The organism is Rhizobium sp. BK212 (assembly GCF_014197475.1).
GTDB classification, from domain to species: Bacteria; Pseudomonadota; Alphaproteobacteria; order Rhizobiales; family Rhizobiaceae; genus Rhizobium; species Rhizobium anhuiense.
The window spans coordinates 226,165-271,223 of record NZ_JACIFS010000010.1 but is presented as its reverse complement, the minus strand read 5'-3'; the positions used below and the strand labels follow the sequence as shown (position 1 = coordinate 271,223).

Here is a 45,059-nt window from a genome sequence, read left to right as displayed (position 1 = left end):
CAAGAAGGTCTATATTCCCTTCCAGCTCGTCACGCCTGAGAACGTCAAGGACTTCGTCACCAAGAACTGAGGCGAATGCCAAGCAGGATGCGGGCCTTGCCCGCATCCTTTCCGCCTGTCCGTATCCGGAGGAGATGATATGGCCGTCAGCCCGACAACCATGGCCGCCGTGCGCGCCAGTGGTGCAGTTCCGAATGCGGAATATCTCTTGAGCGCCGAGGGCGTTCGCAAGGAATTTCCGGGTGTCGTCGCGCTCGACGACGTGCAGTTCCGGCTGAAGCGCGCCTCGGTGCACGCGCTGATGGGCGAAAACGGCGCCGGCAAATCGACACTGATGAAGATCCTCGCCGGCATTTATATCCCCGATAAAGGCGATATCCGCCTGAAAGGGGTCGAGATCCGGCTGAAATCTCCGCTCGATGCGCTGGAGAACGGGATTGCCATGATCCATCAGGAACTGAACCTGATGCCGTTCATGACGGTCGCGGAAAATATCTGGATTCGTCGCGAACCGAAAAACCGCTTGGGTTTCATCGATCACGGCCTCATGCATCGCATGACCGAGGAGCTGTTTGCCCGGCTCAATATCGAGATTGATCCCGATATCGAGGTCCGGCACCTGTCGGTCGCCAACCGGCAGATGGTCGAGATCGCCAAGGCGGTTTCCTATAAGTCCGACGTGCTGATCATGGACGAGCCGACCTCGGCGCTGACGGAGCGCGAGGTCGAGCATCTTTTCCGTATTATCCGCGACCTCAGGGCCCAGGGCATCGGCATCGTCTACATCACCCACAAGATGAACGAGCTTTTCGAGATCGCCGATGAGTTCTCCGTCTTCCGCGACGGCCGATATATCGGCACGCATGCCTCGACCGACGTCACCCGCGACGACATCATCCGCATGATGGTCGGGCGCGAGATCACCCAGATGTTTCCCAAGGAAGAGGTGCCGATCGGCGAGGTCGTGCTCTCCGTCAAGGATCTCTGTCTCAAGGGGGTCTTCAGCGACGTTTCCTTCGATGTCAGAGCCGGCGAGATCCTCGGCGTGGCCGGCCTTGTCGGTTCCGGCCGATCGAATGTTGCCGAAACGCTGTTTGGCGTGACGCCGGCAAGCTCCGGCTCGATCGAACTCCACGGCAAGCCGGTGACGATTTCTTCTCCGACCGAGGCCATCCGTCACCAGATGGCGTTCCTGACCGAGGACCGGAAAGATACCGGCTGCCTACTGATCCTCGATATTCTCGAGAATATGCAGATCGCCGTTCTGCAGGACAGATACGTCAAGCGCGGCTTCGTGCAGCAGGGCGCTATCGAGGCAACCTGTGAAGACATGGCAAAAAAACTGCGCGTGAAAACGCCCAATCTTTACGAGCGGGTGGAAAATCTTTCGGGCGGCAATCAGCAGAAGGTGCTGATCGGACGCTGGCTGCTCACCAATCCGCGCATCCTTATCCTCGACGAGCCGACGCGCGGCATCGATGTCGGCGCCAAGGCGGAAATCCACCGGCTGGTCGTGGAGATGGCGCGCAACGGCGTGGCGGTGGTGATGATCTCGTCCGAGATGCCTGAGGTTCTCGGCATGAGCGACCGTATCATGGTCATGCATGAGGGACGCGTGACCGGTTTCCTCAATCGCGACGAAGCAACGCAGATCAAGGTGATGGAACTGGCTGCGCAGTGATGCGTCACCGGCAATCGCCCAAGGGAGGTTTGACATGACTACCAAGGCAGCAGAGGGCGGAGCCCCGCTCGCAACCCGGCAAAGGCGGCGGCGCATACCGACCGAGCTCAGCATTTTCCTCGTGCTCGTCGGCATCGCGCTCATCTACGAGGTGCTCGGCTGGATGTTCATCGGCCAAAGCTTCCTGATGAATTCGCAGCGCCTGACGATCATGATCCTGCAGGTCTCCGTTATCGGCATCATCGCCGTCGGCGTCACGCAGGTCATCATCACCGGCGGCATCGACCTTTCGTCGGGCTCTGTCGTCGGCATGACGGCGATGATTGCAACAAGCTTCGCCCAGTCGTCGACCTGGGGACGGGCCGTCTTTCCGTCGCTGACCGACCTGCCGGCTTTCGTGCCGATCATAATCGGCCTGCTGATCGGAGCGGCAGCCGGTCTGGCGAACGGTGCACTCATCGCCTATACGAAGATCCCGCCGTTCATTGCAACGCTTGGCATGTTTGTTTCGGCCAGAGGTGTCGCCAAGTGGTATACGAAGGGACAGCCGGTTTCCGGGATCACCGAACAGTTTCATTTCATCGGAACGAAAGCCTGGCCGGTTGTCGTCTTCCTGGTCGTTGCGCTGATCTTTCACATTGCGCTGCGCTATACCCGCTACGGAAAATTCACCTATGCGATCGGCGCGAACCCGCAGGCGGCACGCGTGTCCGGCATCAACATCGAGGCGCACCTCGTCAAGGTCTATGTGATTGCCGGATTGCTTGCCGGTCTCGCCGGGATCGTCACGGCGGCACGTGCTGAAACCGCACAGGCCAGCATGGGCGTCGGCTACGAACTCGACGCGATCGCCGCGACCGTCATCGGCGGCACCTCGCTGACCGGCGGCGTCGGGCGCATCACCGGCACCGTCATCGGCACCATCATCCTCGGCGTCATGACCTCCGGCTTCACCTTCCTCAGGATCGACGCCTATTACCAGGAGATCGTCAAGGGCCTCATCATTGTCGCGGCTGTCGTCATCGACGTCTACAGACAGAAGAAGCGACGCAAGCACTGATCTCTGGTTTTCTACGGGGGCTTCGGGCCCCCGTTCTGTTTTCCACACCATGACGGATTTTAAAAAAAGGGGTGGCGAATCCCGTCAGCTTTTCTATTCTGCCGCTTCATTCGCCCTCTACGGCGCCGCGCACTGAAAAGACGCGCAAAGGAGGCTGTAGCACTTTGAATGCTGCATAATTTGTCCTTAAATCGATTCCGATTTAAGGAATCATGCAGTAGGGCAGCGCAGGAAGACAGATGCAATTCGTATTTGACGGTCACAACGACGTTCTCCTTCGACTCTGGACACATTCAAAAGACGGCAGCGATCCGATCGCGGAATTCGCGGACGGCACGACGGTTGGCCATATCGATGCGTGTCGGGCCAGAGAGGGCGGTCTTTCCGGCGGTCTCTGTGCCATCTACATTCCCTCGGGCGATCTCGTCTTCGCCGATCCGGATGCCAACGGTCGCTATATCACGCCGATGGCCGCCCCCCTTGATCCGCTGCCTTCCCTTGCCATTGCCAATGAAATGGCGGCGATCGCGTTGCGGCTCGACCAGGCAGGCGCCTGGCGGCTCTGCCGGACGGTGAAAGATATCCGCGGCGCCATGGCGGACGACATTTTCGCCGCCGTCATGCATATGGAGGGCTGCGAGGCGATCGGCGCCGATCTCTCGGCGCTCGAGGTATTCTACGCAGCGGGGCTGCGGTCGCTCGGGCCGGTCTGGAGCCGGCACAATGTCTTTGGTCACGGCGTGCCCTTCGCCTTCCCGATGTCGCCGGACACAGGCCCCGGCCTGACCGATGCCGGCTTCGCACTGGTCAGGGAATGCAATCGCCTCGGGATCCTGATCGACCTTGCCCATATCACCGAGAAGGGTTTCTGGGACGTGGCGAAGACGACGGACCAGCCGCTGGTCGCCAGCCACTCCAATGCCCATGTGCTGACGCCGGTCGCACGCAACCTGACGGACAAGCAGCTCGATGCAATCCGCGAAAGCCGCGGGCTCGTCGGCATCAACTATGCGACCGCCATGCTGCGTGCCGACGGCCGCTCGGACAGCGATACGCCGCTTGCCGACATGATCCGCCATATCGACTATCTCGTGAACCGCATCGGCATCGATTGCGTGGCGCTCGGATCGGATTTCGACGGGGCCACCATTCCCGAGGAAATCGGTGATGCGGCTGGCAATCAGAAGCTGATTGCCGCTCTCAAAGAGGTTGGCTATGCTGATGCCGACCTCGCAAAACTTGCCCGTGAAAACTGGCTTCGCATTCTGGCCCAAGCTTGGCGGGAGGACCGCGCCTAAGCCTTTCCTAATCCAATCAAAAAACAGGGGAACAGATCATGATGATGACCAAACTCAGCCGCAATTTCCGCATGCTTTCCGCCGGAGCCGCGCTTTCGCTCCTGATGATGGCGGCACCCGCCGCCTTCGCCGAGACGCCGAAGGATACACTGGTCGAAGGTTTTGCCATCGACGATATCATCACGATGGATCCGGGCGAGGCTTTCGAGCTTTCGACCGCCGAGATTACCAGCAACAGCTACAGCCTGCTCGTCCGTCTCGACATGGACGATACGTCGAAGGTGAAGGGCGATCTGGCCGAGAGCTGGAGCGTTTCCGATGACGGCCTCACCTATACGTTCAAGCTGAAGCCCGGCCTGAAATTCGCCTCCGGCAATCCGATCACCGCCGAAGACGTCGCCTATTCGTTCGAGCGCGCCGTCAAGCTCGACAAGAGCCCGGCCTTCATCCTCACCCAGTTCGGCCTGACCGGCGACAACGTCACGGAAAGGGCCAAGGCGGCTGATGCCGGCACCTTCGTCTTCACGGTCGACAAGGCCTATGCGCCGAGCTTCGTGCTGAACTGCCTGACGGCAACCGTCGCTTCCGTCGTCGACAAGAAGCTGGTGCTGGAACACGTGAAGGCGGTGACGCCGGATGCCGAGCACAAATACGACAATGATTTCGGCAATGAATGGCTGAAGACCGGCTATGCCGGCTCCGGTGCCTACAAGCTGCGCGAATGGCGTGCCAACGAAGTCGTCGTGCTGGAGCGCAACGACAATTATTACGGCGACAAGGCGAAGCTCAACCGCGTCATCTACCGCTACATGAAGGAAAGTTCTGCCCAGCGGCTGGCGCTCGAAGCCGGCGATATCGATATCGCCCGCAACCTCGAGCCGGGCGATATCGACGCCGTTTCGAAAAATGCCGATCTCGCGACGACAAGTGCGCCGAAGGGCACGATCTATTATGTCAGCCTGAACAACAAGAACGAGAACCTCAAGAAGCCGGAAGTCCAGGAAGCTTTCAAATATCTGGTCGATTACGATGCGATCGGCGCGACCTTGATCAAGGGTATCGGCGAAATCCACCAGACCTTCCTGCCGAAGGGCCAGCTCGGCGCGCTCGACGAGAATCCCTATAAGCTCGATGTCGCCAAAGCCAAGGAACTGCTCGCCAAGGCGGGCCTGCCCGACGGTTTCTCGGTCACCATGGATGTGCGCAACAACCAGCCGGTGACGGGTATCGCCGAATCCATGCAGCAGACGCTGGCGCAGGCCGGCGTGAAGATGGAAATCATCCCCGGGGATGGCAAGCAGACACTGACCAAATACCGCGCCCGCACCCATGACATGTATATCGGCCAGTGGGGTTCGGACTATTTCGATCCGAACTCCAATGCCGATACCTTCACCGGCAATCCCGACAATTCCGATGCCGGCACGGTGAAGACGCTCGCATGGCGCAACAGCTGGGAAGCGCCGGAACTCGACAAGCAAGCCAAGGCCGCACTTCTGGAACGCGACGCCGCCAAGCGTGCCGCCATATATCAGGATATCCAGAAGAAGTACCTGGCCAGCAGCCCCTTCGTCTTCATCTTCCAGCAGACCGAGGTGGCCGGTTACCGCAAGAGCCTGAAGGACTTCAAACTGGGTCCGAGCTTCGATACCAATTTCGTCGGTCCGATCGCCAAGGAATAATCCGGCAGGATTGAGGGGCTTGAGCACCGTTGAAACACCACAGGAGGCGCGGCCCCGAAAGGGCCGTGCCAGCGCCTTCGCAAAGGCGCTAGGGCGGTTCCTGTTTGCCGCCGTCACTACCTATTTCGGCCTGTTGGCCGTCACCTTCTTCATCGGCCGCGTCGTGCCGATCGATCCCGTGCTCGCCATCCTCGGCGACCGCGCGCCCAATCATGTCGTCGAGCGCGTACGCCGGGAAATGGGCTTCAATCTGCCGCTCTATCAGCAGTTCTTCATCTATATCAAAGGCATCCTATCCGGCGATTTCGGCAATTCGGTCCTGACGACCAATCCTGTCATGGTCGATATTCGCCGTGCATTTCCGGCGACGGTGGAGCTTGCAACGCTCGGAACGCTGATCGGCGCTTTCGTCGGCGTGCCGCTCGGCGTTCTCGCCGCGGTGCGCCGCGGCAGCATCGCCGACCAGGTCGTGCGGGTCATCGGCCTGATCGGTTATTCGGTGCCGATCTTCTGGCTGGCGCTGATTTCGCTCGTCATCTTCTACGCGCAACTGCGCTGGGTGGCCTTTCCCGGCCGCATCGACATCGTCTTCGAATACACGTTCACGCCGATCACCGGCTTCTATCTCCTGGACAGCGCCTGGCAGGGACAATGGGATGTCTTCTACGATGTCTTCCGCCATATCATCCTGCCGGCATCCCTGCTCGGTTATTTCTCGCTCGCCTATATCAGCCGCATGACGCGCAGCTTCATGCTGAACGAGCTTTCCCAGGAATATATCGTTGCCGCGCGCGCCAAGGGGCTTTCGGAAACGCGGGTGATCTGGGGCCATGCGCTGCGCAATGCCGCCGTGCCGCTCGTCACCGTGATTGCGCTTTCCTATGCCGGCCTGCTCGAAGGATCGGTGCTGACCGAGACCGTCTTTTCCTGGCCGGGCATCGGGCTCTACATCACCAATTCGCTGCAGAACGCCGACATGAACGCCGTTCTCGGCGGCACGATCGTCATCGGGACGGTCTTCATCGGCATCAACCTTCTGTCCGATCTTCTCTACCGGACGCTCGACCCGAGGACGCGAAACCGATGACGGCCTCCGCCAGCCCACCTCCTGCGATGAGCCGCCGCGACTGGCTGCTTTCCGACCGGCCGCAATCGCGCCTGCAGGCTCGCCTCGGCCGCGCCTATGTCACCTGGCGGCAGTTTACGGCAAACAGGCTCGCCGTCCTCGGCCTGCTGATCATCGTGGCGCTGCTTTTGACCGCCGCCTTTGCCGATGTCATCGCCACGCATAATCCCGTTGTCGGCGATCTGCGCAATGCTCGCTTGCTGCCGCCCGGAACCGGGGAATTCCTGCTCGGTTCGGACGACCAGGGCCGCGACATCTATTCACGGCTGATCTACGGATCGCGATTGACGCTGCTCGTCGTCGCGCTCGTTGCCATCATCTCGGCGCCGATCGGGCTGATCGTCGGCACGGTCTCCGGTTATGCCGGAGGCTGGGTGGATGCGACGCTGATGCGCATCACCGATATTTTCCTGGCCTTTCCGAAGCTGGTGCTGGCGCTCGCCTTTGTCGCAGCCCTCGGGCCTGGCATCCAGAACGCGATCATCGCCATTGCCATCACCTCCTGGCCGCCCTATGCCCGCATCGCGCGCGCCGAGACGCTGACGGTCCGGCGCTCCGACTATATTTCGGCGGTGAAGCTGATGGGCGCCTCGCCGCTTCGCATCATCGTGCGCCATGTCATGCCGCTCTGCATTTCCTCACTGATCGTGCGCGTAACGCTCGACATGGCGGGTATCATCCTGACGGCGGCCGGTCTCGGTTTCCTCGGCCTGGGCGCACAGCCGCCGCTGCCGGAATGGGGGGCGATGATCGCCTCGGGACGGCGCTTCATCCTCGATCAATGGTGGGTTGCAGCGATGCCCGGCATCGCCATCCTCATCGTCAGCCTTGGCTTCAATCTCCTCGGCGACGGCCTGCGCGATGCGCTCGATCCGAAGGAGAGTGGCCAATGACGACACTTCTGACGGTTGATAAGCTCAAGGTCAGCTACCCCACGCGCACCGGCGTGATCGAGGCCGTGCGCGGCGTCTCCTTCACGCTCGGCAAGGAAAGGCTCGGCATTGTCGGCGAATCCGGTTCCGGCAAGTCGCAGACCGGACGGGCGATCATGGGCCTGACGCCGAAACACGGCGTCGTCACGGCCGAAAGGCTGAATTTCAGCGGCATCGATCTGATCAATGCCCCGGCCGGCGAAAGGCGCAGGCTGCGCGGCAAGCGCATCGCCATGATCCTGCAGGATCCGAAATATTCGCTCGATCCCGTCATGTCGATCGGGCGGCAGATCTGCGAAACGCTGCGCACGCATGAGAAGGTCGGTAAGGCCGAGGCGCGCGAGCGCGCGCTCGCCATGCTGGAAGCGGTGCAGATTCGTGATCCCCAGCGTGTCTTCGACCTGCATCCGCACGAGGTGTCGGGCGGCATGGGACAGCGGGCGATGATCGCCATGATGCTGATTGCCGGGCCAGAATTGCTGATTGCCGACGAGCCGACCTCGGCGCTCGACGTGACGGTCCAGCTCGACGTGCTGAGGATCATGGACAGGCTGGTGTCCGAGCGTGGCATGGGGCTGATCTTCGTCTCCCATGATCTGAGGCTGGTTTCTTCCTTCTGCGACCGCGTCATCGTCATGTATGCCGGAAAGATCGTCGAGGAGCTCGCGGCCGCCGATCTCAAACATGCGCAACATCCCTATACGCAAGGCTTGCTGAATTGCATGCCCGAGATCGGCTCAAACCGTCACCCGCTGCCGGTGCTCGACCGCAGGCCGGAGTGGGCGGCATGAGCGCAGCTCTCCAAGTCGACGATCTCAGCGTCGTCTACGACCATTTTCATGCGCTGAAGGATGTCAGCATCGCCGTCGAAGGCGGCGAATCCTTCGGTCTCGTTGGCGAGTCCGGATCGGGAAAATCGACCTTGTTGCGGGCTGTTGCCGGACTTGCGCCGATCAGCGGCGGCGCGATCAACATCAATGGCGAAGTGCTGAAGGGTTCGAAACGCAGCAAGTCTTTCTATCGCCGCGTGCAAATGGTCTTCCAGGATCCTTATGGTTCTCTGCATCCGCGCCAGACGATCGACCGGCTTCTGCTCGAACCGCTCGCGATCCATGGCATCGACGACAGCGACAAGCGCATCGCTCGCGCACTCGACGAAGTCGGCCTCGGCAATGGTTTCCGGTTCCGCTATCCGCACCAGCTTTCCGGCGGCCAGCGGCAGCGCGTGGCGATCGCCCGGGCGCTGATCGTGGAACCGTCGATCCTGCTGCTCGACGAGCCGACATCGGCGCTCGACGCCTCGGTGCAGGCCGAGGTGCTGAACCTGCTGGAGCAGATCCGACGTGACCGCAAGCTCACCTTCGTGATGGTGAGTCATGATCTCGGCGTCGTCACCCATATGTGTGAAAGGCTCGCGGTAATGCGCAACGGCGCCGTCGTCGAGCGGCTGAGCTCTCAGGAACTGGCGGGCGGCGCGGTTCACGAGGACTACACGCGAAATTTGATGATCGCGAGCAAGGGTTTCGTCAAAGCCTGAACGGCAATCTTTTCAAGCCCTTGAAAAGGAAAGATCGATAGCGGCGTTAAGGATAACGCTTTGCTAAAAGACGACCATTCAACTAGACTATTGACAGCTGCCTTGCTTCTGTCATGATCCTGTTAACGTTTGTTAGCTTTCGTGATCAATGGAGGTTGAGGCATGTTCTTTCTCGGTGGGATGACCATGGGCTACCTCGATCCTCCCGTGAAAACCGATCGCCAAGAACAGGCTTCGGTATCTCTTCCTGCGGAAAAGGACCGCCGGCTGATCGAGACTTCCTCCAACCTGCCCGAGAATGAGAGTGCCGTCGAGCGCTCCTGGATCTGGGCATGGCGCACGCTCTGCTAAAAAGGCTGGTTGAATTTTCTCTTCCTTTCGCTCTGGACGGAAATTTATCTCTACCTACTTGATAGAGAAAATAAGAATATAAGCGCGAGCCGCACAACCGGCCGCACGAGAACAACGGAGGCGACATATGGCAGATCTGGGTATTTCGCATGCTCACGTGAACCAATATGGTTCCGTACCGGCCAAGAAGCCGCTCACCACGCGTCACAGGCTTCAGGCGCTGCTCCATGGAGCGATCTTCACTGCGGCATTTCTGTTCGTCGTCGCCATGGTTTGCGGCGTCGTCGGCTAATCGGCGAATGGTAAGCGTTGGCAAGTGCCGGCGCCGCGGCGGTTTCCGCCCCTATAGAATTCCGAACATTTGATGTGTCTCGGCATTCTCCTGGCACTCGAATGTCAAAGGGAGAGTGGCCATGAGGGCATCTTATTGTGGTTGATCGGCATTCCGATCCCCATCATCATTCTTCTGTACTTTTTTCACGCCATCTGAATACCGGTGACGGAGCGGCAAAGGACAAGGGTCGCAAGCTGTGCTAACCGCCGCCAGGCACATGGTCTATCGATCCTGCCCTTTCCTTTTTCCGAAATCGAAGCTTTCGCATTGCCGCCAGCCGCGCTCGCGGGCGGCGGCTGATGCCTCTTGGCTTGAATTATTCCGATAGTGTCCAAATTTTCGCCATGGCTTTCGTGGAGAGGGTATCGATGGCCGCGATCAGCCGTCGGGCCACGTTCTGAACCGGGGCTTAGCCCGTTTGCCTCGCTTGGCCCAAGTCTCATCCGCCCCGGTTTCTTCGATCTTTGAAGAATAGGGCTCCGTTCATGTAGCAGTCATGATAAGCAGTGCAAAAGGCTGAGCAAAACAGCCATAACTTCGTTTGGATCCAGAACCGAACCCATGTCTATTTCACATCTTTCTCCGAGCCCTTCGCGCGAAACCGAGACGAAGCAGATCGATCACAACGATTCGATCCGTTCGACCTATCTTGCCATCGAGGACATCAAGGCGATGGGCGATGGGGTCGCCCGCAACGGCGTCGACAAGCTGCCGGCCTTTGCTCCCTTCGATTTTTTCGCGCGCCATAAGGAAAACGAGAAGGAAATCCTGCGCGTCTACCGGACCACGGCGACAGATGTCGAGGCCGGCGAGACGATCACGCCGGCGGCAGAATGGCTGCTGGACAATCACTATATCGTCGAAGAGGCGATCCAGGAGGTGCGGCGCGACTTCCCCCGCCGCTTCTATCGCGAATTGCCGACCATGGCCGTCGGCGGCGTCGAGGTACCGCGCACCCTCGTGCTTGCCTGGCTCTATGTCGCCCATACCCACAGCACGATCTCGCAGGAAAGCCTGACGGCGCTGGTCGATGGCTTCCAGGCCAGCGAGACGCTGAAGATCGGCGAACTCTGGGCGTTGCCTTCGCTGGTGCGTTACGTGCTCGTCGAAAACCTTCGCCGCATTTCCAGCCGTGTCGAAGCCAGCCGCCGCATGCGCCGCCGCGCCAATGAGGCGGCCGACGAATTGGTGCGCCTGACCGATCCGGCCGGAGCGGCCGCCTATCTGAAGACGCTGGAACCGCTTGCCGAGGACAATACATTCTCGACGCAGTTCCTCTATCGCCTGCGCGACGGCTCACAGACGTCGAGCCTGGCGATCACCTGGCTCGACGAGCGGCTGGAAGAACTCGGCCGCAACACCGAAGAGGCGACGACGGCCGAACATAGCCGCCTGTCTTCCGGCAACGTGACGATGGGCAACATCATCCGCAGCCTTCGCGAGATCGATGATGCCGAATGGTCGGTCTGGGTCGAGCAGGTCAGCCATGTCGACAGGCTGCTCTGGGAGCATTCGGATTACGGCATCCTCGATTCCGGCTCGCGCAACAAATATCGAAAACAGATCGAGAAGCTGGCCAAGCGCTCGCCGCTGACGGAAATGGAAATCGCCCAGCTGGCGCTCGACATGACCGATGCCGCCAAAGCTTCGGACGAGCCGCAGCCGCATGAACCGAATGTCGGTGGTTTCCTGTCGGGCGCGCAGCGGCCGAAGCTCGAGTCGCGGGCGAGCTATCGCCCGACGATCATCCAGCATTTCGTTCGCGCCGTGCGCCAGTTCAACTGGCTGGCGATTGCCTTGCCGGTCATGCTGCTGACGATCATCGCCATGGCGATCGTCGGCAGGTTCATGGCCAATGCCGGCATGGGGGCGATCGAAATCGCCGTGCTGCTGATCATGTTCTCGGTACCGGCGTCAGAAGGGGCGACGGGTCTCTTCAACACTCTGCTTTCTTTCTTCGTGACGCCGGCGCGCCTTGTCGGTTACGAGTTCAAGGAAGGCATTCCGGAGGACGCACGCACGCTGCTCGTCGTGCCCTGCCTGATCTCGAACCGCGACAGCGTCGACGACCACGTGCGCAATCTCGAGGTTCACTATCTCGCCAACCCGCGCGGCGAGATCTATTTCGCACTGCTCAGCGACTGGCCGGACAGCGAGGTCGAGGAAACGGCTGCCGATCTCGAGGTTCTCGATTATGCGCGGCGTGAGATCGCCAATCTTTCCGCCCGCTATGCCTATGACGGCAAGACGCGCTTCTATCTGCTGCATCGCCGCCGCCTCTATAATCCTTCGGAAGGCGTGTGGATGGGCTGGGAGCGCAAGCGCGGCAAGCTGCACGAACTGAACATGTTGCTGCGCGGCGACCGCGACACGACCTATCTGCCGGGCGCCAATGCGGTGCCGGCCAATGTGCAATATGTCATGACGCTCGATGCCGATACGCGCCTGATGCGCGATGCCGTCACCAAGCTCGTCGGCAAGCTCTATCATCCGATCAACCGCCCGGTCATCAATCCGAAAACCGGCCGTGTCGAAAGCGGCTACGGCGTCTTGCAGCCGCGTGTCACCCCGTCGCTGACGACGGGCAAGGACGCCTCGGTCTTCCAGCGCGTCTTTTCGATCAATCGCGGCCTCGATCCTTATGTCTTCACCGTTTCCGACGTCTATCAGGATCTCGCCGGCGAAGGCACTTTCACCGGCAAGGGGCTTTATCATGTCGACGCTTTCGAAGCCTCGCTGAAGGGCCGGATCGACGAGAATTCCGTGCTCAGCCACGATCTTCTCGAAGGCTCGATGGCGCGCTGCGCGCTCGTCACCGATCTCGAACTGGTTGAGGATTTCCCGATCCGCTACGAGGTGGAAACCTCGCGCCAGCATCGCTGGGCGCGCGGCGACTGGCAGCTTCTGCCCTACATGTTCAATCCGAAATACGGCGTCACGGCACTCGGCCGCTGGAAGATGTTCGACAATCTGCGCCGCTCGCTGACGCCGATCGCCTGGTTCTTCGCCTCCGTGCTCGGCTGGTATTTCATGGGTCCGCTCGGCGCACTCATCTGGCAGATTCTGCTGATCTTCTGCCTTTTCGTCGCGCCGACGCTGTCGCTCATCAACGGCATCATCCCGCGCACCAGCGATATCATCGCCCGCGCCCATCTCTATACGGTCTGGTCCGATATCACGGCGGCCAATGCACAGGTTGCGCTGCGCATCGTCTTCATCGCCGACTCGGCCTGCATGATGGCGGATGCGATCGGCCGTTCGCTCTACCGCCTGTTCGTCAGCCGCAAGCTGATGCTGCAGTGGCGCACCGCCGCCAGCGTCCAGGCCGGCGGCCAGGGGACGCTGATCTCCTATTACAAGGCGATGTGGCATGCGCCGGTGCTGGCGCTGCTGGCGCTCGGTTTCGCAGCCCTTCCCGGCGACAACGCCTTCCTCGTCGGCATTCCCTTCGCCCTGCTGTGGGTCCTGTCGCCTGTTGTTGCCTGGTATGTCAGCCAGTCGGCGGAGACCGAAGACCGGCTCGAAGTCGCCGATTCCGTGTCGAGCGAACTGCGCAAGATCGCCCGGCGCACCTGGCGGTATTTCGAGACCTTCACGACGGCCGAGCAGAACTATCTGCCGCCTGATAATATCCAGGAAACGCCGCATGTGATCGTCGCGGCGCGCACCTCGCCGACCAATATCGGCGTCTATCTGCTCTCCGTCGTTTCCGGCCGGCATTTCGGCTGGTTCTCCTTCGAGGAGACGCTCGAGCGGCTGGAGCAGACGATCGCGACGATCGACAGGATGGAGAAATTCCGCGGCCATCTGTTCAACTGGTATCACACCGATACGCTGCAGACGCTTGGGCCTCGTTACGTCTCGGCCGTCGACAGCGGCAATCTCGCCGGCCATCTGATCGCCATTTCATCGGCCTGCCGCAACTGGGCCGAGGCGCCGTCGGCGCATATGCAGGGCAATCTCGACGGCGTCGGCGACACCGCCGGCATTCTCGGCGAAGTGCTGGCGGACCTGCCCGATGACCGCAAGACCGTGCGCCCGCTGCGCCGGCGCCTGGAGGAGCGCATCGTCGGCTTCCAGAACGCGCTTGCCGCGGTCAAACGCGAGCATGAATTCGCCTCGATCCGCATCATCAACCTCGCCGTTCTCGCGCGCGACATCGAGAAGCTTGCCGCCAATCTCGACCATGAGGTCAAGTCGAAGCAGAGCGAAGAAGTCACCCAATGGGCGGCATCGCTGGTAAAGGTCTGCGAGGCGCATATTTCCGACAGTACCTTCGACCTTTCCAAGGTCGATGCGCTGCGGCCGCGCCTGGTGGCGCTGCGCGACAAGGCCCGCGATCTGGCTTTCTCGATGGATTTCGGCTTCCTGTTCCGGCCGGAACGGCGCCTGCTATCGATCGGCTACCGCGTCGAAAGCGGCGAGCTCGACCAGGCGTGTTACGACCTTCTTGCCTCGGAATGCCGCCTGACCAGCCTCTTCGGCATCGCCAAGGGCGACCTGCCGACGGAACACTGGTATCGCCTCGGCCGCCAGGTCGTGCCTGTGGGGTCACGCGGCGCGCTGGTCTCCTGGTCCGGCTCGATGTTCGAATATCTGATGGCGCCGCTCGTCATGCAGGAGCGTGGCGGAGGCATTCTCAACCAGACCAACAATCTGGTCGTCGTCGAGCAGATGAATTACGCCCGCAAGCTCGGCATTCCGTGGGGCATTTCGGAAGCGGCCTTCAATGCCCGCGACCATAACCTCAATTATCAGTACACGAATTTCGGCGTACCGACGCTCGGCCTGAAGCGCGGTCTTGGCCACAATGCCGTCATCGCGCCTTACGCATCGCTGCTCGCCAGCCAGTACGACCCGCCGGGCGCGCTGGAAAACCTGCAGAGGCTGCGCAAGGTCGGCGCGCTTGGCAAGTTCGGCTTCCACGATGCCGTCGACTTCACGCCGACGCGTGTGCCGGAAGGCAAGAAATGCGCGGTGGTCTACAATTATTATGCCCACCATCACGGCATGTCGATCGCGGCCGTCGCCAACGTCGCCTTCAACGGTCATCTGCGCGAGCTCTTCCACTCCGATCCGGTCATCGAGGCGGCCGAGCTGCTGCTGCAGGAAAAGGCGCCGCGCGACATCCCGGTCATGAGCGGCAAACACGAATCCGACACGCCGGCCAGCATCCAGGACGATCTCCTGCGACCGGAGCTCCGGAAGATCAACGATCCGGCTTCGCGCGACCGCGAACTCGTATTCCTGTCGAACGGTCATTATTCGCTGATGCTGACGGCGACGGGTGCTGGTTATTCCCGCTGGAACGGCCTTTCCGTTTCCCGCTGGAAAGCCGATCCGACCGAAGACCGCTGGGGCAGCTTCATCTTCCTGCGCGATACCGCCACCAGCGAATGGTGGTCGGCGACGGCTGAGCCGAAGGGTGTCGAAGGCGAGAAGATCAAGGTCGAATTCGCCGACGAGAAGGCGCAGTTCACCAAGACGGTCGGCGACCTCACCAGCGAAGTGGAGTGCATCATTGCGACCGAGCATGATGCCGAGGCTCGCCGCGTCACCTTGCTCAACATGGGCACGGAAGACCGCTTCATCGAAGTCACCTCCTATCTCGAACCGGTGATCACCTCCGATGATACCGACAATGCGCATCCGGCATTCGCCCGCATGTTCGTCAAGACCGAGATCGGCAAGCGCGGCGACGTCATCCGTGCCGAACGCAACAAGCGCGACCCGAACGAGCCGAACATCAGCATCGCCCATCTGATCGTCGACAATGCCGGCGACACCCGCCATACCGAATTCGAGACCGACCGCCGCAAGTTCATCGGCCGTGGCCGCAGTCTTGCCGATGCGGCGGCCTTCGATCCGGGCGCGACACTTTCGGGCAGCGACGGCTTCATGCTCGATCCCGTCATGTCGCTGCGTCGCACCGTCCGCGTGCCGGCCGGCAAGAAAGTCAGCGTGATCTTCTGGACGATCGCGGCGCCCAGCCGCGACGAAGTCGACAAGGCGGTCAATCGCTATCGCCATCCAGACGCCTTCAACCACGAGCTCGTCCAGGCCTGGACACGCACGCAGGTGCAGATGCGCCATGTCGGCGTCACCTCGCAGCAGGCGGCGGCCTTCCAGCATCTCGGACGCTACCTCGTCTATCCCGACATGCAGCTGCGCAAGGACGAAGCGACCGTCGAGGCCGGCCTGCAGTCGCAATCGGCGCTCTGGCCGCTGGCGATCTCCGGCGACTTCCCGATTTTCACGCTGCGCATCAACGACGACATGGATCTCGATATCGCCCGGGAAGCGCTGCTGGCGCAGGAATATCTACGCTCGCGCGGCGTCACTGCCGATCTCGTCATCATGAACGAACGCGCCTCTTCCTATGCGCAGGACATGCAACATGCGCTCGACGCCATGTGCGAGAACGTCCGTCGCATGGGCCAGGCCGACGGCTTGCGCCAGCATATCTTTGCGGTGCGCAAGGACCTGATGGAGGAGAGCACCTATCATGCGTTGATCGCGGCCTCCCGCGTCACGCTGCATACCAAGAACGGCAAGGTGGTCGACCAGATCAACCGCGCCGTGGCGCTGTTTGCACCCTCCAAGGAGGAGCTGCAGGAGATGGAACGGGCCGAGCGCAACAAGGCCCCCGTCAAGCGTGTCGTGCCGGTGCCGCCGCCCGTCGTGCCCGCCGTCGTCATCGAGGAGGAAGGCGATCTCGACTTCTGGAACGGCATCGGCGGCTTTGCCCGCGACGGACGCGAATATGTCGTTCGGCTGCCTGGCGGTCATGCAACGCCGCAGCCCTGGATCAACGTCATCTCCAATGACAGGTTCGGCTTCCACGTGTCGGCGGAGGGCTCCGGCTTTACCTGGAGCGCCAATTCGCGCGACTACCAGCTGACCTCCTGGTCGAACGATGCCGTGGTCAACCGTTCGGGTGAGGCCTTCTATCTCACCGATCTCCACAGCGGTGCCGTCATGACGCCTTTCGCTGCGCTTTCCCGCCGGCCGGACATTCGTTTCGAAGCCCGCCACGGGCTCGGCTATTCCGTCTTCTCCAGTGTCCAGCACGATATCGCGCTCGAACTGACGCAGACGGTCGACCGCGAAAGGCCGGTGAAACTGCAGCGCCTGCGCCTGCGCAACACCGGTTCTGCCAGCCGCAAGCTGCGTCTCTACGGTTATGTCGAATGGATCCTCGGCAGCAATTCGGCACGCACGGTGCCTTTCATCCTGTCGAGCCATGACGAGGAGACGGGGGCGCTGTTTGCCACCAATCCCTACAGCATCGATTTTTCCAACCGAACCGCCTTCTTCGCGGCGAGCGAGACGGTTTCGAGTTTCTCGGCAAGCCGGCGCGAATTCATCGGCAAGGCGGGGACGATCCAGGCGCCGCAGGCCGTCATCTCGGCCGCCGCCCTTTCCGGCGGCACCGAACTCGATGGCGATCCGGCCGCGGCTCTTGCGATCGACATCGAACTTGGCGCCGGCGAGGAGCGTGATTTCACCTTCTTCCTCGGCGACACGCCGACGGAAGAAGAGGCGCGCACTGTCATTGCCGATATCCGCAAGGTTTCGTTCGACGACGCCGTCGAGGCTAACCGCGCCTTCTGGCGGGACTTCACCGGCAGGCTGCAGATATCGACGCCGGATCGCGGGATGAACAATCTCGTCAACACCTGGCTGCCTTATCAGAGCCTCGGCTGCCGCATCATGGCCCGCACCGCCTTCTACCAGGCAAGCGGCGCCTTCGGCTTCCGCGACCAGTTGCAGGATACGCTCGCCTTCGTGCTGCACGAACCCTCGCTTGCCCGCCGGCAGATCCTGAATGCCGCTTCGCGCCAGTTCCGCGAAGGCGACGTGCAGCATTGGTGGCTGCCGGGAACGGGTGCGGGCGTGCGCACGCTGATCTCGGACGACGTCGTCTGGCTGAGTTATGCGATCCATCACTATTGCAGCGTCACCGGCGACAAGAACGTGCTCGACGAGGAGATCGCCTTCCTGGAAGGGCCGGCACTGCTCGAAGGCCAGCACGACTCCTTCTACAAGCCGGAGATTTCCGAGGACAAGGCGAGCGTCTACGAACATGCGGCGCTGGCTCTTGATCTCGCCATCGCCCGCAAGGGGACCAATGGCCTGCCGCTGTTCCTCGGCGGCGACTGGAACGACGGCATGAACCGCGTCGGCATCGGCGGGCGCGGCACCAGCGTCTGGCTCGGCTGGTTCCTGGCGGGTGCATTGCGCTCCTTCATTCCCTATGCCGAAGAGCGCGGCGACACCGTCCGCACGGAGCGCTGGTCGGCGCATCTCATCGAACTGAAGAAGGCGCTCGAAACTGCGGCCTGGGATGGCGGCTACTATCGCCGCGGCACCTTCGACGACGGTGCGCTGCTCGGCTCCAAAGAAAGCCCCGAATGCCGGATCGATTCGATCGCGCAGTCCTGGAGCGTACTCTCGGGCGAGGGCGATCCGGCCCGCGCCGTCACGGCGATGGAGGCCGTGCTCGACCAACTGGTCGACGAGGATGCCCGGATCATCCGGCTGTTCACGCCGCCTTTCGTCAATTCCGCCAGGGATCCCGGCTATATCAAGGCCTACCCGCCGGGTGTGCGCGAAAATGGCGGGCAATATACCCATGCCTCGACCTGGGTGGTGATGGCGCTGGCGCAGCTGAAGCGGGGTGACGATGCCTTCCGCTGCTTCCAGATCCTCAACCCGATCACCCATGCGCTCGACAAGGTTTCAGCGGAGCAATACCGCGTCGAGCCCTATGTCGTGGCCGCCGACGTCTATGGCCATGAGCCCTATACATCACGCGGCGGCTGGACCTGGTATACCGGGTCGGCCGGCTGGCTCTACCGCGCCGCCGTCGAGGGCATCCTCGGCATCCGGCTGAAGGACGGCCGGCTCTACGTGCGTCCGGCGCTCCCGTCCGAATGGGACGGTTTTGCGGCAGAGGTGGAGCAAGGCGGCGGCAAATACCGCATTTCGGTCTCAAAAGCGTCCAATGATCGCGGCTACACTCTGTCGATCAACGGCTGCGAAGTCACCGATCCCGAAGAGGGATATCCGCTCGGATAACAGCGTTCTCCACGCTGAAAAACACGGCGATTCGCGACGGCCAAAAGGGAACCCTTTTGGCCGTCGTCGCGTTTGCAAATCGGATAATAAGGAGAGACCCATGGCAAGCACGCCGTCCGAAGCCATCGTCCCTGGGCGCAGTACTCTATCCGCAGCTGCGCCAGCGCGCGACACAAGGCTCGACGTCCTGCGCGGTGTGGCCCTGATCATGATCTTCATCAATCATGTTCCCGGACAGATTTTCGAATATGTGACGACGAAGAATTTCGGCTTCTCCGATGCCGCCGAGGCCTTTGTGCTGATCTCGGGCATTGCCGTCGGCCTTGCCTATGGGGCTCGCTTTCAGCCGGGGAACCGGCTCAAGGTGGCGATCAAGGCAGCGAAGCGCGCCTTCACGCTCTATCTCGCCCATATGATCACCACCTTCATGACGCTGGCGCTGTTCATCTGTGGTGCCTGGCTGTTCCACCGACCGGGATTGCTGGTCGAAATCAATATCCTGGCGGTTCTGATGAACCTGAAGGAAGGCATTCCGGCTCTGCTCCTGCTCGGCCATCAGATCGGTTACAACAATATCCTGCCGATGTACGGCGCGCTGATGCTGATGGTGCCTATTATCCTCTTCTTGAATGCGCGGAGCCCGTTGCTGGCGCTCGGTGTCTCGGGCACCGTCTGGCTGCTTGCAGGGATCTACGAGGTGGCGCCGCACAACATGCTCATCGAGGGCTACTGGTTCCTCAATCCGCTCTCCTGGCAGTTCCTGTTTTCGATCGGCATCGTCTCGATGCTGCATATCAAGCGCGGCGGCACGATCCCGCGGCATCCGCTGCTGCTGGCGGCCGCTGCCGCTTACGTCTTACTGTCCTTCGTCTGGGTGACGGGCCATCTCTGGATTTTCGGCAACTCGCTGGCCGCACTTGGCCTGCCGACCGTTATCACCGGTTTCGACAAGACGTTCCTGTCGCTGCCGCGGCTGCTGCATGTGCTGGCGCTGACCTATCTCGTCATCAGCATCCCGGCGCTCTCGCGGATCCTGCGCCGTTCTGCGGATCATCCGCTGACGATCCTCGGGCGCCATTCGCTGAACATCTTCGTCGCCGGCACGATCCTCGCCATGATCGGCCAGGTGGTGCTCTACCTCACCAACAAGGACCCGCTGGTCGGCCCGCTCTTCGTGATATCAGGGGTCGCGATACAATTCGCCTATGCATATTATCTCGAGCGCAAGCGCCAACAGGGCAAGCTCAAGGGAAAAGTCGTCGCCGATACCGCCAGCATCCCCGTTCCCGTCCGCATCGGCGGAACGGCCAATGCCTATCGCCGGAGCGATCGGAAATAGGGTTCGGATTTATGTCAGATGTAGGAGCCGGTAGCCGAAAGGCCGCCGGCTCATTTTTTATGAACGAGGATGTTCACCAACTTTCCCAGCGGATCGCGCACATAGAAGCGCCTGACGCCCCAAGGCTCATCGGCTGGGCCATACTCGATCGGAAAGCCTGAGGCCGACATCGCCTCGAAAGCGGCATCCAGATCGTCAACCTCGATCGAAAGGTCCGGCACCTCCGTTCCGGAACCACCTTCACTGGCGATGCTGAGCTGAACATTCATCGAACGCGATGCGCCGAACGTCGTGATCCAGCCGTGATCCATGATGACGTCGAGACCGAGGATATCCTGATAGAAACGCCGGGCCAGGGTGATATCCGCTGCCTGGATATTGGCGACGATGCGCAGGACCTTCATGGGCTTTCTCCCTATGCTCGTTGACTGCCGAAGGTTAGGGAAGATCGGCGGGGTGATCAATCGTGTGGGTCAGAGCGGAGATGTTGTGCCGTGCGGTACCCCTCTGCCCTGCCGGGCATCTCCCCGCACGGGGAGATTGGATGGCGCGAGGGCTTCCCGAACAACTGGCCGTCGCATGACTCTAAACTGAAGGCGATATGGCACGGCAACCGGAGTGGTTGATGCTTTACGGGGAGCAAGCTCCTGCCGACCTGCCGAAAAACATTCTGGAAGTGTCAGGCATGTCTCCGAACAGCTGTCACGTATATATCCGGGCTTTACACCTGTGGGGGAGATATCCGGCAGGGCAGAGGACGATCAGATGGTAAGGCGCCGCTCCCGGGGCTCTGGCAAACAAAAAGACCGGAAGGGAGCTACCCTTCCGGCCTTTGTCTTGAGACCCGAACCGATCAGGCGGCTTCGGTGGTATGGGCCTTGCGGACTTCTTCGTCCGTCAGGATGCCGCTGGCGCGCAGCAGGGCGGCGAAGCGGCCGTTGCTGTGGCTGAGTTCGTCGAAGCTGCCCTGTTCGACCACACGGCCGTCGTCCAGGAAGAGCACCATATCGGCTTCGCGGACCGTCGACAGGCGGTGGGCGATGATGAAGGTGGTGCGGTTCTGGCGCAGATTGTCGATCGCGGCCTTGACGCGGGCTTCGGTTTCGACGTCGAGCGCCGAGGTCGCCTCGTCGAGCACCAGGATCGGCGCGTCCTTGAGGATGGCGCGGGCGATCGCGATGCGCTGACGCTCGCCGCCGGAGAGCTTGTTCCCGCGTTCACCGACATGCGTATCGTAGCGATCCTCACGGGTCTCGATGAAGTCGGCGGCGGCGGCGGCTTCAGCCGCACGGCGCATTTCCTCTTCGCTGGCGCCCTCGCGGCCGAGGCGGATATTGTCGCTGATCGAACGGTTCAGCAGGCCCGCATCCTGGAAGACGGTGGCGATGTGGCGACGCAGCGACTTGCGGGTCACCTTGGTGATATCGGTGCCGTCGACGAGGATCTTGCCGCCCTGGGCATCGTAGACACGCTGCAGCAGGTTGACGAGCGTCGTCTTGCCGGCGCCGGTCGGGCCGACGATCGCGACCGTCTGGCCTGCCTTCACCGAGAAGGAGACATTGTGCAGGCCCTGCGAGCTGTTGCCGAAGCCGAAGGAGACGTCGCGGAATTCAATCGCACCCTTGACGTCCTTGATCTCGCCGTTGCCAGCCGGCTCTTCACGTTCACGTACCGAGTCTTCCAGCGTATAGAAGTCCTCGAGCTTGGAGCGAGCCTCGAAAATCTGCGTGGCGAACTGGCGCATCAGGTCGAGGCGGCCGATCAGCAGGTTGGCGAAGCCGATGAAGGCGATGACGTCGCCGACGCGCAGCTGGCCGGCCTGGACGAGCATGGTGCCGATGATCAGGACCACCATCATCGCGATGGTCGAAGCCATGCGGTTCAGCGCGCTGGCGATCGCCCACCAGTCGAGCACCGGATACTGGGCTTCGAGCAGACGGTCGGCGAAAGATTTCAGCGCTCGGGTTTCAGCCTCGATGCGGTTGTAGCTGTGCAGGACCGAAACGTTGCTGATCGAGTCGCTGACATGCGAGAAGACGGTGTGATAATGGTTCTCGACCGAAGCCTGGCCGTCCTTGGTGCGGCTCATGACGACGCGGCCGATCAGCCAGTAGGCGATGGCGAGCACCATGAGCACGGCGGAAAGGCGCAAGTCCATCGACATTGCGGTCGGCACCAGAAGGGTAAGCGCGATAACCGTCGACAGGTGGTTGCGCATGAATTCCAGCCAGAGGCCGAACAGCGTTTCGCAGGCACGCAGCAATGTATGCAGCGCGTTGGAGGTGCCGCGCTGGTGGTGCCAGCCAAGCGGCATGGAGATGATGCGGCCGAAGGCTTCCGTCAGCAGCGTTGCCCGGCGTCCATGCGCCAGCCTGTCGGCCTCGCGGGCCACCAGGACGAAGGCGATGGTGTTGAAGACCGCGAAAGTCGCCCACATGAAGAGGATAGGCTTGACCTCTCCCTTGCCGGAAATCGCATCGATGATGCGACCGAACAGGATCGGCTCCGCAATGGTGATCGTCGCCAGAACAATGTTTGCGATAACGACCAGGGATACGCGCAGCTTGTAGGCGCCAAGATAGCGCAGAGCTCTTGCATAGACCTTGAATAGCGTCACGTCGAACCTCTTGTGCATCTGCGAAAACGGGATGATGCGATGCTACAAAAGGCTACCTGAACCGGCGATTAACGGAGCATTCAGGCATCGATCGTCGCGACGATTAAACCCGATCATACTATCGCAGGATGCGACGAGATGGCTATGGCGCTGAAATTGCTGCATGAACATATCTCGCAACAATTTGCGCTTGCATTTTATTAAATGTTTAGCACAGCATTAAATTAGTGACTGCATTTTTTGAAGAAGACCGTTTCGCGACCAATTTGAAAAGCCGCCGACGGCCTCGATGCGGGCGTCAAGTCCGGGCAAGGGGCATTTTTGTGAATATTAATTCGTTAATTCAATTGCTTATAATTCTGGAAGAATGTTCAAATCCTGAGGTAGTCGTCACCGAGTTGGAGCAGGGCATCCACGGCTGCGGCTTCGAATATTACGGCCTGCTGCGCCATGTGCCGCAGAATCCGGCGCAGCCGAATCCGGAACCCTGGGCCGCGGCGCTTGCCGGCCGCTGGCCGGAACAATGGCCGCAGATATATACCGCGAAAAAATATGTGCTGATCGATCCGATGGTGCGTTATCTCGCCCATGCCCAGCGGCCTTTCCGCTGGCGAGACAGCATGGCGGCGTTCAGCAAGGATGGGCAGCAACGCCGTATGGAGCAGATGATGGTCGATGCCTTCGGCCATGGACTGGAAGATGGCTACATCTTTCCGATCCACGGACGAAACGGCATTCTCGGCAGCCTCAATCTCGCCGGCAAGCCGATCGAGCTGTCACCGGTGGAGATCGCACTGTTCGAGGCGGTGGCGCGCAAGGCCTTCTGGCGGTTGCTCGACCTGAAAGGCGAAGTGCAGGCGCTGGGGACCGTGCTGCCGGCCGAGACGCCGCTGACCCGACGCGAGATGGAAATCCTGCACTATCTCGCCGAAGGCATGACCTCGATGGAGATCAGCAAGATGCTGAAGATCTCAAACCATACCGTCGATTGGTATATGAATGGCCTGCAGGACAAGCTGAAGGCGAAAAACAGGCAGCAAGCGGTGGCGCTTGCCTTCCGCCATGGCCTGATAAGCTGATGCATGTCGTCCAAAACGGGGCAGCGGTTTTGGACAAAGACATGCATGATCATAAGATAAGCGCGTCAAATGACGCGAGTCCGATGCTATGCGCTTCAGAATGGCGAGAAAGTGCATTTCGCAGTCGCAAGAGAAATTGAACTTCCTGTGACAAGAAGTTAAGAATTTTCTTCGCGGGTGCAGCATGCCCGCGTCTGAACGTCTGAGGAGACCGTTTTGCCCATTTCCAAGATTCTCGTTGCCAACCGCTCCGAAATTGCCATTCGCGTGTTCCGCGCGGCCAACGAACTTGGAATAAAAACGGTGGCCATCTGGGCGGAAGAGGACAAGCTGGCACTGCACCGCTTCAAGGCGGACGAGAGCTATCAGGTCGGCCGCGGCCCGCATCTCGCCAAGGATATGGGTCCGATCGAGAGCTATCTCTCGATCGAGGAGGTGATCCGCGTCGCCAAGCTTTCGGGCGCGGACGCGATCCATCCCGGCTACGGCCTGCTGTCGGAAAGCCCAGAATTCGTCGATGCCTGCAACAAGGCCGGCATCATCTTCATCGGCCCGAAGGCCGATACGATGCGCCAGCTCGGCAACAAGGTTGCAGCGCGCAACCTGGCGATCTCGGTCGGCGTGCCTGTGGTGCCGGCTACCGGCCCCTTGCCCGAGGATATGGCCGAAGTGGCCAAGATGGCCGAGGAGATCGGCTATCCCGTCATGCTCAAGGCTTCCTGGGGCGGCGGCGGGCGCGGCATGCGCGCCATCCGCGATCCGAAGGACCTTGCCCGCGAAGTGACGGAGGCCAAACGCGAGGCGATGGCCGCCTTCGGCAAGGACGAGGTCTATCTGGAAAAGCTCGTCGAGCGCGCCCGCCATGTGGAAAGCCAGGTTCTCGGCGATACGCACGGCAATGTCGTGCATCTCTTCGAGCGTGACTGCTCGATCCAGCGCCGTAACCAGAAGGTCGTCGAGCGCGCACCGGCCCCCTACCTCTCGGAAGCGCAGCGCCAGGAGCTTGCCGCCTATTCGTTGAAGATTGCGGCGGCGACCAATTATATCGGCGCCGGCACCGTCGAATACCTGATGGATGCCGATACCGGCAAATTCTACTTCATCGAAGTCAATCCGCGTATCCAGGTCGAGCATACGGTGACCGAAGTCGTCACCGGCATCGACATCGTCAAGGCGCAGATCCACATCCTCGACGGCTTTGCAATCGGCACGCCGGAATCGGGCGTGCCCGGGCAGAAGGATATCCGTCTCAACGGCCATGCGCTGCAGTGCCGCATCACCACGGAAGATCCGGAGCACAATTTCATTCCGGATTACGGTCGGATCACCGCCTATCGCTCGGCCTCCGGTTTCGGCATCCGACTCGACGGCGGCACCTCCTATTCCGGCGCCATCATCACCCGCTTTTACGATCCGCTTCTCGTCAAGGTCACGGCATGGGCGCCAAATCCATCCGAAGCGATTTCCCGCATGGACCGGGCGCTGCGCGAATTCCGCATTCGCGGCGTGGCCACCAACCTGACCTTCCTCGAAGCGATCATCGGCCATCCGAAGTTCCGGGATAACAGCTACACGACCCGCTTCATCGATACGACGCCTGAGCTTTTCCAGCAGGTCAAACGCCAGGATCGCGCCACGAAGCTGCTCACCTATCTCGCCGACGTCACCGTCAATGGCCATCCCGAGGCCAAGGACCGGCCGCGGCCGCTTGATAATGCGGCCGAACCGGTGGTTCCCTATGCCAACGGCAATACGGTCAAGGACGGTACGAAGCAGCTCCTCGACACGCTCGGTCCGAAGAAATTCGGCGAATGGATGCGCAACGAAAAGCGCGTGCTCTTGACCGACACGACGATGCGCGACGGCCACCAGTCGCTGCTCGCCACCCGCATGCGCACCTATGACATCGCCCGCATCGCCGGCACCTATGCGCATGCGCTGCCGAATCTTTTGTCGCTCGAATGCTGGGGCGGCGCGACCTTCGACGTTTCCATGCGCTTTCTGACCGAGGATCCGTGGGAGCGCCTGGCACTGATCCGCGAGGGGGCGCCGAACCTTCTGCTGCAGATGCTGCTGCGCGGCGCCAACGGCGTCGGCTACACCAATTATCCCGACAATGTCGTCAAGTATTTTGTTCGCCAGGCGGCCAAGGGCGGCATCGATCTCTTCCGCGTCTTCGACTGCCTCAACTGGGTCGAGAACATGCGCGTCTCGATGGATGCCATTGCCGAAGAGAACAAGCTCTGCGAGGCGGCGATCTGCTACACCGGCGATATCCTGAACTCGGCCCGTCCGAAATATGATCTGAAATACTATACCGACCTTGCGGTCGAGCTCGAAAAGGCCGGCGCTCACGTCATCGCGCTCAAGGATATGGCGGGCCTGCTCAAGCCCGCGGCTGCCAAGGTTCTATTCAAGGCGCTGCGTGAGGCGACCGGCCTGCCGATCCATTTCCACACGCATGATACATCGGGTATTGCGGCTGCGACCGTCCTTGCCGCCGTCGATGCCGGTGTCGATGCCGTCGATGCGGCCATGGATGCGCTTTCCGGCAATACTTCGCAGCCCTGTCTCGGTTCGATCGTCGAGGCGCTGCGCGGTACGGAGCGCGATCCAGGCCTCGATCCGGAATGGATCCGCCGTATCTCCTTCTATTGGGAAGCGGCGCGCAACCAGTATGCGGCCTTCGAAAGCGATCTGAAGGGTCCGGCATCCGAAGTCTATCTCCACGAAATGCCGGGCGGCCAGTTCACCAACCTCAAGGAACAGGCGCGCTCGCTCGGCCTCGAGACCCGCTGGCATCAGGTGGCGCAGGCCTATGCCGACGCCAACCAGATGTTCGGCGATATCGTCAAGGTGACGCCGTCTTCCAAGGTCGTCGGCGACATGGCGCTGATGATGGTTTCGCAGGACCTGACGGTCGCCGATGTCGTCAGCCCCGACAAGGAAGTCTCCTTCCCGGAATCGGTCGTATCGATGCTGAAGGGTGATCTCGGTCAGCCGCCGTCTGGATGGCCCGAAGCGCTGCAGAAGAAGGCGCTGAAGGGTGACAAGCCCTATACCGTGCGCCCCGGCTCGCTGCTCAAGGAGGCCGATCTCGATGCCGAGCGTAAAGTCATCGAGACGAAACTCGAGCGAGAGATCAGCGACTTCGAGTTTGCATCCTATCTGATGTATCCGAAGGTCTTCACCGACTTCGCGCTCGCCTCCGATACCTACGGCCCGGTCTCGGTGCTGCCGACGCCGGCCTATTTCTACGGTCTCAAGGATGGCGAGGAACTGTTTGCCGATATCGAACGCGGCAAGACGCTCGTCATCGTCAACCAGGCGATGAGCGCGACGGACAGCCAGGGCATGGTGACCATCTTCTTCGAGCTCAACGGCCAGCCGCGCCGCATCAAGGTGCCGGACCGGGCTCATGGGGCGACGGGTGCCGCCGTCCGCCGCAAGTCTGAGCCGGGCAATGCCATCCATGTCGGTGCGCCGATGCCGGGTGTCATCAGCCGTGTCTTCGTCTCGCCCGGCCAGGTCGTCAATGCCGGCGACGTGCTCGTCTCCATCGAGGCGATGAAGATGGAAACGGCGCTGCATGCGGAAAAGGATGGCACGATTTCCGAGGTGCTGGTGCGCGCCGGCGATCAGATCGACGCCAAGGACCTGCTCGTCGTCTACGCCGGCTGAGCAGGCGGGGCCGATGTTTCCGAAGGGTTGCATTCGGCCATGCTGCCGATCACCCGATTGTGTACGACCGGGCTGTTAAAAAGCTGATTTTGTGAAAAGTGAGCGGCCTCCTTGCCTTGCCCGGCGAGGAGGCTTTCTCATAGATTGGCACGCTCACCACCCGCCCCCAAGACCCATCAGGAAATCGTCTATGAGCAAGTTGAAGATTGCCGTCATTGTCGGCAGCACGCGTATTGGCCGTTTTGCCCAGCATCCGGCCAAGTGGATCGCAGATTTCGCCAGCCAGCGCTCTGATCTCGAAGTCGAAGTTCTCGACCTTCTCGACTACCCCATGCATTTCTTCGGGGAAGAGCGCGCCACCACGGCGGAAAGCGAAACCGCAGAGAACTGGAAGAAGAAGCTGCGCGAGTTCGACGGCTTCATTTTTACCGCCGCCGAATATAACCATGCGCCGACCGCGGTTCTGAAGAACGCGATCGATCTCGGCGAATTCATTCAGAAGCCGGTCGGTTTCGTCGGTTACGGCGGCGTCGGCGGCGCACGTGCGGTCGAGCAACTTCGCCTGATCTTCGTCGAAATGAGCGCAGCGTCCGTCAAGACGGCCGTCCACATCGCGTTCAGCGAATATCTTGCGGTTCTCAAGGAAGGCAAGAGCCTCGGTGATTACGCCCATCTCAATGAGGCCGCCAAGAACATGCTCGACCAGCTCACCTGGTGGGGCAATGCGCTGAAGGCCGCGCGCGCCGTCGTTACGGCCTCCTGATTGCAGCGAGCAATGCCGGGATGTTCGCATCCCGGCACCAGAGCCTTTCCCGGTTGGATTGCAGCATTCTGCCGGCGCAAAGATGCCCGGCCCACCGGCCGCACTGCTTCACTATGCGAAGCAATAGGTGCGTCCGGCGCTTCTAAAGTCTTGCAGATTTGCAAGGCAAATCTGCGGGAGGGTTGGCTGAAACGGGCCGGCTTGGCCGCAGAGCCGGGCTACGACGCGCGCCGGCCGGTCGACCATCCGACTCCGTTTGAGCCAACAGAATGCTGCAATCTAACCCGGAAAGGCTCTAGCTCAGATATCGTAAGTATTGGCGGCGTTGATCGTCGAGATGAAGCGCTTGGTGCGCTCGCGCTCCGGCGTATTGAAGATCGCCCTGGCGCTGCCCGTTTCCACCACGCTTCCGGCTTCCAGGAAAACGACGTCATTGGCGATCTTCGAGGCGAGCCGGAGATCATGGGTCGCCATCACCATCGTCGTGCCTTCGCTGGCAAGCTTGCCAAGCACATCGACCACCTCGGCGGAAAGTTCGGGATCGAGCGCGGATGTCGGCTCGTCGCAAAGAAGCACGCGCGGCGATGGCGCCAGTGCCCGGGCAATTGCGACGCGCTGCTGCTGGCCACCCGATAGTGTCGAAGGCCAGGCGTCGGCCTTGTGGGTCATGCCGACCTTGGTCAGCAATTCCATTGCGCGATCGCGGGCCTTTTCCCTCGGCCATCTCAGCACCGTCACCAGACCTTCCATGACATTCTCGATCGCGGTCTGATGCGGGAAGAGCTGGAAGTTCTGGAAGACCATGCCGGTCTGGCGGCGGATCTTCTGGATCGCCTGCCAGCTCGTTCGTTTGTCCGGCGTGAAGGCCAGCGTTTCCTCTCCCAGGCGGATCGCGCCTGCTGTCGGAATTTCGAGCAGGTTGATGCAGCGCAGCAGCGTGCTCTTGCCGCCGCCGGAAGGTCCGACCAGCGCGGTGACGCTGCCTTCGGGGATGCGGATGCTGATATCCTTCAGGATGACCGCATCGCCGAAGCGCTTTTCGATGTTGGAAAGCTCGATCATGCATTTGCCTCCAGCATACCGCCATAACGCGCGAAGCGGCGTTCCAGCCGCACTTGCAGCTGCGAGAGGACGGAGCTCAGGACGAGATAGATCAGCGCCGCCTCGATATAGAGGATCAACGGCTCATAAGTGGTGGCGACGATGCGCTGCGCCGCCTGGAAGAGTTCCGGCACGGTGATGGCGGCGGCAAGCGACGTGTCTTTGACCAGCGAGATGAAAGTATTCGACAAAGGCGGCACGGCGACACGGGCGGCCTGCGGCAGGATGGTGCGGCTCATCGCCTGGCGCCAGCTCATGCCGATCGAATAGGCAGCTTCCCACTGGCCTTTCGGCACCGAGGAAATGACGGCGCGGATGATCTCGGAGCTATAGGCGCCGATATTCAGGGTGAAGCCGATGAGGGCGGCCGGGAAGGCATCGAGCAGGATGCCGAGGCTCGGCAGGCCGTAGAAGATGACAAAGAGCTGAACGAGCAGCGGCGTGCCGCGGATGACCCAGACATAGAAGCGCGCGACGGCGGAGAGCGGCATCGGCCCGAAGAGCCGGGCGATCGCGGTGGCGAGTCCGAGGGCCAGGCCGAAGACGAAGGAGAGCAGGGTCAGCGGAATGGTGAAGATCAGCCCCGCCCACAGGAGCGAGGGCAGCGATTCCGCCATCAGTTGGAGCCAGTGCGCCAAGGGAATTCCTTCTGGTCGGTTGGTGCGTCGAAGTGGAATACCCCTCCCCAACCCCTCCCCACAAGGGGGAGGGGCTTATCGGGGCCCTCGGCGCGCCAAATAGCGACCGTACTGGTGGCGGGGAGGCTGTTCTGAGATGAGGCGGCGCGGCATCGAACCCCCTTGCCCTTGTGGGGCAGGGGGTTCTTTTCTTGAACCAAGCTTACTTGGAAACGTCCTGGCCGAAATACTTGTCGGCGATCTTCTTATAGGTGCCGTCGGCCTTGATGTCGGCAAGCGCCTTGTTGATTTCGGCGAGAAGCTCCGGCTCGTTCTTGCGGATGATGACGCCGGAGTAGTCGGCATTTTCCTGTTCGGCGACAATCTTCACCGGCGCGTCCGGCTTGTGCTTCTTGAAATCGAGGAAGGAGAGGCTGTCGTTGATCGTGGCGTCGGCGCGCTTGGTCAGCACGAGCTGGATCGACTGATCGAAACCATCGGTGCCGACGAGTTCGGCGCCGGCTTCGGTGGCGAGCTTGCCGAAGTTGCTGGTCAGTGATTGGGCGGCCTTCTTGCCCTTCAGATCGGCGAAGGACTTGATGCTGTCATCGCCGTCACGGGCGATCAGCACGGCCTTGGAGGCAATATAGGGCTCGGAGAAATCATATTTCTGCTTGCGGGTTTCGGTGATGCCGACCTGATTGATGACGGTGTCGTAGCGCTTGGCGTCGAGGCCGGCGATCAGGCCGTCCCACTTGCCTTCGACGAACTCGGCCTTGACGCCGAGCTTGGCGGCGATCGCTTCGCCGATCTCGACATCGAAGCCGACGAGCTTGCCGCTTTCGTCATGATAGGTGAAGGGCGCATACGTGCCTTCGGTACCGATCTTGAAGACGCCGGCCGATTTGATGGCGGCGAGGTTCTCGCCGGCATGGGCAGGCAGGAGGGCCGCAGCCTGAATGAGGGCGGCAGCGGCGACGGTTTTCAACCAGTTCATTGTTTTATCCATCCTTGGGAGGTTGTCATCGGATGGGGATACTTTGCAGAAAATTATGGCGCCGGAAGCGTAGAAAACTGCGAATAAAAGCAGCAACTGCAAATAATTTTCTCAAGCGGCCGTTCCAACCATGAATCCTGCAGAAACAGGCATCATGCTCCGGCCCGGCGGCGCAGCCTTTCGCTGACGATGATGATCAATCCGGCGCTGAGGATCAGGGCCGCGCCGACGACCACATTGTGCGTTGGGATGTCGGCCCAGATCAGATAGCCCAGGAGGAAGGCCCAGACGAGAGAGCTGTATTCGAATGGTGCAAGCACGGAGACGGGCGCCTGGCGCATGCCTTCGAAAAGGGCGAATTGGGCGCAGCCGGCAACGATGCCTGTGGCAATGAGCAGCGCGAGCTGCGTCATATCGGGGGTCTGCCAGGTGTAGAGAACGGCAAGGCCGGTCAGGGCAAGAAAAAAGACGTTGGAAACGGTGAGCTGCACGATGGTCTTTTCGTGCAGCGAGGTCTTGCGCAGCAGCACCATGGCGGATGCCCAGAGGACGGCCGCCTGCAGCGCAAGATAGACCGGCCAGGAAATGGTGAGGCCGACCGGATTGCAGGCGATCAAGACACCGACGAAACCGACGCCGACGGCCAGCCAGCGCGCCGGCGTGACCTCTTCCTTCAGGATGACCCATGCGAGCAGGGTACCGACGACAGGTGCGGCGTAATAAAGCGTCGTCACTTCGGCAAGCTGCAGGCGGCTTGCCGCGGAATAATAGGAAAGCCAGGCACAAAGAAGAAGGATGCTGCGGGCGATCATCGGCTTGACGATCGGCGATGTGATCGTTTGGCGAACGAGTTTGCCGCGACCATAGGCGAGACAACCGAGGAAGATCGTGAGGCTGCGGAAAAACAGGATCTGCCAGACGGGAATGCTTGAAGTCAGGATCTTGATGATCGCGTCATGGAAGGTAAACGCCATATAGGCGACGGTCGTGAGCAGGATGCCCAGGCTGACGGAGTTTTTCACAGGAAGACGCACCAGATGGCGGATATGCCGGAGGGAATCGGGAATGATGAATCGATATTCCTGCCTCTTAGACTGGTCAATAGGACATATTTCGCTCTGGTAGTGACTTTGTTTCAAAACGTCAGAAAACGTGTAGCAATGCGTATTGCCTGCACGATCATAAGTGTTTATGCACGTTTCTAGATTTGTGAGATGTCGATCCGGTAGGAACATGCAGGATTTTCTATTACGCGAGCGTCAAGGGGTGATTTCTGAGAGGTTGCGGATGAATGGCCGCGTGCTGGCGGCGGAACTTGCGCTCGAATTCGGCGTCTCCGAGGATACGGTGCGGCGCGATCTGCGCGAGATGGCGGCCGCGGGGCTCTGCGAGCGGGTCTATGGCGGCGCATTGCCGGTCTCGCCGGCGCATGGAAGCCTGACGCAGCGCATCGGCTTTGCCGCCGACCGGAAACAGGCGCTGGCGCGCGCTGCGGCACAGCAGATCGCCGCCGGTTCGACGGTGTTCTTCGATGCCGGCAGCACCAATCTGGCGATTGCCCATGCATTGCCGGCCGATCTTGCGCTGACGGCTGCGACGAATGCGCCGGCGATTGCCGCAGCGTTGATCGACAAGCCTGCCATCAACGTCATCCTGATCGGCGGGATGGTCGATCGGCAGACGGGCGGTGCGCTCGGCGCCAAGGCCCTGCGCGATATGGAGCAGATTTCGCCCGACCTCTGCATTCTCGGCGCCTGCGGCGTCGACCTTGAGGCCGGCATCACGGTGTTCGGTTTCGAGGATGCGGAGTTCAAGCGGTTTGCGACGTCGAGGAGCAAAAGGGTGCTGGTGGCTGCAACCTCGGAGAAATTCGGCACTGCCGCCCCCCATAGTGTCCTGCCGGTTGCCCATTGCGAATGTCTGGTGGTCGAACACGATGCCGATCCGGCAATTCTCGGCCGCTACCGCGAGCGCGGATGCAGGACTGTTATCGCCGAGAAAACGAACTGAGGCGACGTCACAGAGTTTAGGGAAATCGGGCGCTTGCAAGCCCGGCAATGAGGAAAGACCGAGAAATGGACAGTCATGTAAGTGCGTCGGGGGTCCGGAGCGGCTTCGTTACCAGAAGCAGGGCGGCGGTTTCCCTGCTCTTTCTCATGAATGGCTTCGTCGTCGGCTGCTGGGCGCCGAAGATTCCGGACTTTGCCGAGCGTCTGGCGCTGAGCAAGTTCGAGCTTGGGCTGATGATCCTCGTCTTCGGCGTCGGCTCGCTGGTCATGATGCCGATTGCCGGTGCGCAGATTGCCAAGCACGGCTCGCGTATCGTCGTTCAGGTGACGGCTGTCTGCGTGCTGCCGTTGCTGCTGGCATTGACGCTCGCGCCAAATGTGATCACCGGGGCCATTTCGCTCTTCCTGTTCGGCGGCTTCATTGGCGCAATGGATGTGGCGATGAATGCCAATGCGGTGTCGGTCGAGAAATCCATGCGCCGCGCCATCATGTCGTCCTGCCATGCGTTCTGGAGTCTTGGTGGACTGATCGGCTCGGGTCTCGGCGGCATCGTGATTTCCAAGCTCGGTATTCTCGGTCATGCGGAACTGGCGACGGTGCTGGCGGCAATCTTCCTTGCTCTGGCATGGCCGATGATCCTTGCGGACCCGCCGCATCCCGACACCAAGAAGGAAAAGACGAAGCTGCCGATGGTGCCGCTGCCGTGGCTGCTCGGATTGATGGCGCTGTTCAGCATGGTGCCGGAAGGTGCGGTTCTCGACTGGGGCGCGCTCTATCTCCGGCAGGAAATGGATGCATCCGTGGCACTTTCCGGTCTTGGTTTCGCAGCCTTTTCGGCGACCATGGCGATCATGCGCTTTGCCGGCGATCTGGTGCGCGACCGTCTGGGCGGCGTCAAGACGCTGCGCATCTGCACGCTGTTTGCGATCGTCGGCATGCTGCTTGCAGGCTTGGCCCCCAATGCCGAGATCGCTATCCTGGGTTTTGCCTTTTGCGGGATCGGGATTTCCAACATGGTGCCGATCGCTTTCTCGGCGGCGGGCAATATTCCCGGCCTCAAGCCCGGCATCGGCATCTCGGTCGTTACGACCATGGGCTACTCCGGCATGCTGGTCGCACCGTCCTTGATCGGCTTCGTCGCCGAGCATGTCGGCTTCGCTGCGGTCTTCATGGCGCTGCCGGTGCTGCTGCTCGTCGTCCTCCTGTTTTCCAAACTGGCCCATTATGCCGATGGGACCTCCGGAGGCGGCCACTGAACCGCCTCCAACCAAAAGTGATATCGGGGGGGCGGTTGACAAGAAAGCGGTCATGATCCACCTGAAAGGCGCTGTTTCTAAAGCGCGTCGCAATCTTTCAGATTTGCTTCTCGCGCTTTAGGTCTTTATTTTGCGCATGTCGTGATCGCAAAACCGCTGCATACTTTTGCGCGACATGCTTTAGGGGTGCAAGAACTCTTCATGTTGTCAGCCGCCGATTTTGATCCGAAACCGCGCCGCGCTTCCGTTGCCGTCGATGTCGGCGGCGTCATCGTCGGCGGCGGGGCGCCGGTCGTCGTGCAATCCATGACGAATACCGATACGGCCGATATCGACTCGACCGTCGCGCAGGTCGCCGCCCTGTTCCGGGCTGGCTCGGAGCTTGTGCGTATCACCGTCGACCGTGACGAGAGTGCGGCTGCCGTGCCGAAGATCCGCGAGCGGCTGCTGCGGCTCGGCATGGACGTGCCATTGATCGGCGACTTCCACTATATCGGCCACAAGCTGCTCGCCGATCATCCCGATTGTGCCGCGGCGCTGGCGAAATACCGCATCAACCCCGGCAATGTCGGCTTCAAGGACAAGAAGGACAAGCAGTTCGCCGAGATCATCGAGATGGCGATCCGCCATGACAAGCCGGTGCGTATCGGCGTCAACTGGGGTTCGCTCGACCAGGATCTGCTGACGGCGCTGATGGACCAGAATGCCGCGGCCGGTTCGCCGCTTTCGGCCCGGCAGGTGACGCGCGAGGCGATCGTGCAGTCGGCGCTGCTTTCGGCAGCCCTTGCCGAGGAGATCGGCCTGCCGCGCAACCGCATCATCCTGTCGGCCAAGGTCAGCCAGGTGCAGGATCTGATCGCCGTCAATTCGATGCTCGCCGAACGCTCCAATCACGCGCTGCATCTCGGTCTGACCGAAGCCGGCATGGGCACCAAGGGCATCGTCGCCTCGTCGGCGGCCATGGGCTTCGTGTTGCAGCATGGCATCGGCGATACGATCCGCGTGTCGCTGACGCCCGAGCCGAATGGCGACCGCACCCGCGAAGTCCAGGTGGCGCAGGAGATCCTGCAGGTCATGGGCTTCCGCCAGTTCATACCGGTCGTTGCCGCCTGTCCGGGCTGCGGACGCACGACCTCGACGGTGTTCCAGGAGCTTGCCCAGAACATCCAGAACGACATTCGCAAGAACATGCCGGTCTGGCGCGAAAAGTATCCCGGAGTCGAGGCGCTGAACGTCGCCGTCATGGGCTGCATCGTCAACGGGCCGGGTGAAAGCAAACATGCCGATATCGGCATTTCGCTTCCCGGCACCGGCGAGACGCCGGCCGCCCCTGTTTTCATCGATGGCCGTAAGGCGCTGACGCTGCGCGGCCCCAATATCGCCGCCGACTTCGAGGCGCTTGTCGTCGATTATATCGAGAAGCGTTTCGGCCAGCGGACGGCGGCGGAATGAACGCCTTCGAGTTCGAATGAGCCGGTATTGGTCTGATATCGTCAGCAAGCTTCGGCCCTATGTCGCCGGAGAGCAGCCGCGTATCGCCGGCTTGGTCAAGCTCAACACCAACGAGAATCCCTACGGGCCGTCTCCGAAGGCACTCGAGGCAATCCGGCAAGCGACGGACGATCGTCTGCGGCTCTATCCTGATCCCGCGGCGACGGAATTGCGCGAGACGATCGCCGCCCGTTTCGGCCTGATGGCGGAAGAAGTATTCGTTGGCAACGGCTCCGACGAGGTCCTCGCCCTCGCGTTTCAGGCGCTGTTGAAACACGAACGGCCGCTTCTCTATCCCGATGTGACCTATAGCTTCTACCCGACATATAGCCTGCTATACGATGTCGAAGCGATCGAAGTGCCTGTCGATCACGGGTTCCAGATCCGACTGGCGGATTACGACAGGCCGTGCGGCGCGATCATCATCCCCAATCCGAATGCACCGACCGGGATCGGCCTGCCGCGTGCCGACATAGAGGCGCTTGTCGCCGCTCACCCGGATGCGGTCGTCGTGATCGACGAGGCCTATGTCGATTTCGGCGGCGAAAGCGCCGTCCCGCTCATTTCAAAATATCCCAATCTGCTTGTCATTCAGACCCTGTCGAAATCCCGCTCGTTCGCAGGCCTGCGCGTCGGCTTCGCGCTGGGGCAGCGGGAACTGATCGAGGCGCTGGTGCGCGTCAAGGACAGTTTCAATTCCTATCCGCTCGATCGCCTGGCGCAGGTCGCCGCGACGGCGGCGATCAAGGACGAGGCGTGGTTCGAGACATGCCGGAGGAAGCTTATCGCCAGCCGGAAAAACCTCGTCTCCGAACTCCAAGCGCTGGATTTCGAGGTCTTGCCGTCCCAGGCGAATTTCGTTTTCGCAAGGCACCAAAGTCAGTCGGGTGCAGCGCTTCTCACCGCCCTGCGCGAGCGGAACATTCTCGTCCGGCTTTTTGCCAAGCCGCGTATTTCGGACTTCCTGCGGATCAGCATCGGCACGGACGAGGAATGTGCCCGCCTGGTTTCGGCTCTCACGGAAATATTGGCAGCCTAACTGCCGTTCAGCTCTTCCGGTCGGCGATGAAACGCGCCGCAGCGGCAAGGGTCGAGGCACGGGCGCCGTAAGGGGCAAGCAGCGCCTCGGCATCGCGGACATGCTGGTGGAGCTGGCGCTCGGCCCATTCCATACCGCGCAGGGCGACGAGCGTTCCCTTGCCCCGGGCTGCGTCCTTGCCGGTCGCCTTGCCCATGGTCTCGGTGTCCGAAGTCAGGTCAAGAATGTCGTCGGCCAGCTGGAAGGCAAGGCCGATCTTTTCGCCGAAGGCGCGCAGGCGGCGGCGGTCTTCCGGCGCACTTGCCGAGATGATGGCGCCGGCTTCGCAGGCGAAGCGGATCAACGCGCCCGTTTTCATCGCCTGCAGGCGGATGATGCCGGCCTCGTCAAGGGCTTGTTTTTCGGCTGCCAGATCGAGGGCCTGGCCGCCGGCCATGCCGCCAAGACCGGCGGCACGGGCAAGGGCCAGCACCAGCGATGCCTTGCTGGTATCGGGAAGCGCCGTTTCCGGCGCGGCGACGATATCGAAGGCGTAGGTCAGCAGGCTGTCGCCGGCGAGGATCGCGGTCGCTTCATCGAATTTAATGTGTACCGTCGGTTTGCCGCGGCGCAGGTCGTCATCGTCCATGGCCGGCAGGTCGTCATGGACGAGGGAATAGCAGTGGACGCATTCGAGTGCCGCGCCAACGCGAAGTGCTGCCTCAGCGTTGCCGCCGAGAAGGGCAGCGCTTTCGACGACCAGGAATGGGCGCAGCCGCTTGCCGCCGTTCAGCACGGCATAATACATGGCATCGCGCAGCCTTTCGGGCCTGGCGATTTCATCGGAAAGGATGCTTGGTGAAAGCAATGCGTCGAGCAGCGCCTCGATCTCGTGGGCGTTGTTCTTCAGCCTCGTTTCGAAAGTGTCCCGGTTCGCGTCCATGGGCGCTGTTTGGCATGAGCGCCCCCGGGCTTGCAACGGAATTGTCGATGACAGCGGCAAGATTCACCACGCACTCTGGCATAAGCTCTGTACAGGCGCTATGAGAACGAGAGGAGCGAAATCGGACTGGGGAACATTGGATATAGCGCCGGAGAGAGAGGACAGCGTCGACATGCCGGTTCGTCGGCAATGGTTCGGAGATCGGCGGTTCGGAGATCGGCGCGTGTTGAAACGCATTGTTCTTGCCGTCCTGGTCTTTCTGATCCTTCCCTACGCGTTGATCTTTTTCTATCTGCTGCCCTTCATTCACCCCGTCTCGACGCTGATGCTGCGCGATCTCCTGCTGCTGCGCGGTTACGACAGGCAATGGGTGTCGCTGGATGACATCGCCCCGGTCGTGGTGCAGTCGGTGATGATGTCGGAGGACGGGCAATATTGCTTTCACGGCGGCGTCGACTGGGCTGAAATGCGCATGCTGGTCGAGGATACGCTGAAAGGCCAGGCGACGCGCGGCGGCAGCACCATCCCGATGCAGACGGCGAAAAACCTTTTCCTCTGGAACAGCCGCTCCTTTGTGCGCAAGGCGCTGGAGCTTCCACTCGCGGTCGCCACGGATTTCGTCCTGTCGAAACGGCGGCTGATGGAAATCTATCTCAATATCGCCGAATGGGGTCCCGGCATCTACGGCATCGAGGCGGCCGCCCAGCATCATTTCAAGGTGCCGGCCTCGAAGCTGACGCGGCGCCAGGCATCGCTGCTAGCCGTCTCGCTGCCGAACCCGATCGACCGCAATGCCGGCAAGCCCGGACGCGGCCTTCGCCGGCTTGCCGGCGTGATCGAGAGGCGTGCGCAAGGTTCGGGCGATTACATCAAGTGTATCTATGATTGACATCAGAACTTGTCGTCAGAACAGGATGATTTTAGCCCGGGGTCGGCCTGAAATCTGAATCCTGTTCTAAATTATATCGTGAGAGCATGATGTCGTGAGAAAACCGCTCACACTTTTCGGTATCATGCTCTAGAGGCGGTAAGCGTCATCTGACATTCTTGGTTCTGCCATATGGACGGATGCTGTCCAACCAGAGCCCCGATTCGCCCATGACCATCACGACATTTTCGCCCGAGCTTCTCTCTTATTCGAAGACGCACAATCCGAACCCGCCCGCCCATCTCGGCAGCCGCTATCGCAAGATCGGCGGCTTTCTCCCGGAAGCCGGCAACACCATCGTCTGCCATATCGAGAAGGGTTCGCAGACGCAGATGGCGCTGATCGAGGCGCGCGAGACATATCTGGCTATGCCCGAGGCTCCACAGTTCCTCTTTACGCCGATATCAAGTCTTCACATGACACTTTTCGAAGGCGTCATCGAAACCCGGCGCCGGCAGGATTGTTGGCCGGGCGATCTGCCGCTCGATACGCCCATCGAAGACATGACCGAGTTGATGGCGGCCAGGCTCGAAGGTTTCTCGATGGCTGACCGCTTCAGGGTCGCGATCGTCGAAGCTCGCCCGTCGGGCCTGCTCGTCGACGGGGCGACGGAGACGGACCGCAAGGTCATGCGCGCTTGGCGCAACGCGCTGGCCGATCTTCTCGGCTATCGCCAGCCGAACCACGAGGATTATAAGTTCCACATGACTTTCGCCTATGCGGTCGAACGGCTTGAGGACGAAGCCTTGCCGCGCTGGCAGGCGATGCTCGATGACGTGGCCGAGGATATCCGCCGCAGGGCTCCCGTTTTCGAGCTTACCCCGCCGGCATTCTGCGTGTTCGAGGACATGAACCATTTCCACGAATTGCTGATCTTTGATTTCGAAGCCTGAACGGAAGAGGCCCATGGACAAACCGACGCTCTATATCGCCAACAAGAACTATTCCTCCTGGTCGTTTCGGCCCTGGATGGCGCTGACGGGCGTCGGCATCGATTTCGAGGAAGTCTTGATCCCCTTCGATTATCCTGGTGGCAATCCCCATATCAAGGCGGTTTCGCCGACCGGGCGAGTGCCGCTTCTCAAGCACGGCGCGTTGAAGATCTGGGAATCGCTGGCGATCATCGAATACGCCGCCGAGCTTTATCCGGAGGCCGGCCTTCTGCCTGCGGATCGGGCCGAGCGGGCGCTTGCCCGTTCGGTTTCGATGGAAATGCTCTCGAGCTTTCGGGCGCTGCGCAACGCCTGCCCGATGAATATCCGCCGGCCGAAGGCCAAGATCGCATTGCCGGATGGTGTCGACGCCGATATCAGCCGCATCGAGACAATCTGGCGCGACCTGTTGCAGCAATCCGGCGGACCGTTTCTCTTTGGTGCGTTCAGCGGGGCGGATGCGATGTTTGCGCCCGTCGTCAACCGCTTCGACATTTATGATCTCGTCAGCCGAAACGATACGCTGGCCTATATGGAGACCATGAAGGCGCATCCGGCCTGGCGAAAATGGGAAGAGGCGGCCCGCGCGGAGCCTTGGATCGTGCCGGAAGACGAAGTCTGAGCCCGGAATCATCGGCTTCGCAAAAAATACGCATGGGGACTGGTCAAGGCCACCCCTTGCATGTATAAGCGCGCCAAATTCCGAAATCGCGACATGTCCGTTTCGGCCGCCAGTCTGGCCGTGGGAATGTTTTGCCCGCAAGTGGAGTAAGAGAAATGGCTGTACCGAAGAGAAAAACAAGCCCGTCCAAGCGCGGTATGCGCCGTTCGGCAGATGCACTGAAGGCTCCGACCTATGTCGAAGACAAGAACTCCGGCGAACTGCGCCGCCCGCACCATATCGACCTGAAGACCGGTATGTATCGCGGCCGCCAGGTTCTGACGCCGAAGGAAAGCGCATAATTTCCTGATCCGGCTTGTCCGATCGAAAGTTTCAAGGCCGGCGTCACGCCGGCCTTTTCTATTTCGACGGTATAATATTTGCAATGACTTGCGGTCTGGCAGCGGTTTGCGGCAGTATTCTTCTTGCGCTGAGGAGACTGCCGATGATAGCCGCAATGCCGCTGATGATTATCCCGTTTATTCTTTACAATCTGGCGATGCTGGGCCTGATGGGCGATGGCGGCATTCCGGCCCTGCAGCATGATGTCATCGTGCTGTCGATGATCTCGGGCGCGATCTGGAGCATGGCGCTCGGCGATCTGTTCATCGTCATCGCCCTTGTCGTGCTGTTCTTCGAAATCCTCAAGGCGACCAGAACCGGCCCCGGCAATCTCGTCAACCATATGTTGTCGATGCTGGTGTTCATCGCCTTCCTGGTCGAGTTTCTGCTCGTCCGGGATGCTGCGACGCAGGTATTCTTCATTTTGATGACGATCGCCCTGATCGATGTGATCGGCGGTTTTGCCGTCTCGATCCGGAGCGCCGGGCGTGATGTCTCGATCGGATTATAGGTTGTCGAGTTTGTTCTGAAGGGCGCGGAGCTGTTCCTTCAGCTCATCGATATCCTTGGCCTCGGCCTTGCGGCTTTCCTTGGCAGGCGGCGTCATGAAGGGCGAGAACATCTGCATCGCCTGCTGAAACAGCTCGGTGTTGCGGCGAACCTGATCTTCGACCATCTGCATCGGCAATTGCAGGTTCTTGCCGAGCGGCGTCTCGCCGAAGGCGCGGTTCACCTGCTCGCGCATCTGCGACTGCTGTTCGGTGAAGGCGCGCATCGAATGTTCGAGAAAGCTCGGCACCACCATCTGCATCTGGTCGCCGTAATAGGTGATGAGCTGGCGCAGGAAGGAGATCGGGAGCAACGTGTTGCCGGTCTTCGATTCCTGTTCGAAAATGATCTGGGTCAGCACCGAATGGGTGATGTCATCTCCGCTTTTTGCATCCTGTACGGTGAAGTCTTCGCCTTTCTTCACCATCTCCGCCAAGTCTTCCAGCGTCACATAGGTGCTGGTGCCCGTGTTGTATAGGCGGCGATTGGCGTATTTCTTGATAACGATCTGACCCTCATGCTTCGCCATATCAGTCTCCTGAACCCCCGTCTGATTTATGGATCTTCCTCCACTTGAGACTGTAAACGCAAAAGAAGGCCGGTGACAATCTCTTTGTGCGATGCGGCAAACCTTTAACAGAGCAGATGAATCGGGCTTGGGAGCGCTTCGGCTGAAAAATGGCGGCAGCCGGTCTTCGCGTTTGACTTGTGCTCCAAGCTTTGCCAGTTTCTCCTTATGTAAGTGAGACGAAAACGAGGAGCGTCCCCATGAGCAATTCATCCATCGTCATCGCCAGTGCAGGGCGAACAGCAGTCGGCTCGTTCAACGGCGCTTTCGCGACGGTCCTCGCGCATGAGCTCGGGGCGGCGGTCATAAAGGGGGCGCTCGAGCGCGCCGGCGTCGATGCCGGCGAGGTGGATGAGGTGATCCTCGGCCAGGTGCTTGCCGCCGGCGAGGGCCAGAACCCGGCCCGCCAGGCGGCGATAAAGGCCGGCATTCCGAAGGAGGCGACTGCTTGGGGCGTCAACCAGCTCTGCGGCTCGGGCCTGCGCGCGGTCGCGCTCGGCATGCAGCAGATCGCCACCGGCGACGCCAAGATCATCGTTGCCGGCGGCCAGGAATCCATGTCGATGGCCCCGCATGCCGCGCACTTACGCAGCGGCGTCAAGATGGGCGACATGAAGATGGTCGACACGATGATCAAGGACGGTTTGACCGACGCCTTCCACGGCTACCACATGGGCATCACCGCCGAAAATGTCGCGCGCCAGTGGCAGCTGTCGCGCGACGACCAGGATCAGTTCGCCGTCGCTTCGCAGAACAAGGCGGAAGCGGCGCAAAAGGCCGGCCGTTTTGCCGACGAGATCATCCCCTACGTCATCAAGACACGTAAGGGCGACGTTACGGTCGATGCCGACGAATATATCCGTCACGGCGCCACATTGGAAGCGATGGGGAAATTGCGCCCGGCCTTCGACAAGGACGGCACTGTGACGGCCGCGAATGCATCCGGCCTCAACGACGGCGCCGCTGCGGCGGTGCTGATGAGCGAAGCGGAAGCCGTCCGGCGCGGCATCCAGCCGCTCGCCCGCATCGTTTCCTGGGCAACGGCGGGCGTCGATCCTTCCATTATGGGCACCGGGCCGATCCCGGCTTCGCGCAAGGCGCTCGAAAAGGCCGGCTGGTCGGTGAACGATCTCGATCTCGTCGAAGCCAACGAAGCTTTCGCGGCGCAAGCCTGCGCCGTTACCAAGGATCTCGGATGGGACCCGGCGATCGTCAACGTCAATGGCGGCGCGATCGCGATCGGCCATCCGATCGGCGCGTCCGGCGCGCGCGTTCTCAACACGCTGCTGTTCGAAATGAAGCGCCGCGGCGCCAAGAAGGGTCTCGCCACGCTCTGCATCGGAGGCGGCATGGGTGTGGCCATGTGCTTTGAAGCACTTTAAATAGCATACGATCCAGGATTGATTGAGAATCCCGCCACGCGGCGGGGCGAAAAACAAAAGGGGAGCGAAGCATGAGCAGAGTGGCTGTGGTCACCGGGGGTACACGCGGCATCGGCGCGGCAATATCCATGGCACTGAAAAATGCCGGATACAGGGTCGCGGCCAGCTATGCCGGCAACGACGAGAAGGCCAAAGCCTTCCACGAAGTCACCGGCGTTCCGGTGTTCAAATGGGATGTTTCCGACTACACTGCCTGCGGCGAAGGGATCGCCAGGATCGAAAGCGAGATCGGGCCGGTCGAAATCCTCGTCAACAATGCCGGCATCACCCGCGACGCGATGTTCCACAAGATGACGCCGCAGCAGTGGCACGAGGTGATCAATACCAACCTCACCGGCCTGTTCAACATGACGCATCAGGTCTGGACCGGCATGCGCGATCGCGGCTTCGGCCGCATCGTCAATATCTCGTCGATCAACGGCCAGAAGGGCCAGATGGGCCAGGTGAATTATTCGGCGGCCAAGGCGGGCGATCTCGGCTTCACCAAGGCGCTGGCCCAGGAAGGGGCGGCCAAGAACATCACCGTCAACGCCATCTGCCCCGGTTACATCGGCACGGAAATGGTGCTTGCCGTGCCGGAGAAGGTGCTGAACGAACGCATCATTCCGCAGATCCCCGTCGGCCGTCTCGGCGAGCCGGAAGAGATCGCGCGCTGCGTCACCTTCCTCGTCTCCGACGATGCCGGCTTCATCACCGGTTCGACGCTGACGGCCAATGGCGGACAGTTCTTCGCCTAATTATTCCTTTAAGCGGTTATACGCAGATTCAAAGCGATGGCGCGTCCGGCAGGACGCGCCATCGCTTTGATCATTTACGGGATTAAGAGCGGCGGTCGGCATTCGGTTGCCGCTCTGTACCTTGACCGGTACTTTCCGCAGCGAGCGATCCTGGCTGCTAAGGGCTGTTATCGCAGTCGTCAGAAAGGCCGATGCGATGAGAACGGCGACAAGGGAATTCAGGAAAATCTGGATCATGAAAGCGTTCCTTTCCGGTGCGCCGGGCGGCTGTGCCTGTCCGTTGCGCTGGTGAAGGAAATATGTGCCTGCCTGTTGGGTAGCAGTAGGTGTGGCTTTCATAACCGATTTTCAACGTCTCGTTGACGGATTCGGCAGGCCAAAAAAACGGGCGCAGAAGCGCCCGTTGGGAGTCCGATATGGTTTTGCCGATTAGCGGCAACGAGCCTCGTAGCGGCGGCCGTAGCGGTCGCGATAGACGCAGTAGCCGCGGCGTTCGACCGAGTGGCCGATGAGAGCGCCGGTTAGACCGCCGGCCACGGCGCCGACGGCGGCACCGCCCCAGCTGTTGGTGACGACACCGCCGATGACCGCACCGGTGCCGGCGCCGATCGCCGTACCTTGCTCGGTTGCTGTGCAGGATGCCAGAGCGCCGACCAGCGCACCAATAAGAACAATCTTCTTCATCATGTCGTAACTCCCCAGGTTCGTTGGCCTTTAGATGCGGCCCATTAGTACAAGGATAATGATAATCACGAGAACTAGCCCCAAACCGCCAGAAGGTCCATAGCCCCAGCCACGGCTGTAACCCCAATTTGGCAAGGCTCCGATCAAGAGCAGAATGAGGATAATTAGAAGTATCGTGCCAAGCATGGTGTGTTTCCTTCATTTCATCCGCAATTTGGATGG

General features: G+C 60.9%; 37 protein-coding genes. 26 read left to right on the top strand and 11 right to left on the bottom strand.

Annotated features, from left to right (window positions below; all coding sequences use genetic code 11):
- Nucleotides 1-139 precede the first annotated feature (139 nt).
- From FHT79_RS27125 to opgC, 12 genes are all read left to right on the top strand, one after another.
- Nucleotides 140-1,681 carry a sugar ABC transporter ATP-binding protein gene (locus FHT79_RS27125; protein WP_047616114.1) on the top strand — a complete coding sequence of 514 codons (1,542 nt, stop codon included), beginning with the start codon at nucleotides 140-142 and terminating at the stop codon, nucleotides 1,679-1,681.
- 34 nt (nucleotides 1,682-1,715) lie between these two features.
- The gene (locus FHT79_RS27120) at nucleotides 1,716-2,741 is read left to right on the top strand and encodes an ABC transporter permease (protein WP_028757415.1); all 1,026 of its coding nucleotides are present in this window, start codon (nucleotides 1,716-1,718) and stop codon (nucleotides 2,739-2,741) included.
- Between the two features lie 239 nt (nucleotides 2,742-2,980).
- Nucleotides 2,981-4,039: a dipeptidase gene (locus FHT79_RS27115; RefSeq protein WP_183904493.1), complete on the top strand. Its 1,059-nt coding sequence runs from the start codon at nucleotides 2,981-2,983 to the stop codon at nucleotides 4,037-4,039.
- A 38-nt stretch (nucleotides 4,040-4,077) separates the two neighbouring features.
- Nucleotides 4,078-5,721: an ABC transporter substrate-binding protein gene (locus FHT79_RS27110; RefSeq protein ID WP_183904492.1), complete on the top strand. Its 1,644-nt coding sequence runs from the start codon at nucleotides 4,078-4,080 to the stop codon at nucleotides 5,719-5,721.
- 19 nt (nucleotides 5,722-5,740) lie between these two features.
- On the top strand, nucleotides 5,741-6,808 hold the full coding sequence (locus FHT79_RS27105; protein ID WP_183904491.1) for an ABC transporter permease: 1,068 nt from the start codon (nucleotides 5,741-5,743) through the stop codon (nucleotides 6,806-6,808).
- Nucleotides 6,805-7,740 carry an ABC transporter permease gene (locus FHT79_RS27100; protein ID WP_028757715.1) on the top strand — a complete coding sequence of 312 codons (936 nt, stop codon included), beginning with the start codon at nucleotides 6,805-6,807 and terminating at the stop codon, nucleotides 7,738-7,740. The genes FHT79_RS27105 and FHT79_RS27100 overlap by 4 nt, the downstream gene beginning before the upstream one ends.
- Nucleotides 7,737-8,570, top strand: coding sequence for an ABC transporter ATP-binding protein (locus FHT79_RS27095; RefSeq protein ID WP_028757716.1), 834 nt, complete (start codon nucleotides 7,737-7,739; stop codon nucleotides 8,568-8,570). Before FHT79_RS27100 ends, FHT79_RS27095 begins: the two co-directional genes overlap by 4 nt.
- Entirely contained in the window at nucleotides 8,567-9,316 is a 750-nt protein-coding gene (locus FHT79_RS27090; RefSeq protein WP_127431128.1) for an ABC transporter ATP-binding protein, read from the top strand. Before FHT79_RS27095 ends, FHT79_RS27090 begins: the two co-directional genes overlap by 4 nt.
- A 162-nt stretch (nucleotides 9,317-9,478) precedes the next feature.
- Complete coding sequence (locus tag FHT79_RS27085; RefSeq protein WP_063473847.1) at nucleotides 9,479-9,667, top strand: hypothetical protein; 189 nt, start codon at nucleotides 9,479-9,481, stop codon at nucleotides 9,665-9,667.
- 127 nt (nucleotides 9,668-9,794) lie between these two features.
- Complete coding sequence (locus tag FHT79_RS27080) at nucleotides 9,795-9,959, top strand: hypothetical protein (RefSeq protein ID WP_164735954.1); 165 nt, start codon at nucleotides 9,795-9,797, stop codon at nucleotides 9,957-9,959.
- Between the two features lie 603 nt (nucleotides 9,960-10,562).
- A complete protein-coding gene (locus FHT79_RS27075; protein ID WP_183904490.1) occupies nucleotides 10,563-19,082 on the top strand; it encodes a glucoamylase family protein in 8,520 nt (2,839 codons plus the stop codon).
- 100 nt (nucleotides 19,083-19,182) lie between these two features.
- Complete coding sequence (gene opgC, locus FHT79_RS27070) at nucleotides 19,183-20,421, top strand: OpgC domain-containing protein (RefSeq protein ID WP_047615756.1); 1,239 nt, start codon at nucleotides 19,183-19,185, stop codon at nucleotides 20,419-20,421.
- Between the two features lie 50 nt (nucleotides 20,422-20,471).
- On the opposite strand, the gene FHT79_RS27065 is transcribed toward opgC, so the two are convergent.
- Nucleotides 20,472-20,825, bottom strand: a complete 354-nt coding sequence (locus FHT79_RS27065) for a VOC family protein (RefSeq protein ID WP_047615754.1) — start codon at nucleotides 20,823-20,825, stop codon at nucleotides 20,472-20,474.
- Between the two features lie 449 nt (nucleotides 20,826-21,274).
- On the bottom strand, nucleotides 21,275-23,038 hold the full coding sequence (locus FHT79_RS27060) for a glucan ABC transporter ATP-binding protein/ permease (protein ID WP_028758321.1): 1,764 nt from the start codon (nucleotides 23,036-23,038) through the stop codon (nucleotides 21,275-21,277).
- A 323-nt stretch (nucleotides 23,039-23,361) separates the two neighbouring features.
- On the opposite strand from FHT79_RS27060, the gene FHT79_RS27055 reads away from it, so the two are divergent.
- From FHT79_RS27055 to FHT79_RS27045, 3 genes are all read left to right on the top strand, one after another.
- Entirely contained in the window at nucleotides 23,362-24,117 is a 756-nt protein-coding gene (locus FHT79_RS27055; protein WP_028758320.1) for a LuxR family transcriptional regulator, read from the top strand.
- A gap of 216 nt (nucleotides 24,118-24,333) precedes the next feature.
- Nucleotides 24,334-27,798, top strand: a complete 3,465-nt coding sequence (gene pyc, locus FHT79_RS27050; RefSeq protein WP_028758319.1) for a pyruvate carboxylase — start codon at nucleotides 24,334-24,336, stop codon at nucleotides 27,796-27,798.
- 190 nt (nucleotides 27,799-27,988) lie between these two features.
- Nucleotides 27,989-28,561 carry an NAD(P)H-dependent oxidoreductase gene (locus FHT79_RS27045; protein ID WP_028756540.1) on the top strand — a complete coding sequence of 191 codons (573 nt, stop codon included), beginning with the start codon at nucleotides 27,989-27,991 and terminating at the stop codon, nucleotides 28,559-28,561.
- A 300-nt stretch (nucleotides 28,562-28,861) separates the two neighbouring features.
- Here the strand turns inward: FHT79_RS27045 and FHT79_RS27040 are convergent, their stop codons facing one another.
- From FHT79_RS27040 to FHT79_RS27025, 4 genes are all read right to left on the bottom strand, one after another.
- Nucleotides 28,862-29,623, bottom strand: coding sequence for an amino acid ABC transporter ATP-binding protein (locus FHT79_RS27040; protein ID WP_028758318.1), 762 nt, complete (start codon nucleotides 29,621-29,623; stop codon nucleotides 28,862-28,864).
- Entirely contained in the window at nucleotides 29,620-30,300 is a 681-nt protein-coding gene (locus tag FHT79_RS27035; RefSeq protein ID WP_012759450.1) for an amino acid ABC transporter permease, read from the bottom strand. Before FHT79_RS27035 ends, FHT79_RS27040 begins: the two co-directional genes overlap by 4 nt.
- Nucleotides 30,301-30,502: 202 nt before the next feature.
- Nucleotides 30,503-31,276, bottom strand: coding sequence for an amino acid ABC transporter substrate-binding protein (locus FHT79_RS27030; RefSeq protein WP_017995516.1), 774 nt, complete (start codon nucleotides 31,274-31,276; stop codon nucleotides 30,503-30,505).
- Between the two features lie 152 nt (nucleotides 31,277-31,428).
- Nucleotides 31,429-32,298, bottom strand: a complete 870-nt coding sequence (locus tag FHT79_RS27025; RefSeq protein ID WP_028756538.1) for a DMT family transporter — start codon at nucleotides 32,296-32,298, stop codon at nucleotides 31,429-31,431.
- A 211-nt stretch (nucleotides 32,299-32,509) separates the two neighbouring features.
- Here FHT79_RS27025 and FHT79_RS27020 point away from each other — a divergent pair, with 211 nt between their 5' ends.
- From FHT79_RS27020 to hisC, 4 genes are all read left to right on the top strand, one after another.
- Complete coding sequence (locus FHT79_RS27020) at nucleotides 32,510-33,286, top strand: DeoR/GlpR family DNA-binding transcription regulator (RefSeq protein ID WP_028756537.1); 777 nt, start codon at nucleotides 32,510-32,512, stop codon at nucleotides 33,284-33,286.
- Nucleotides 33,287-33,351: 65 nt separating this feature from the next.
- Nucleotides 33,352-34,542 carry an MFS transporter gene (locus FHT79_RS27015; RefSeq protein WP_028758317.1) on the top strand — a complete coding sequence of 397 codons (1,191 nt, stop codon included), beginning with the start codon at nucleotides 33,352-33,354 and terminating at the stop codon, nucleotides 34,540-34,542.
- Between the two features lie 201 nt (nucleotides 34,543-34,743).
- The gene (gene ispG, locus FHT79_RS27010; protein ID WP_028756535.1) at nucleotides 34,744-35,994 is read left to right on the top strand and encodes a flavodoxin-dependent (E)-4-hydroxy-3-methylbut-2-enyl-diphosphate synthase; all 1,251 of its coding nucleotides are present in this window, start codon (nucleotides 34,744-34,746) and stop codon (nucleotides 35,992-35,994) included.
- Nucleotides 35,995-36,010: 16 nt separating this feature from the next.
- A complete protein-coding gene (hisC, locus tag FHT79_RS27005; protein ID WP_028758316.1) occupies nucleotides 36,011-37,072 on the top strand; it encodes a histidinol-phosphate transaminase in 1,062 nt (353 codons plus the stop codon).
- Between the two features lie 7 nt (nucleotides 37,073-37,079).
- On the opposite strand, the gene FHT79_RS27000 is transcribed toward hisC, so the two are convergent.
- Nucleotides 37,080-37,994 (bottom strand): polyprenyl synthetase family protein, encoded by a 915-nt coding sequence (locus FHT79_RS27000; RefSeq protein WP_028758315.1) that lies wholly within the window; start codon nucleotides 37,992-37,994, stop codon nucleotides 37,080-37,082.
- Between the two features lie 136 nt (nucleotides 37,995-38,130).
- Between FHT79_RS27000 and mtgA the strand changes: the two genes are divergently transcribed.
- From mtgA to FHT79_RS26975, 5 genes are all read left to right on the top strand, one after another.
- Nucleotides 38,131-38,883 carry a monofunctional biosynthetic peptidoglycan transglycosylase gene (gene mtgA / locus FHT79_RS26995; protein ID WP_028756532.1) on the top strand — a complete coding sequence of 251 codons (753 nt, stop codon included), beginning with the start codon at nucleotides 38,131-38,133 and terminating at the stop codon, nucleotides 38,881-38,883.
- Nucleotides 38,884-39,092: 209 nt separating this feature from the next.
- Entirely contained in the window at nucleotides 39,093-39,815 is a 723-nt protein-coding gene (locus tag FHT79_RS26990) for a DUF1868 domain-containing protein (protein WP_028758314.1), read from the top strand.
- Nucleotides 39,816-39,828: 13 nt separating this feature from the next.
- Nucleotides 39,829-40,476 (top strand): glutathione S-transferase family protein, encoded by a 648-nt coding sequence (locus FHT79_RS26985; RefSeq protein WP_028758313.1) that lies wholly within the window; start codon nucleotides 39,829-39,831, stop codon nucleotides 40,474-40,476.
- Nucleotides 40,477-40,631: 155 nt separating this feature from the next.
- Nucleotides 40,632-40,817: a 50S ribosomal protein L32 gene (gene rpmF, locus FHT79_RS26980; RefSeq protein WP_003543812.1), complete on the top strand. Its 186-nt coding sequence runs from the start codon at nucleotides 40,632-40,634 to the stop codon at nucleotides 40,815-40,817.
- Between the two features lie 143 nt (nucleotides 40,818-40,960).
- Nucleotides 40,961-41,368, top strand: a complete 408-nt coding sequence (locus FHT79_RS26975; RefSeq protein WP_028756529.1) for a hypothetical protein — start codon at nucleotides 40,961-40,963, stop codon at nucleotides 41,366-41,368.
- Here the strand turns inward: FHT79_RS26975 and phaR are convergent.
- Entirely contained in the window at nucleotides 41,363-41,935 is a 573-nt protein-coding gene (gene phaR / locus FHT79_RS26970) for a polyhydroxyalkanoate synthesis repressor PhaR (protein ID WP_028756528.1), read from the bottom strand. The genes FHT79_RS26975 and phaR overlap by 6 nt on opposite strands.
- Nucleotides 41,936-42,174: 239 nt before the next feature.
- Between phaR and FHT79_RS26965 the strand changes: the two genes are divergently transcribed.
- The gene (locus FHT79_RS26965) at nucleotides 42,175-43,356 is read left to right on the top strand and encodes an acetyl-CoA C-acetyltransferase (RefSeq protein ID WP_028756527.1); all 1,182 of its coding nucleotides are present in this window, start codon (nucleotides 42,175-42,177) and stop codon (nucleotides 43,354-43,356) included.
- A gap of 71 nt (nucleotides 43,357-43,427) precedes the next feature.
- Nucleotides 43,428-44,153 (top strand): beta-ketoacyl-ACP reductase, encoded by a 726-nt coding sequence (locus tag FHT79_RS26960; RefSeq protein ID WP_028758312.1) that lies wholly within the window; start codon nucleotides 43,428-43,430, stop codon nucleotides 44,151-44,153.
- On the opposite strand, the gene FHT79_RS26955 is transcribed toward FHT79_RS26960, so the two are convergent.
- The 3 genes from FHT79_RS26955 to FHT79_RS26945 all read right to left on the bottom strand — a co-directional run bounded on the left by FHT79_RS26955 (nucleotide 44,154) and on the right by FHT79_RS26945 (nucleotide 45,023).
- The gene (locus FHT79_RS26955) at nucleotides 44,154-44,390 is read right to left on the bottom strand and encodes a hypothetical protein (protein ID WP_165932238.1); all 237 of its coding nucleotides are present in this window, start codon (nucleotides 44,388-44,390) and stop codon (nucleotides 44,154-44,156) included.
- 192 nt (nucleotides 44,391-44,582) lie between these two features.
- Nucleotides 44,583-44,840 carry a YMGG-like glycine zipper-containing protein gene (locus tag FHT79_RS26950; RefSeq protein ID WP_018244057.1) on the bottom strand — a complete coding sequence of 86 codons (258 nt, stop codon included), beginning with the start codon at nucleotides 44,838-44,840 and terminating at the stop codon, nucleotides 44,583-44,585.
- 27 nt (nucleotides 44,841-44,867) lie between these two features.
- A complete protein-coding gene (locus FHT79_RS26945; protein ID WP_017962528.1) occupies nucleotides 44,868-45,023 on the bottom strand; it encodes a DUF3309 family protein in 156 nt (51 codons plus the stop codon).
- Nucleotides 45,024-45,059: the final 36 nt, after the last annotated feature.

Coding starts and splice junctions, on each gene's coding strand:
- FHT79_RS27125 (WP_047616114.1), top strand. CDS start 140: ATGGCCGTCAGCCCGACAACCATGGCCGCCGTGCGCGCCAGTGGTGCA.
- FHT79_RS27120 (WP_028757415.1), top strand. CDS start 1,716: ATGACTACCAAGGCAGCAGAGGGCGGAGCCCCGCTCGCAACCCGGCAA.
- FHT79_RS27115 (WP_183904493.1), top strand. CDS start 2,981: ATGCAATTCGTATTTGACGGTCACAACGACGTTCTCCTTCGACTCTGG.
- FHT79_RS27110 (WP_183904492.1), top strand. CDS start 4,078: ATGATGATGACCAAACTCAGCCGCAATTTCCGCATGCTTTCCGCCGGA.
- FHT79_RS27100 (WP_028757715.1), top strand. CDS start 6,805: ATGACGGCCTCCGCCAGCCCACCTCCTGCGATGAGCCGCCGCGACTGG.
- FHT79_RS27095 (WP_028757716.1), top strand. CDS start 7,737: ATGACGACACTTCTGACGGTTGATAAGCTCAAGGTCAGCTACCCCACG.
- FHT79_RS27090 (WP_127431128.1), top strand. CDS start 8,567: ATGAGCGCAGCTCTCCAAGTCGACGATCTCAGCGTCGTCTACGACCAT.
- FHT79_RS27085 (WP_063473847.1), top strand. CDS start 9,479: ATGTTCTTTCTCGGTGGGATGACCATGGGCTACCTCGATCCTCCCGTG.
- FHT79_RS27080 (WP_164735954.1), top strand. CDS start 9,795: ATGGCAGATCTGGGTATTTCGCATGCTCACGTGAACCAATATGGTTCC.
- FHT79_RS27075 (WP_183904490.1), top strand. CDS start 10,563: ATGTCTATTTCACATCTTTCTCCGAGCCCTTCGCGCGAAACCGAGACG.
- opgC (WP_047615756.1), top strand. CDS start 19,183: ATGGCAAGCACGCCGTCCGAAGCCATCGTCCCTGGGCGCAGTACTCTA.
- FHT79_RS27065 (WP_047615754.1), bottom strand. CDS start 20,825: ATGAAGGTCCTGCGCATCGTCGCCAATATCCAGGCAGCGGATATCACC.
- FHT79_RS27045 (WP_028756540.1), top strand. CDS start 27,989: ATGAGCAAGTTGAAGATTGCCGTCATTGTCGGCAGCACGCGTATTGGC.
- FHT79_RS27040 (WP_028758318.1), bottom strand. CDS start 29,623: ATGATCGAGCTTTCCAACATCGAAAAGCGCTTCGGCGATGCGGTCATC.
- FHT79_RS27030 (WP_017995516.1), bottom strand. CDS start 31,276: ATGAACTGGTTGAAAACCGTCGCCGCTGCCGCCCTCATTCAGGCTGCG.
- FHT79_RS27020 (WP_028756537.1), top strand. CDS start 32,510: ATGCAGGATTTTCTATTACGCGAGCGTCAAGGGGTGATTTCTGAGAGG.
- FHT79_RS27015 (WP_028758317.1), top strand. CDS start 33,352: ATGGACAGTCATGTAAGTGCGTCGGGGGTCCGGAGCGGCTTCGTTACC.
- ispG (WP_028756535.1), top strand. CDS start 34,744: ATGTTGTCAGCCGCCGATTTTGATCCGAAACCGCGCCGCGCTTCCGTT.
- hisC (WP_028758316.1), top strand. CDS start 36,011: ATGAGCCGGTATTGGTCTGATATCGTCAGCAAGCTTCGGCCCTATGTC.
- FHT79_RS27000 (WP_028758315.1), bottom strand. CDS start 37,994: ATGGACGCGAACCGGGACACTTTCGAAACGAGGCTGAAGAACAACGCC.
- FHT79_RS26990 (WP_028758314.1), top strand. CDS start 39,093: ATGACCATCACGACATTTTCGCCCGAGCTTCTCTCTTATTCGAAGACG.
- FHT79_RS26985 (WP_028758313.1), top strand. CDS start 39,829: ATGGACAAACCGACGCTCTATATCGCCAACAAGAACTATTCCTCCTGG.
- rpmF (WP_003543812.1), top strand. CDS start 40,632: ATGGCTGTACCGAAGAGAAAAACAAGCCCGTCCAAGCGCGGTATGCGC.
- FHT79_RS26975 (WP_028756529.1), top strand. CDS start 40,961: ATGATAGCCGCAATGCCGCTGATGATTATCCCGTTTATTCTTTACAAT.
- phaR (WP_028756528.1), bottom strand. CDS start 41,935: ATGGCGAAGCATGAGGGTCAGATCGTTATCAAGAAATACGCCAATCGC.
- FHT79_RS26965 (WP_028756527.1), top strand. CDS start 42,175: ATGAGCAATTCATCCATCGTCATCGCCAGTGCAGGGCGAACAGCAGTC.
- FHT79_RS26960 (WP_028758312.1), top strand. CDS start 43,428: ATGAGCAGAGTGGCTGTGGTCACCGGGGGTACACGCGGCATCGGCGCG.
- FHT79_RS26955 (WP_165932238.1), bottom strand. CDS start 44,390: ATGATCCAGATTTTCCTGAATTCCCTTGTCGCCGTTCTCATCGCATCG.
- FHT79_RS26950 (WP_018244057.1), bottom strand. CDS start 44,840: ATGATGAAGAAGATTGTTCTTATTGGTGCGCTGGTCGGCGCTCTGGCA.
- FHT79_RS26945 (WP_017962528.1), bottom strand. CDS start 45,023: ATGCTTGGCACGATACTTCTAATTATCCTCATTCTGCTCTTGATCGGA.